Origin of the sequence: Halogeometricum limi (assembly GCF_900115785.1) — an archaeon.
GTDB classification, from domain to species: domain Archaea; phylum Halobacteriota; class Halobacteria; order Halobacteriales; family Haloferacaceae; genus Halogeometricum; species Halogeometricum limi.
On record NZ_FOYS01000001.1, the window covers coordinates 588535 to 644961 of the forward strand.

Here is a 56427-nt window from a genome sequence, read left to right on the forward strand (position 1 = left end):
ATCCGCGGCAACGAGATCGGACGGGTCATCACCTTCCACGACGTGAGTCGTCACCTCCGGCAACAGCAGCGACTGCAGGTGCTCAACCGCACCCTTCGGCACAACATCCGCACCGAGACGAACATCATCCACGGCTACGTCGACCGGTTCGCGTCCGACGAAGACGCCCAGATTGTCAAAAAACGGGCGCTCAGAATCGAAGAACTCGGCCGGAAGGGGCGGAAGGCCATCGAACTGTTCGAGAACGGACGCGCCGGAGCGAACCCCCGACCGCTCGACGCCCTCGTCGCGCAGTGCGTCCGCGACGTCCGAGAGCGCTACCCCCGAGCGACGTTTTCGTACGACTCGTCGGCGGACGACGCCGCGGTCGCCCACTTTCTCGCCCCGGTCTTCTCGAATCTGTTAGAGAACGCCGCCGAACACGCTTCGGACGACCCCAACGTCGACGTCACCGCGCGCGTCGAGGACGAGACTGCGGTCGTCGTCGTCGCGGACGACGGCCCCGGAATCGGCGAGTACGAACTCCAAGTCCTCGACGCCGGCAGCGAGAACGCCCTCCAACACGGAAGCGGACTCGGTCTCTGGATCGCGAAGTGGGGGACCGAAATCGCCGGCGGCGAGATTCACTTCACGGAGAACGAACCGTCGGGGTCTGTCGTCACGGTTCGGGTCCCGTGTCTCGCGGAACCCGCCGACGAAGACGGCGAGTAGGGCCCGCTTCCGCGGGTGCTCCGCCACGGGACGCGCGCGACGCCGTGCGCCTACGCCGACGCCGCCGTCGGTTCGGTGTACCACCACGCCCACGCGACGAGGAGCGCCTGCAACGGAAGCCGTGCCCACAGCGCCGCGTCCGACGGGTCGCGCAACCGCTCGGGGACGCCTCGAAGCTCCAGGTCGTCGCTCGTCGCCATGTAGACGTTCGCGGGGAAGACGGCCACGAGGAGGGCGACGAGCCCCCACGCCGACGCTCGGCGCGTCCGCTCGAACAGGACACCGACTCCGAGGACGACTTCGGCGACTCCCGAGAGCAAGACGAGTGCGCGCGGCCGGGGGAACTGCGGCGGGACGACCTGTTCGTACACCGCCGGCGCGACGAAGTGGAGCACGCCGGCGACGACGTACGTGAGTCCCATCACGTATTTGAGCGGGCGCTTCAACCGCGAAACTGAGCTTTGGTTCACAGTTTACGCTCACGTCGGGACGACGAAAGCGTTGCTCTCGGCTCGGGTTCCGCGGCCGATTGGCCCCCGGCACGTCACCCTGCCGGCCCGTCACCCCGCTGACGTCACCCCGACCGGTGCCGTTCGTCCCTGCACCGCGTGTGGGCAGGCCTACGCTTCACTCGCACATTCGACGGACGCTCGGGGCATCAGTCGACGCGCCGAAGGCGTCGGCGCGGCAAATACGTTGATATGCCTGTGGCTTCTGCATTCGATGACTGAATGTCTCGTTCAGACTCTCCTCGGGCAGCGAGGGAAGCCGGAGAATCTCTCTACGAAGGAACGCTGGACGTCCTGATGCGGGGCGTCGGGATAATTATCCCGTTCATCGTCACGCTGTACATCCTCGACGTCGCACTCGAGTTCATAACGTCGGCGCTCGGACCGGTGATTCGACTGCTCCGCTGGCTGGGTGTCATCGAACTCGTCGAGAGCGTCGGGTTCGTCCGCGTCCTGATAGAACTCAACGTCTACTCGGTCGTTATCGACTTCTTCACCGAACTCGTCGCCGTCGCCGTCCTCCTTCTCGTCATCGTCGTCGTCGGCTCCGTCGGTCGGAACCGCCACGGCGAGCGTATCATCGACCTCGTGGACCTCGCTATCGCCTCCATCCCCGGCATCGGTACGGTGTACAAGAGCTTTCGCCGCATGGGCGACGTGATGCTCGACCAGGAGGCCGAGAACTTCCAGGAGATAAAACTCGTCCAGTTGCTCGGCGACGAGGTGTACGCCATCGGATTCGAGACGAGCAAGTCGCCCGAGACGGTGACGACGGCCACCGGACACGACGACATGGTGACGATGTTCATTCCGATGGCACCCAACCCGGTGACGGGTGGGTTTCTCACCTACGTCCCCGAGAGTCAGGTGTACGACATCGACATGACCATCGAAGAGGGCGTTCGAAGCATCCTGACCAGCGGCGTCGCGACCGGCGAGGGGGCCAATCAGACCACCGAAATCACCATGGGCGACCTGGACAAGATAACCGACATCGAACGGTTACAGGACGCCATCGCCCGCGACGAGAACGTGGACGACGACTCGAAGCGGCGGTAGGACCGTCGCGGCCGCAGACGCCCGACACGATTCGTCCCGCTCGCCGACCGGAGATCAGGAGGACGTCGCTTCCCGAGCGTGTGGGCGGTGCGTCCGTCAGTCGTCGCTCGAGAAACCGATTTCCGCGTGTGCTCCATCGCAGAACGGCTTGTTCTCGGAGCCACCGCACCGACACAACACCGCCTCGTCGTGGTTCGATATCCGGCCATCGCCGCGAGCGAGTTCGAACGGACCCTCGAGGTGGAACGGGCCGTTCGGCCGCGCGGTCACGGTCAGCGTCTCGGGGGTGGTGTCCGTGTCCTCGGCGCGCTCGGCAGGGACGTCCCACATCTCCTCGTTGCCACCGTCGGCATCGAACACTCGTTGGTGACTGTTGTCACAGAGTGGCTTGTTCATCGAGTGTCCACACCGGCAGAGGCCGACGCGGGTGTCTTCGAGAGTGGCTCCGTCGGGTACGGTGACGACGACGTTACCGCGGACGTACAGCGGGCCGTTCGGTGTCGCACGAACGGTGTTCTTAGCCGGGACCTGCTCCTCGGGGCTCCCGTCCGACCGCTCGTAGTGGAGTGCCCCCGTCGGGCACCGTTCGACGACTGCTGCCACCTCGTCGGCGTCGGCCGCGTCCGGGAGCACCCAGGGTCGGCGACTCACGTCGAACACGTCCGAGAGCCCCTCGACACACTCGCGAACGTGGATGCAGCGGTTAGAATCGTACACCACAGTGATATCTGTACCGCGATACTCGTGCCGGTCCTCTTCCATGGGTTCGTATCTACCGATACGAGAATAAAGGTGCGCTATGACTTGGCATGACACGAATGGGGTGGAGGGGGCGCGGAGACGTTCTCGTCGGAGAGGCCTACGCAAGCCTTTCGCACACGCGTCACCCGAGCGAAGACAACTGCACGCCGTCATCGACTCGCGAGTGGCTTCAATCGTGCTTCGATAGAGAGAACGAGCCCTTCGAATCGGACGGAGGATGTTCGTGTACATCCTGTCACGAGTATATTTACGTGACTCTTGTAGAATATCCTTCCAATTTTGAACGAATACACGGCCAGAGTGGAACTACCCACGACCCCTGATACGAAGATGATGGCGTCGGACGCAGCCCACTGACAGTTCTCACTCGCTCACTGTGTTCGCTCGCTGGTTCAGAGTCCGGTCGTGTCGCACCTACAGAACCCGCCACGCTCGCTTCGCTCGGTGGTCGGGTTCAGAGAAGTGCCGCCTCCCGGATTTGAACTCCCGAAAGACTCGCTGACGCTCGTCTTTCGACTTCCCGCTCGCTCCGCTCACGGGAACGGGGACGGCCCGATCTTCAGTCGAGTGCGACAGCTACTCGAATGGAAATCGTGTAGAAATCGGATGCCGCCTCCCGGATTTGAACCTCACTCGCTCACTGTGTTCGCTCGCTGGTTCAGAGTCCGGTCGTGTCGCACCTACAGAACCCGCCACGCTCGCTTCGCTCGGTGGTCGGGTTCAGAGAAGTGCCGCCTCCCGGATTTGAACCGGGGACAGCTCGATCTTCAGTCGAGTGCTCTCCCAGTCTGAGCTAAGGCGGCGCGTTTCGAGAGAGGCCGATGAATCAAAAAAGGGTTTCGATGTGAATCGCCGCGCCCTACATCACTTTTCGACGTTCGGAGAACGCCTCTTCGCCCGCGTCCCACGACACCGTCGTGTTCGCCGTCACGTAGCCGTCGTTCCGCATCACGGCGAGTGCGTCGAAGAACCCGACCTGCACGCGTTTCGTCACGGTCACCGACTCGTTCGCGTCGAGGCTGTCGACCGTCTCGGTGCCGTTCCAGACGACGGTGTCGCCGGCGAGTAGCCACGTCGCGACGGTGACGTTCGCCGCCGCCTCGTCGCCCGTGTTGACCGCCGTAACCGTCACGTCGCGACAGGTCAGTCCACAGTTCGTGACGTTGCCGACGCTGAAGTCGAACTGCCGTTCGTCGGTGGCGTTCTCGGACTGGTCGGTCGGGGCTGATGGCGTCTCGGTCGTCGTCTGCACCGTCGCGTCGGCGGCGACGACACCGAAACCGGAGCAGACGAGGAGGAGGGCGACGCACAGGGTGAGTATTCGGACCATCGCCTCCTATTGGTCGCCAGATGTCGTCTATCTGCTGTTTTCGGTACGGAAACCTGATTGTCTGCGTCGTATTCGGTGGCTCGGGGGAGTCGAACCGGAGCAAGACGTGCTCACTCGCTCCGCTCGCTGCGCGCGACTTGCAGGGTTCGACTCGCCCTCACAGATGTTTCTGGACTCACTTCGTTCGTCACAGAAACATGGGCTCGGGCGGAGTCGAACCACCGATCTCTTCCTTGTAAGGGAAGCGTCATAACCACTAGACCACGAGCCCGCACTCTCACCGAATCCACACACGCGGATAACCGTTTCCAATCTCTCCGAACGCCGGAATCGTTAGGGCACGGGCGGCCGTCTCTGTGATATGGTCGTCTCCCGGTCAACGCTCGGGTCTGCGCTCCTCGCTGTCTTCGTCATCACCTCCGTCAGCGCACTCTACGTCGCCCTCCACCCGACGGCGCTCCCCGGTGGCGACGAGTACGACCGCACCACGGTTTCGCTCGTCTCGGAGGGCGACGTCGTCGCCGAAGTCGACGTCCGCGTCTCGGACACCTACGAGAAACGCTACACCGGTCTCAGCAACACCGACTCGCTCGGCCCGAACGAGGGGATGCTGTTCGTCCACGACGCGCAGGGGCAGTACGCCTACGTCATGCGCGATATGGCGTTCCCCATCGATATCGTCTTCATCGACGCCAACGGCACCATCACGGCCGTCCACCACGCCGAACTGCCGCCCGAAGGAACCTCGAACGCCGAGTTGACGCGGTACCGCGGCACCGGAAAGTACGTTCTCGAACTCCCGTACGGCTACACGAACGAGACGGGCGTCGACGTCGGTGACACCGTCCGAATCGGCGACTACTGAAAGCGAAACACCGAGGGACGACGAGCCGAGACTGTTGGTATGACCGACGACGCGGACGCCGACGTCGACGCGGACGCCGACGCTCTTTCGTCTCCCGACGCGCATCCGGACGACGCGACGAGCGACGTCGCCGCACTCGCCGCCTTGGAGGGATGGCACGCCGCGGGGTTCGCCGCCCGCGTCCACTACCGCGGGGCCGGTGACCAGTACAGCATCGAGTACTACGAACCCTCCCAGTGCGTCCTCTACTGGAAGGTGAAAGGCGACGGTGAGACGGCCGTTCCCGTCGGCCGCGACACCGTCCCGGACCCCCTCCGCGCGCGCATCTGCGACGACCTGTCGCGAGCGGGTATCGACCCCGCCGTCGAGAGCCGTCACCTCTGACCGGAGGAGACAGCCGCCGAAGTGTTTCGATTCGTAACGAACGCTTTAGTGCGACGGTCCCTTCGAGAGTGAATAATGGTCACTCCCGCAGACGACGACGACCCGTTCGAGGCCCAACGGGAGAACGTCGACAACCCCATGCGACGGCTGTTCTCGGAGTACGGCCGCGACAACACGCTCGCGTTCGTGGTCGGACTCCTCTCCAGCATCGTCGCGCGCCTCCTCGATCTGATGCCGCCGGTGCTTTTGGCACTCGCCGTCGACTCCATCTTCTACGACGAGCGAGCGTTCAGCATCTGGTTGGTCCCCGACGCGTGGCTTCCGACGACGCGAACCGGACAACTGTACCTCTCGGCGGGCCTCATCTGCTTCGCGTTCTTCGGCGGCGCGGCCTTTCACTGGACGCGCAACTGGGGTTGGAACTCCTTCGCCCAACACATCCAGCACGCCGTCCGGACGGACACCTACGACAAGATGCAACGGCTGAACATGGACTTCTTCGCCGACAAACAGACCGGCGAGATGATGTCCATCCTCTCGAACGACGTCAACCGTCTAGAGCGGTTCCTCAACGACGGGATGAACTCGGCGTTCCGCCTCGGCGTGATGGTCGTCGGCATCGCCGCCATCCTGCTGTACTGGAACTGGCAACTCGCCGTCGTCACCCTGCTCGTCGTCCCCATCATCGGCTACTTCACCTACCGGTTCATCCAGACCATCCAGCCGAAGTACGCCGACGTGCGCTCCTCCGTCGGGCGGGTGAACTCCCGACTGGAGAACAACCTCGGCGGCATCCAGGTCATCAAGACGTCGAACACGGAAGGCTTCGAGTCCGAACGGGTCGGCGACGTGTCGCAGGACTACCTCGACGCGAACTGGGACGCCATCGGCACGCGCATCAAGTTCTTCCCGGCGCTCCGCGTGATGGCCGGCGTCGGGTTCGTCCTCACGTTCCTCGTCGGCGGCGTCTGGGTGCTCACGTACCAGGCGACTGGCTCTGCTCCGCTGTTCTTCACCGGCCGCCTCACGCCCGGCGAGTTCGTCGGCTTCATCCTCTTCACCCAGCGGTTCATCTGGCCGATGGCGCAGTTCGGGCAGATAATCAACATGTATCAGCGCGCCTACGCCTCCAGCGCGCGCATCTTCGGCCTCATGGACGAACCCTCCCGAATCGAGGAGGACCCGAACGCCGACGAACTCGTCGTCGGAAACGGCGACGTGGCGTACGACGACGTGACGTTCGGCTACGACGAGGAGACCATCATCGAAGACGTCTCCTTCGAAGTCGACGGCGGCGAGACGCTCGCACTCGTCGGGCCGACGGGTGCTGGCAAGTCGACGGTCCTCAAACTCCTCCTCCGAATGTACGACGTGGACGACGGTGCCATCGAGATAGACGGAACGGACATCCGCGACGTGACTATCCCGAGCCTCAGACAGGCCATCGGCTACGTGAGCCAAGACACGTTCATGTTCTACGGCACCGTCGCCGAGAACATCAAGTACGGGTCGTTCGACGCCAGCGACGAGGAAGTCGTGGAAGCCGCGAAGGCCGCCGAAGCGCACGGGTTCATCTCGAACCTCCCGGAGGGCTACGACACCGAAATCGGTGAGCGCGGCGTGAAGCTCTCCGGCGGCCAACGCCAGCGTCTCTCCATCGCCCGCGCCATCCTGAAAGACCCCGAGATTCTCGTCTTGGACGAGGCTACCTCCGACGTCGACACGGAGACGGAGATGCTCATCCAGCGCTCTTTGGACCGTCTCACCGAGAACCGGACGACGTTCAGTATCGCCCACCGCCTGTCGACCATCAAGGACGCCGACCTCATCTTGGTGCTCGAAGACGGCCGCGTCGTCGAACGCGGCGGACACGACGAACTGCTCGCAGAAGACGGTCTGTACGCACACCTCTGGGGCGTCCAAGCGGGGGAGATAGACGAACTCCCCGAGGAGTTCGTCGAACGCGCGAGTCGTCGCGCCTCGCGGACGACGGTCGAATCCGAGACGGACGACGACTGACGCGAGAGAAAGACGGTCGGTCCGGTTTCAGAACGACTCGGTCTCTTCGTCGGGGGCCGTCCCCGCCCCGCGGTCGCTGTGGCCTTCGTCGGTCGCCTCCTCTCCGACCATCATCATCACCGTCTCGTACACCTCTTCTGCGGACTGGAACTCGTCGACGCCGACGCCTTCGAGAACGTCACCGAGCGACTCCTCGCCGTCGTTGTACTCGACCGTTCGGTCGCCGAACTGCTCTCTCAGTTCCTCGGGCGTCGCCGGGTAGTCGTAGTTCTCGATTTCGTCCTCTACGTCGCCGAAGTCGACTCCTTGGCTTCGTTCGTCGCTCATGGACCTGAGGGTTCTCCCGCCCCGTTGAATGCTCTTTGGGCCACCGTCCGGTCACGAGGACACTCTGTCCGCGACCACCGACCGAACCGCGCGAGTTCAGCGGTCCGTGAGGCTCGTCGCCGCCGCGGTTCAGTCGTCGGCTTCGGCTTCGTCGGCGGCGTCGTCGGCCTCCGCGGCGTCGTCGGCGTCGGCTTCCTCCTCGTCCGCTTCGTCTGCGTCCGTCTCGTCGGCTTCGTCGGCGGCGTCGTCGGCCTCCGCGGCCGCTTCGGCCTCCTGCAACTGGCCGCGGAGTTGCGGCATCGTGCTCGTGAGTTCGCCGACGAGTTCGCTCGCCTCGCGGACGGTGTCGAGCAACTCGGCGACGGCTTCGATGTCCTCTTCTAAGTCGTCGGCGTCCTCGAACGCCTCGGCGCGTTGGCCGATGATGAACGTCTTCTTCGCCTGCCGGAGATGTTCGTCGGCGTCGCCGACGTCGAGCGACGAGCGCAGACCGTTCAGGACGCCGAGGACGTTGTCGGCTTCGGCGGCCCACACGTCGTCGGCGTCCGGGAGCGAACTCCGAGCGGCGTCTAAGTGTTCTTGCACGTCCGCGCGCATCTCTGCAGCAGCCTCTCCGAACAGGTCGTCATCAGCGAGTGTGCTCTGGCTACTCATACCCGTGCGTTCGGCGTGGATTGATTTAAATACACGCCCGAAAGTGAAAGTGAAATCGGCTACGAGGGGGCGTCTCCGGTGCGATTCACTCTCCTACGGAGACGAGTTTCATCAGCGGGTAGCCGTCCTCCATCTCCATCCGCGTCTGCACCCGCGTCCCCTCGTAGTCGACGTCCATCTCCACGACGAGAAACCGGCCGGTCAGTTCGGTGTAGTCCGCCGCGGAGTCGGCGAGTTCCGCCCGGAGAGCGTCCTCGTCGACGTCGACGCGCACGTCCTCGCAGTGCGGTTGGTTCTCGATGGCCTCTTCCATCGCACGAGCGAGGCTGTCCGCGCTCTCGGGGCTGACGGGCGTCCCGGCGAACTGGTGGTACAGCGACCCGAACTTGATTCCCGCCTCGAAGCAGGCGGTTTCGGCGTCCGAAGGCATACGTGACGCTTCGATGCGACGAGGATAGGCGTGTCGTCTCGTAGCGCACGGCGACGCGAATCGGACGTTTCTTAGCCGCCCTTCGCACAGTATCGACCGAATGGACGACCCGGTTCTCTTGACAGGGGCGGGCGGACGTGTCGGCCAGGCCATCCTCCGACACAGCGGCGACCGGTTCGAGTGGCGACTCCTCGACCGCGAACCGCTGAGTTCCGAGAAACTCCCGGCCGGCGTGAGCAAAGACGACGTGTACGCCGTCGACGTCACCGACGAGGCGGCCGTCGAAGAGGCGATGGAGGGCGTCTACGCCGTCATCCACCTCGCGGGCGACCCGCGCCCGGAAGCGCCGTGGGACAGCGTTCTCCGGAACAACATCGACGGCACGCACACCGTCCTCCAGGCGGCGGTGGACGCGGGCGTCGAGAAGTTCGCGTTCGCCTCGTCGAACCACGCCGTCGGGGCGTACGAGACGGACGAGCGGACGCCCGAGATGTACCGACCGGACGACGACTTCAAACTCGACGGGGAGGAACTCCCCCGTCCGAGCAACCTCTACGGCGTGAGCAAAGCCTCGGGCGAAGTGCTCGGCCGGTACTACCACGACCACGCCGGTATCTCCGTCGTCAACGTCCGAATCGGGAACCTCACCGAGGGACACCCGCCCATCGACTACGAACGCGGACAGGCGATGTGGCTCTCGTACCGCGACTGCGCGCACCTCTTCGAACGCTGTGTACTCGCCGACTACGACTACGAAATCGTGTACGGAATCAGCGACAACGACCGCAAGTACTACTCTATCGACCGCGCGAGGGACGTGCTCGGCTACGAACCGACGGACAACTCCGCCGAGTTCGAGGGCTGAACCCTCTCGTCAGTCGAACAGTCCCTCGACGTCCGCTTCTCGCCCCCGTCGGCGTTCGACGTGTTCTCGTAACCGCTGGTAGACGAGTCCTCGCCGTCTGCGGTCGCCGACGAACTCGAACACCAACGCGACGAACCGCGTCGTCGACGTCCCCGACTCGACTTCCTCGCGGGCGTACGTCACCGCGTCGGCGACCACGTCGCCGTCGTACGCGTCCCCGTCGGCGGCGACGACGGCCGCCGCGTCGGCGATTTCCTCGAACGACAGGTCCTCGGCGTGAACGACGTCGCCGTCGACGCGAAGCGGAACCGGCGCGGCGCGTTCGGCGAACGCCGGGTCCGCGGCCAGACGCCCGAGGTACGACCGGACGGCCCCCACGTTCACCGCGCGGTAGTCGGTTGGGAGTTCGCCGAGGTACGCTTCGGCGCTGGTCGCGAGTCCCCGCGCACCGCTCCAGTTCCGGTTCCCCGCGTGGTAGACGGCCGCGGTGTACTGAATCAGTCCGTGAAGCAGTCGCTCGTCGGGCGTGCCGTCGTCGAGCGTCAGCCACTCGTCCTCCCACGCGTCGTGTGCGGCGTGGTGGTCGCCCGCGTTGAACACCGCCGCACCGACGCGGAGCGTTCGTCTCATGTCTCGACGACGCGCTTCAGCGGGTAAATAGCTCACGCGTCGTGGTCGCCATCGCGCATTCCTACTGACATACTTATCTTCTCGCATGACGTATGCTAACTGGTACCAGATGAAAGCCCTCCAGAACACCTCCACGCTCCGCCGGGTGGTCGGATGAAGCGGATACCGCCCCTGCTCTGTGTCGACTGCGGAGAACCGTACTCGTTCACCAATACGTACAAGGGGAACTACTGCGGTGACTGCCACTCGGACTGGGCGGCCCGTCCGTCGCGGGCGCGCTCGCGTCCGCGACTCCGCTTCCGTTCGCCACCGGCCCCCGCCCCGCGTCCGCTCCGGTCTCAGACGACGCCGTCCGTTCGGCGTCTCGAAGACGAGGACGCCGGGTCGGTGCGATACAGAGACGAGTAGTCGATTTTTCGGACCTGCATACGTCGCCGAGCGAACGCGTCACCGACGCTTCGCTCGTCGTATAGTTCCTCGCAGAAACGTCCTGACGGAGTCTCACACGAACGGAGTGAGTGTGAGGCACGTCGGACGTGTCCGACGGGAGATTTGAACTCGCTGAGACTCGCTCCGCTCGTCTCGTCTGCTCAAATCTCCGTGGCGTCCGTTTCGCGAGGAACAGACTTCTCGCTTCGCTCGTCGTGTAGTTCCTCGTAGAAACGTCCTGACGGAGATTTGAACTCCGGTCCCTGGCTCCGCAAGCCAAGAGGATAGTCCACTACCCTACCAGGACTCATCTATCGATACTGCACATCGACTTAAGACGGTTACGATGTAGTCGCCGAGCGAACGCGTCACCGACGCTTCGCTCGTCGTATAGTTCCTCGCAGAAACGTCCTGACGGAGTCTCACACGAACGGAGTGGGTGTGAGGCACGTCAGGTCGCGAACGAAAGTGAGCGTCCTGACGGAGATTTGAACTCGCTGAGACTCGCTCCGCTCGTCTCGTCTGCTCAAATCTCCGTGGCGTCCGTTTCGCGAGGAACAGACTTCTCGCTTCGCTCGTCGTGTAGTTCCTCGTAGAAACGTCCTGACGGAGATTTGAACTCCGGTCCCTGGCTCCGCAAGCCAAGAGGATAGTCCACTACCCTACCAGGACTCATCTACCGATACTGCCCTCCCCTTGAAAGCGGTTGCGATACGCCCGACGTTCGCGGTGTGACACCCCGTCACGCAGAACACGATAAGAACTCTTTGTGCCTACGACACGGTTTTTGGCCCCCTCGCCCTCCGCTGTGGTATGATGCGCCGAACGGTACTCGCAAGCGCTCTCACACTCGCCCTTCCACTGTCGGGTTGTCTCGGCGGCACCGGTCCGGGGGACGACCCCGAGACGGAGACGACGACGGAGACGCGGACGGACGGCGGTCAGACGCTCTCGGTCGAATCGACGTCGCTCTCGTCGCTCGACGACTGCCCCGAGGTGAGCATAGCCAGCGAGGGCGACTCCAGCGTCGTCTGTCGCGGGTGCGTCCGCGGGAAGAACGGCTGTACCGTCGCCAAACTCGGCGACGTGAGCTACGACGCCGACACGGACGAACTCCGCGTTCTCGTCGTCACCGAGGAGGAACGCGGCGAGGACCAGATGTGCACGCAGGCGCTCGTCGACCTCGGGTACGAAGTCCGGGTCGAACTCGACGGCGGCCTCCCGACGACGGTTGCGCTTCGACACGACGACGTCGACGGCGAACAGGACGTCGCCACCCAGTCGCTCTGACCGCCCGCACGAACCCTTTTATTCGAGGAGGCGGCCAGCCTCGCTGTGCCACGCCCAGACGCCGAAATCAGGAGACAGCGGCCGAGTACTCCCGACAAGACAACGCTTAAGCGCGGGCCTACCATGGACCAAACTAGGATTATGGTCGCTTCGCTCCGAACCCCCGGTTTCTCTCTCCGGACAGCAGGGTGCCGCCGAATCGTCTCCGGAGGTGCCGCGTAGATGGGTGCCATCGAAGACGTGTACGACGACCTCGACACCGACGTCTCGTTCGAGAAGTTCGAGGCCGCGGTGAAGGACAAAGTCGAGCAGATGGGCGGACTCGCCGACGAGGAGACGGCGGCGATGCTCATCGCGCACGAACTTCGCGACGAGGAGGTCGAGGGCGTCGCCGACATCGAACCCGGTATGGACGACGTGAAGTTCCTCGCGAAGGTGATGAGCATCGGTGAACTCCGAACCTTCGAACGCGACGGCGAGGACGAGGACGGCCGCGTCGTCAACGTCGAAGTCGCCGACGAGACGGGCCGCGTCCGTATCTCGATGTGGGACGGGATGGCCGAAGAGGCCCTGGAGAACCTCGAAATCGGGCAGGTGCTTCGAATCGCCGGTCGACCGAAAGACGGTTACAACGGCGTCGAGGTCAGCGTCGACAAAGTCGAACCCGACTCCGAGGCCGAGATAGACGTGCAGACGCAGGACAGCTATCGCGTCGAAGACCTCTCGCTCGGTCTGTCGGACGTGAACCTCAAAGGTCGCGTCCTCAGCACCGACAGCGTCCGGACGTTCTCGCGCGACGACGGCTCCGAGGGCCGCGTCGCCAACGTCACGCTCGGTGACCCGACGGGTCGCATCCGCGTCACCCTCTGGGACGACAAAGCCGACTTGGCCGACGAGTTCGACGTCGGCGTCACCGTCGAAGTCGTCGACGGCTACGTCCGCGAACGCGACGGGAGCCTCGAACTCCACGTCGGCAACCGCGGGACGGTCGAAGAACTCGACGAAGACGTCGAGTACGTCCCCGAGACGGCCGACATCGCCTCGCTGGAACTCGGCGCGACCGTCGACATCGCGGGCGGCATCATCGAGACGGACCCCAAGCGGACGTTCGACCGCGACGACGGGTCGGAAGGACAGGTGCGGAACGTCCGCGTGAAGGACGACACCGGCGACATCCGGGTCGCGCTCTGGGGCGACAAAGCCGACGCCGACATCGACCTCGCGGACTACGTCGTCTTCACCGACGTCGAGATACAGGACGGCTGGCAGGACGACCTCGAAGCGTCCGCCGGGTGGCGGTCGACCGTCTCCGTGATGGACGACGCGCCCGACGGGGCCGCGACCGGCGGCAGTGACGCCGACGGCGGCCAGTCGCAGGGTCTCGGCGCGTTCGAGGACGGGTCCTCGCCGGCGTCGGACTCCGAGTCGGCCGACGCCGACCCGTCTGCGTCCGGTTCGGCGGGAGACGGCGGACCCGCCGACGGCGACGTCGAGGAGTTCACTGGAACCGTCGTGCAGGCGGGCAGTCCGGTCGTCTTGGACGACGGGACGGAGACGCGGAGCGTCGAGACGTCGGAGAGTCTCCAACTCGGCGCGGAGGTGACCGTCCGCGGACCGGTCCGCGACGGCCGCATCCAGGCGACCGAGATACAGTCGGTCACTCGGTAGCGGCGGACGGACGCCGCTTCCCTCGGACCGCCGAGCGACGGCGACGTCTCGGACGCGGAGAGACGCCGAGAGCCGTTACGGAAAGGATTATACGCCGCACGCCCGGCATATGTGCGTATGAGTGTCGAGCTACCGTTCGCCCCGGTCGACACGATCATCCGCCGCAACTCCGGTGACCTCCGGGTCAGCGCAGACGCGGCGGAGGAACTCGCCCGCCGCATCCAAGGACGCGGCTCGGAACTCGCCATCGACGCGGCCGAACACGCCCGCGAAGACGGCCGCAAGACGTTGATGGCGTCCGACTTCGGCGTCGAACAGGTGGTCTCGCGGGACGACATCGAACTTCCCATCGCTCCCATCGACCGTATCGCCCGCCTCCGCATCGACGACCGGTACCGAGTCTCGATGGACGCCCGCATCGCACTCGCGGACATCCTCGAAGACTACGCCGACAACGTCGCCGGCGCGGCGGCGAAACTCGCTCGACACGCCGACAGACGCACCGTCCAGGCGGAAGACATCGAGACGTACTTCGCCCTCTTCGAGTAGATGCAGTTCGGCTACAGCGAGACCTGTCTCGCACACGACACCGGCAAGCGGCACCCCGAGACGGCGGACCGTCTCCGCGCCATCCGACGCGCCCTCGCGAAACGCCACGGCGTCGACTACGTGGACGCCGACCCGGCCGACGACGGCGACGTCGCTTCGGTCCACGACGACGGCTACGTCTCCGAGATTCGCTCGTTCTGCGAGGGCGGCGGCGGCAACTGGGACCCCGACACCGTCGCGTCCGAGGAGACGTGGGACGCCGCCCTCGCCTCCGCCGGCCTCTCGCAGTGGGCCGCACGCGAGGCCGTCGACGGCGCGAACGGCCGGGACACCCCGTTCGCCATCGGCCGCCCGCCGGGGCACCACGCCGTCGAAGACGACGCGATGGGCTTTTGCTTCGTCAACAACGCGGCCGTCGCCGCGCAGACGGTGTTAGACGAGACGGACGCCGAACGCGTCGCCATCTTCGACTGGGACGTTCACCACGGCAACGGCACGCAGGACATCTTTTACGACCGCGCGGACGTGTTCTACGCTTCAATCCACGAAGACGGCCTCTACCCGGGGACGGGAGCGGTCGAAGAAACCGGCTCGGGCGACGGCGAGGGGACGACGCTGAACGCCCCACTCGCCGCCGGTGCGGGCGACGCCGACTACGACCACGTCGTCGAGTCGGTTCTCCGGCCGGCGCTCGAACGGTTCGACCCCGACCTCTTCATCGTCAGCGCGGGGTTCGACGCGCACCGACACGACCCCATCTCGCGGATGCGCGTCTCCACCGAGGGCTACGCGCAGATGACCGACGCCGTCCGGGGCATCGCCGACGACGTCGACTCCGGCCTCGCGTTCGTCCTCGAAGGCGGCTACGGCCTCGACACGCTCTCTGAGGGCGTCGCTATCGTCCACGAGACGTTCGACGGCCGGTCGCCGATGGACGTCGAAGAGGACCCCGACGAGAAGACGAACTCGCTCGTCGAGGAACTCCGGTCGGTCCACGCGCTGGACGACTGACCGCCCCGAGCGTAGGTCGCACCCGGCGTTCGGTCCTCTCGACGTCCTCGTCTCCGTCGTTATTGTTGGTCTGCTTCGCTTTCGTCTCCGTCGCTCTCCGCCTCGTACGCGGACATCGTCCGAAGGTGGAGTCTGACGCCGAACGCCGCACCCGCCGTCGCGAGTCCCACCGCGCCCGCTACCACTCCCGTTCCCATCGGCGTCAGCGTGTCGACAGGTCCCTCACCGACGACCACGGCCCCGCGCATCCCACGGTCGCTGTACGTCGTACACTCGTACGTCGAGACGCCGTCACCGTCGAACGATAGCGCGAAGTCGTGGCCGGTTCCGTGGTGCCGTTCACTGGCGTACGACAGCGTCTCGTCGACGACGTCGTACGCGCCCGCCGTGCCGACCCACTCCCATCGAACGACGGTACCGGGGTCGACGTGAATCGCTGCCGGTTCGAAGGCGAACGCTCCGCCGTTCCCCATCGCTCCGACCTGTACGGTGACCTCGGACGCTCCCCTGTGGTCGACGACGCCGTCGTAGTTGTCGGTGTCGTCGAACCAGCCGTCGAAGGTCGGTGTCTTCTCGTTCTCTCCGTCGGCCGCCGTCGCTTCTCCGCCGCCGCCTCCACCGGGGAGCGTCACGGCGACGTCGCCGACGACCAGTGCGCCGCGCATCCCCATCGGACTGTGGGGCGTGCAGGCGTACGGGACGACGCTCGGCGAGGACGCCGTGTAGGCGAACGTGGCTCCCGCGTCGGTGTGGTACGGAGACTCGAACGCGCCGCCCTCGGCGACGACGTTGTGGCTTCCGCCAGCGCCGGTCCACTCCCAGGTCACTGTCGCTCCCGGGGAGACGCGGACGACGGGGGGCGAGAACGCGAAGTCACCGCCGTTACCCTCGGTGCCGACGCGAACGACGACGCTCGCCTGCCCGGTCGCGTCGGTGACGCCGTCCACGCTGTCCGTCTTCGCGAACCACTCCGTGAGGTCTACCGTCTCCGCTGCTCGGACCGGACGAGCGAGGAGCGCGGACCCGACCACTGCGCCGGTACCCACGAGCATCTCGCGACGTGTGCAGGTTGCCATGACTACGCCTCGTACCCCGCGTAGGCCATCACCTGCGCGAACAGGTCGGTGTCCATCGCCGGCGTGTAAACGACCGCCGAGAGCATGCCGCCCGGGTACGACGACCCGTTACGGACGTGGTCGACCTTGTGACAGTGCATGAGGTAGATACCCGGATCGGCGTCCGCCTCGAACTCAACGGTGTACCGTTCTGCGGGGGCGACGTTCACCACGTCTTGGAGCAGTTGCATCGCCTCGGGGATGGGCGACCCGTCTTTTTCGACTATCTTGAAGCGGTGGTTGTGCAGGTGCATCGGGTGCGAGTGGAACCCGGCGTTCACCCAGTGGATGCGAACGGTGTCTCCTGGGTCGACGATGACGGGCGACCCCGTCTCGGGGTGGAACGTCGCGGGTGCGGACTTCCCGTTGACGGTGAACGTGTCCATCTGCCTGGCGGTGATATCGTAGGCCACGTCTTCGCCGCCGTACTGCCGCGACAAGCGGGTGTCCCACTCTTTGACCGTCATGTAGTACTCCTTGTCGGCACGCTCGTACCCCTCCGGTTCGACCCGGAGGATTCCGTACATCCCCATGTCCATGTGGCGAGGGGTCTGGTAGTGACAGTGGTACAGATGTGTCCCGGCCACGTTCGCCGTGAACTCGTAGGTGTGCTTTTGGCCGGGTTCGACGGTGACGCCCGTCGTCGTCGGTACGCCGTCGTTCTCCCACGTCTTTCGAAGGCCGTGAACGTGGAGCGTGTGCGGCATGTCCATCGCGGAGTTGTCGAGGGTGACGGTGAACGTCTCTCCCTCGCGAACGCGGAGAATCGGTCCCGGGACGGACGGCGTCCCGTCGTCCGCCTGCCACGCCCACACGACTGGGAGCGTGATGGGACCGTTCATCGTCTCGCCCGGGTGGACGTGGTGAACCGCGTTCACCGCACGAAGCGTCACGTGGTTGTCTCGTTCACCCAACTCGACCACTTCCGGTCGACCGGTTGCCGGGAGGTCACTCGTGAGCGACCTGTTCCCGGTCGTCTCCACTCGCGTCACTGTGGGTGTCGAACTCGTCAGACAACCGGCCGTCCCGAGCACACCGGCGGTTCCGGTCGCTGCGAGGAACTCTCTTCGGGAAATTCCGTCTCCGGGGGCACCGACTTTAGTTGTCATCAATCTGTGGTTGTCGTGTGTCTCACATATCAGTGCGAGACGACTCTCACGAATCGAGAAATGGCCGACTGGAGGGGGCGTCTCCCTCTTCGACGCGAGAACGGCGTTCGACAGCGCTCGGTGCCGTCTCGCGCCGGAACTCTCCGCGGTGTCGCCCGCTACGGCCGCGGGTCGAAGTACCGCGCGAGTTCGACGCCGAACTCGTCGGCCAGTTCTGCGACGTCGTCGCCGACGAGAAGCGAGTAGTCTTCGCGGAGTTTCCGTTCGACGTTCGTCCCGAGTCCGACCTGAAACAGCGTCTCGCTCTCTAAGAGGGCGGCGGCGTCGGTGAACTCGCGTTCGCGTTCGACGGCGTACCGGCCGCCGTCGAGGAAGGGGCCGTAGTCGTCGCCCGCCGCGTAGGCGTCGTAGAACCCTTCGGCGTGCGGTCGGACGTGAACGGGCGGGCCGTCGTGGCGTTCGACGTTCGGGAGCGTTCGGTGAGACAGTTCGACGAGGAGGACTGCTCGGTCCGCGGCGAACGTGGCCGAACGAATCGGGGCGAACCCTCGTCGTGCCAGTTCCGACTCGACGCCCGCGATGGACTTGTACAGTTGGGGGTAGAGTTGGTCGTCGACGACGTCGGGCGTGTCGAAGACGACGGCGATGGGGTGCGTGCCGCGTCGGCGGACGTGCCCGCGAACGCCCTCTTCGGAGAGCGAGTCGGGGTCGCTCCCGAAGAACACCGCTTCGCGTGGGTCCGAGAGCAGTTCGCGGGCGTAGTGTTGGAGGCGGGCGACGTTCTCCGCCGAGCAGACGGCGGCGACGTTGCGCGTGGGGTCCGTCGGGTCGACGACGACCAGAGGGTCGTCGAACGACCGGGTGCCGTGGTCCTCTGGGTCGAGTTCGACCGGCGGGTGCCAGTCGGCGGCCGCCCGGAGCAGTTCCTCGAACCCGCCGTGTTCGAGGACGAGCAGTTCCGTGAGGTAGCCCGAGAACCCTCTCGTCCGGAGGTCGCTGCCGTACGCGCCGATACCTTTCAGAAAGCGCTTGAAGACGCGCACGTCGGCGGCGAACTCGTCGTCCAACCGCGCCCGCAGGTAGTCGTTGTGGTGGGGCGTTCGGTCCACCGCGGAGCGAAGCGAGGCGCCGTCTTCGACGTCGAAACAGGGGACGAGGTCGACGTCGAAGCCGTCGAATCGGCCGGTGACGTAGGGGTGTTCGGCGTACTCCTCGTGGCCGTCGGGGAGGACGGCGTTGCCGACGGCGAGGCCGTAGCGTTCCAAGGAGTCGCGGTCGACCGACTCCGGGAACCGGACGAACAGGTCGATGTCGCGGTCACCGGAGAGCCACGTTCCGCGGGCCGTCGACCCGACTTGGAGGACATCGGCCTCCAGCGAACGGTCCGCGAGTTCCGCCTCGACGCGGGCGGTGAGTTCGTCGACGGCGTCGCGCAGTGCGGCGCGTTCGGCGGCGTCCGGGTCGATTCGCTCGCGAACGGTGGCGACGACGCGAGAGAGGTCCCCTGAGTCCGACTCGGCCATTGTCGACCCGAGGTTGTCTGCGACGCGGCGAAAGCGTGTCGATGCGGACGGCACCGGTTCCACGCTGACACCCCGCATCCGTCGGGTGAAAACGAAAGCCCTATCAAAGTTCCTCGGTGTACGATAGAGTGCAGACGCACGCCCCGAGCCGTCGTAGCTCAGTTGGTAGAGCACCTCGCTGTTAACGAGGTGGTCCCAGGTTCGAGTCCTGGCGACGGCGTCACTTCTCTCACAGACCGCGCCTCCAGTCGTGGCTCTGTCTGCCGGTTCCGTCGTCGACAACGGTAACGCTAAAGAGGTGGCCCCGGAAACTGGTGAACGACTGAGGGCCCTTAGCTCAGTCTGGTTAGAGCGCTCGGCTCATAACCGAGTGGTCGATGGTTCGAATCCGTCAGGGCCCATAAAGAAACCCGCGAGCGACAGCGAGCGGTGTTTCGCGTCCGCGCTGGCGGTTCGAACCGGGGAGCGAAGTGAGCCGAGCGAACGGAGTGACCGGGGTTCGAATCCGTCAGGGCCCATAGATTTCCTGCCAACGTCAGTGAGCAGTGAAATCGCTCTCGACCTGACGGGAGAATCGTACCAGACGCGCACAGCGAAGCGAGCACGTCTGGTAGTGGTTCGAATCCGTCAGGGTCCATGAAGAAACCCGCGAGCGACAGCGAGCGGTGTTTCGCGTCTGTGCTGGCGGGTCGAACCGGGGAGCGAAGTGAGCCGAGCGAACGGAGTGACCGGGGTTCGAATCCGTCAGGGTCCATGGATTTCCTGTGAACGTCAGTGAACAGTGAAACCGCTCTCGACCGACGAGCGGTCCGACAACTGCCATCGAGCGACGCGAGATACGAGAGTCGACGGCGTCGCCCGATGACGGACCGGTCTCGGTATTACTAATCCGAATCCCAGTTTAGCAAAATCTATTAACTTAGGGTAAATAGATAATAACACATGGGACAGACGCGACGCGACGTGCTCTTCGGTACCGCGGCGGCCGTAGCGGGTTCGGTCGCCGGGTGTCTCGGAACGCCGACTGGCTCCACCGCCTCGGGGAACGACGACGGGGCCGTACAGGCATCGTTCTTCGTGATGTACGACTTCGCCAGTCACGTTGCACCGGACACGGACGTTCAGAGCCTCGTGCCCTTCGGACAGCACGGACACGGGTGGGAACCCGGCCCGGACGTTCAACGGGACGTGTTCGACTCGGAGGCCTTCGTCTACGTCGGCGACGGGTTCCAGCCGTGGGCCGACAAAATCGTCCAGAACGTTCGGGCAGACGGCGCCGACGTGACCGTGGTCGAAGCGTGGCACGACATCGACTTACTGAGCGCCACCGAGAGTCACGAGAACGACCACGGTGGGGACGACGATGACGACCATGCTACCGAAGACAGTCACGAGCAGACGGCGGACGACGACCACGAGGAGTCCCACGGACACGAGTCGAAGGACCCGCATTTCTGGCTGGACCTGTCCCGAGCGAAACAATCGGTCGAGACCATCGCCTCCGGTCTCGCGGAGGCCGACCCCGAGAACGAACGGGCGTACGCGGAGAACGCGTCGGCCTTCGCCGAACGACTCACTTCGCTCGACGACACGTACGCGGAACGCCTTTCGGGACGGACGAGAGACACGGTTCTCGTCGCGGGGCACAATTCGTTCAGATATCTCGGCCGTCGCTACGACTTCGACATCGAGGCGTTGACCGGCCTCGCACCCGACGCCGAACCGACGCCGAAAGACATCGAGCGCGCGCAGTCGGTCGTCGACGAACACGACATCGAGTACATCCTCGCGCCGGTGTTCGAGTCGAACCGCGCCGCAGAGCAACTCGTCCGAGAGACCGACGCGACGGAGGCGCTTCCGCTGACACCGGTTCCGAGCCTCACCGACGAGTGGAGCGAGGAGGATTGGGGGTTCGTAGACGTGATGGAGAACGTGAACTTAGCGTCGTTGGCGACGGCGCTCGGAGCAGAATGAGCGTCCTCGAACTCGCCGACGTCACGTACTCCTACGGCGACCGACCGGCGGTGGAGAACGTCTCCATGACGGTCGAACCGGGGGATTTCTTGGGTCTCGTCGGCCCGAACGGTTCCGGGAAGACGACGTTGTTGAAACTCATGTTGGGTCTGTTGCGTCCGGACAGCGGTTCGGTCACCCTCTTCGGTCGCCCGGCGCACGAGTTCGCCGACGGCACGCGCGTCGGCTACGTCTCGCAGGCGGCGACGAGGAAGGCGGGCGGGATGCCGGTCACCGTCCGCGAAGTCGTCACGATGGGGCGCTACCCGCACGTCGGACTGCGGCGGTTCAGAGAGCGCGACACCGAGCGTATCACCGAGGCGCTGGACATCGTCGGCGTCGCGGACCTCGCCGACCGGCGTTTCTCGACGCTCTCCGGCGGGCAGAAACAGCGGGTCGTCATCGCACGAGCGCTCGCGGCGGACGCAGAGCTACTCGCGCTGGACGAACCCACCGTCGGCGTCGACGCCGAATCGCGGGAAGCGTTCTACGACCTGCTCCGGAGACTGAACCGGGAGGGGCTGACGGTCCTGCTCGTCGAACACGACATCGGCGTCGTGACCGCGTTCGCCACTCGCGTGGCCTGTATCAACCGGCGTCTGTTCTTCCACGGGGACTCTATCGACTTCTCCGAGAGCGACGCGCTTCGGGAGGCGTACGGCGCGAATCAGCAACTCCTCGACCATCACCACCACTGACCGTGCTTCCGCTCACTCAACTCGGCGGGTTCCTGGTCGAAATGCTCGGCTATCCGTTCATGCAGCGGGCGCTCGTCGCGGGCGTGTGCATCGGCATCGTCGCCCCGCTCGTGGGGTCGTTTCTCGTACACCGCCAACTCGCGATGATCGGAGACACGCTCGCGCACACCGCCTTCGCGGGCGTCGCCGTCGGTATCTTCCTGAGTAACCTCTTCGAGACGAACGTCTCGCCGTACCTCACCGCGCTCGTCGTCGCGGTGCTGTCGGCGCTTCTCATCCAGGTGTTGTCCGAGTACACCGACGTCTACAACGACGTCTCGATGGCCGTCGTCCTCGCCGGCGGATTTGCGGTCGGCACCGTCCTGATAAGCCTCACGAGCGGCGGCATCGCCGTCAGTATCAACCAGTACCTCTTCGGGAGCCTCTCTACGCTGACGCGAGGTGAGGTGGAGATTCTCGTCGGACTCAGCGTGCTCGTCGTCGCCGCGATAGCCGTGAGCTACCGGCAGTTGGTGTACGTGACGTTCGACGAGTCGGCCGCGCGAATCGCCGGTATAGACGTTCGCCTCCTGAACCGCCTGCTCGTCGTGCTGACCGCGATGGTCGTCGTCGGCGCGATGCAGATGATGGGCGTCATCCTCGTCGCGGCGATGCTCGTCGTCCCCGTCGCGGCGGCGACCCAGTTCGCGCGCAGCTTCAAACGGTCGATCGTACTCGCTATCGTCGCCGGACAGGTCGCCGTTCTCACCGGGACCACGCTCTCTTACGCCTACGGCATCGCCGCCGGCGGCACGATAGTCCTCGTCGCGATAGGGGTGTATCTCGGCGCGGCGGCCGTGACTCGACTCGGCCCGGTCCGGATGCGGTAGCCGACGCTCGCCGACTCTGTCGCCGGCGTCCTTCAGTCGCTCTCGACGCCCGTAATCTCGAAGCGCGCGCCGCCCGACTCGCTCTCGGAGACGGCTATCTCCCAGCCGTGCGCGTCGACGATGCGGCTGACGATGGCGAGACCGAACCCCGTGCCACTGGTGTCCGTCGAGTATCCGGGGTCGAACACTCGGTCGCGGTCTGTCGGCGGAATCCCCGGTCCGTCGTCGGCGACGTAGAACCCGCCCGGCAGGTCACCGACGGTCACGGTCGACCCGCCGTGGTCGACGGCGTTTTTGAGGAGATTCTCCAAGAGCTGTCGGAGCCGGCTCCGGTCTGCACGCACCGACCGCGTCGCTTCGACGACGAGCGCCGTCTCGCCCATGGCGACGGACTGCTGGCAGTCGCCGACCGCCGCCGCGAGGTCGACGGCTTCCGAGTCGCGGACCTGTTCGCCGTCGCGCGCGAGCGTCAACAGGTCGTCTATCAGCGCCTGGCACCGTTCGAGCGCGCCCGTCGCGGCGACGAGGTGGTCGCTGTCGCACTCGTCCATCGCGAGGTGGAGTCGCCCTTCGACGACGTTCAGCGGGTTTCTGAGGTCGTGGCTGACGACGCTCGCGAACTCGTCTAACTGCTTGTTCTTCTGTTCGAGTTCCCGTTCGTACCGTTCGCGTTCGGTGATGTCGACGGCGACGCCGAAGATGGCGACCGGTTCGTCCGGGTCGGCGCGCTCTCCCGTGTCGTAGATGGGGACTTTCGTCGAGAGGAACGTCCGCTGTTCCCCGCCGACGTCGATGGACTCCTCTATCTCGATGGGTCGCTTCTCTTCGAGGACGATGCGGTCGTTCTCGGTCACTTCGTCGGCCATCGCTCGGGGAAACAGTTCGTGGTCGGTTCGGCCCACGACGTCGTCGTCGTCGTGGCCGAACAGTTCGCGGTGGCCCTGATTGACGAAGACGTACCGTCCGTCGGCGTCCTTCATGAACATCGGCGTCGTCGTGTTCTCGAGGATGGCTTCGAGTCGCCGCCGCGTCGCTTCTAACTCTCGCTCGCGCCGCTTACGGTCGGTGATATCTTGAAACTGCGAGAAGATGGCGACGACGGCGCCCGTCTCGTCGGTCACGACGCGGTTGTGCCACTCGACGGTGATTATCGTCCCGTCTTTGCGCCGGTTCTCGTCGATGCTGTGGAACCCACCTCGGTCCTCCGACAGGGCGTCCGTCACCGAGTCGACGTTCTCGTAACTGTTCTCCGTCACGAGTCGCTCCCACGTCTCGCCCCGTAACTCGTCCTCGGTGTAACCGAGAATTTCTTCGCCTGCGGGATTCAGACGGACGATTACGAAGTCTTTGTCGTACTCGATGACGCCGAGCGGCGACTGTTCGATGAACAGCGAGAGCCGTTTTTGGCTCTCTACGAGCGCGGTTCGACTCCGGTGCTGTTCGACGGCGTTGACGACGCGGTTCGCGAGAAGCGTGTACTGACTCGTCCCGCGTTCCTTCTGCAGGTAGTCGGTGACTCCCGCCGAGATGGCGTCGCTCGCGACTTCCTCGGAGCCCTTGCCGGTGAACAGGACGAACGGGAGGTCCGGATAGTCCGCGCGGACGGCTTCGAGGAACTCGATTCCGTTCTGCCCGGGCATGTCGTAGTCGCAGACGATACAGTCGAACGCCTCGCTTCCGAGTCGCTTCTGGCCTTCGCTGGTGCTGACGGCCGTCTCGACTTCGAACCGGTCGTCCTCGCCTTCGAGGAAAGCCGCCGTCATCTCCGCGAAGTCGGGTTCGTCGTCCACGTGGAGCACCCGGATGATATCTCTCCCCGGATACATGTTTCTTATCTAAAGTGAATGCGTCCGCGCGAGATATAGCTACTCCCTCTTCGGAACTCCTCACACCGGTTGGTAGAGGGTCGACGGCGATTCGGCTACGTCGCCCGTCCGACGAACCCTGGACTCGGCATCGACGTGGACGAAGACTACGTCCGCGAACGGACGCAGGCGGACGTCAACTGGTACAGCCCCGTCTGGCACCACGAAGACGGCCGAATCGCGGAGTGGTGAGTTCCCGCCGGAGGCGACACCAGTTAGTACCCTCGGCCGAACGTCGAGACGTGACGAGACCGAACGACGCGGTGCTCTATCCGAACCGTGACTCGGCTGATTCGGCCGACTCGGACGACGACGGCGTCTCTCGCCGGCGGATGCTGGCCGGAAGCGCCACCGCCGGTGCCGTCGCGGCGGCCGGATGCGTCGGCGGCGGTGGGGACTCCGGCGGGTCCGAACCGACCGTCTTCGTGTTCAACACCGGCGACGGGACGGTCACCCTCGTCGACCCCGAGGCGGACGAGGTGGTCGAGACCAGAGCCGTCGGTCTCTCGTCGTCGTTCCCCTCGAACCAGTACACGCCGCGACTGACCGACAACGCCGACGACTCGCTGTGGCTCAACGTCGGCCGCGGAGTTCGCGGCCTCTCGGTGGGGTCGCTCTCGCGGACGGCGAACGTCGAGACGGGGTCGGGCGCGAACTGGCTCGAACAGACGCCCGACGGAGCGCACGTCGTCGTCAGCGCCCGCGAACCCGCGCACACGCAGTTCCGCATCGACGCCGACGCCGACTCGGAGACGTTCGGCGAGGTGACCGGCGAGTTGGACCGCAGTTCGGAGGGGTCGACGGGCGACCAGGCCGGTCCCGGCCCCTGCGACGTGACGATTCACCCCGACGGCGAGTACGCGTACGTCCCGGACCTCTTCGGCGACACGCTCACCGTCCTCGGAATCGACCCCTTCGAGATAGTCACGCAGGTCGACGTCGAACCCGTCGGCGACGGTCCGGCCCGGCCGTGGATGGGAACGGTTTCACCCGACGGCGAGACGCTCCTCGTCGAACACAACGAGGGCGAGACGGGAACCGAGAGTCTCTGGGACCTGAGCGACCCCGCGAATCCCAGCGAGCGAGTCCGACTGACCGCCGCCGACGGCCTCGGCGAGCGACCGCTGACAAGCGAAATCGGCCCCGACTCGGAGACGGGGTACGTCTTCACCCCCGGTTCGAACGACGTCACGGTGGTCGACCTGGCGGCCGGAGAGGTGTCGGGCCGACTGGACCTCGGCGGGTCGGCGTTCGTCGGAACGTGGAACCCCTCGCACACGAAACTCTACGTTCCCGTCCAGACGGCCGACGAAGTGGCCGTCGTCGACCACGGCCGAGGAGCGATAATCGAGCGACTCTCGGTCGGTGCGAACCCCTACGGCGCGACGGCGACGCAGGTGCGACCGAACCCGGACTCGACGGCGGGACTGCTGACCGCGATGGCGAGGCTCGGCCTCTCTGCGACGCCGACGGAGACGACGTACTGTATCGGGAACTGCGCCTGCGGCCACGAGTTGTGAACTACCCCACCCTACCGCTCGCTTGACGGCTCGCGCTTGAGGGTGGGGCTTCCTGTTTCAACGACGCGCTTTGCAGACACGGAGGTGTCCACAGGGAGCGCAGTCTCCACAGGCGTTGATTCGGAGCGTCCCGCTCCTAACCGCTTCCTGATACCGCGAGAAAGAATGTTCCACGCCGCGTTCGCGTCTCTATCCGCCTCGAACCCACACGCTGGACAGGAGTGCTCACGGACCCACAGCGGTTTGTCCGTCGAAACGCCGCACGACGCGCACTCTTTGGTCGTTCCACGCGGATTCACGGTGACGAAGTGCGTTCCTTCGCGTTTGCACTTGTATTCGAGCATCCGCAGGAACGTCCCCCACGCCGCGCCCGCCCGGTTCCGAGAGTTGCTCGGAAGTTCGACCAAGCCCTTCGAATCGAGGTCTTCGACCGCTACGAGGCCGTACTCCCGAGCGTAGTAGTTCGAGAGCTTGTGTAGGAAGTCTCGCCACTTGTTCTTCAACTCGGCGTGGCGCTCGGCCACGACGCGGCGCTGTTTCTCCCAATTCGCAGAGCCGTGTTGTTTCCGCGAGAGGTTGCGCTGTGCGCGTTCCAAGCGTTCGCGCTCGTCGGACAGGTCGGACGATTCGACGGCGGTGCCGTCGGTGTCGTGGGCGTACTTCAGGATACCTACGTCGATACCGACGCACTTCTCGGGATTCTCGGGTTTCTCCGGCGGGTCGTCCGGGGTTTCGACGCCGAGGATAGCGTACCACTTTCCGGTGGGTTCGCGTTTGACCGTGACGGTCTTGATTTCGGCGTCGTCGGGGAGGTCGCGGTGGAAGGTGATGGGTATTTCTCCGAGTTTCGAGAGCCACAGTCGGGTCCGACCGCTCGTGTTTTTGAGCTTGAAGCCGGATTGACTGTAGATGAAACTGCGGTACTCGCCCGGTGCTTTCCACTTGAGGGTGCCGACGCGGTAGCCGTTTTCTTTGCGACCGCGAAGCGTCGAGAGGTTGTCGTACAACCGCTGAACGACTTTCTGAAGAACCTTCGAGTGAACGTGTTTCAGGTCGTTCCACCACTTCTTGAGACTCGGCAGGCGTTTCTGCTCGCTGTATGCCGATGTGTCGTCGGCGCGGTTGAGTCGGTGGAGGAAGTGGTTGTAGACCTGTCTACAGGTATCGACAGTCCACGCTAACTGCTCTTCGAGAGCGTCGGACGGTCGAAGTCGATACCTGTAGTTGTAGTTCATCTACGAGCGTTCTTCGATGAGTTCGTCAAGTTTCTCTTGGACGAACGAGGACAGACTCAGGTGGTTTTCCTGAATCCACTCCTCTTGGTCGTCGCGGATAGAGATGTTCTTGCGCGTGGTCACGCCATAATATACACAAACTACACAAACATGGGTTGCGATTGCGTGGGCCTGTGGGCCGAGCGTCGGACGTGTTTGATACTCGTGCGGTACTATATCCCCTCCCTACTCGCTCCTTCGGTCGCTCGTTGAGGAAGGGGCCTTAGCGCCTCAATTCAGGTAAAACATCGCCGGGTCGGAGAAGTAGCGTCGACCGCTCGTTTAGTCGTCGTCGTTTTCGTCGTCTTCGTCTTCGGTCTCTTCGTTCTCGGTGTCCTCGGACTCCTCGTCGTCATCTTCGGACTCTTGTTCGTCGTCTTCGACCTCTTCGTCAGATTCGCCGCCCGCCTCCGCGCTCGCTGCATTCGCTTGCGACGACTGCTCGGTTTGGGTCGCAGTCGGCTCGTCGGTCTGGGTCGCGGTCGGTTCCTCAGTTTGGGTCGCGGTCGGTTCCTCAGTTTGAGTCGCGGTCGGTTCCTCGGTTTGCGTCGCGGTCGGTTCCTCAGTTTGAGTCGCAGTCGGTTCGTCGGTTCGAGTCGCGGTCGGTTCGTCGGTTCGAGTCGCAGTCGGTTCGTCGGTTCGAGTCGCAGTCGGTTCGTCGGTCTGGGTCGCGGTCGGTTCCTCAGTTTGCGTCGCGGTCGACTGTTCAGTCTGGGTCGCCGTCTGCTCTTCAGTCTGCGTCTCTCGCTGTGCTGAGGGCGTACTCGTCGCGGTCGACTGCTCGGTCCGGGTTGCAGTCGGATATTCCGTCTGAGTCGCCGTCTGTTCCTCGGTCTGAGTCGTGGTCGACCGTTCGGTCTGCGTCGGTTCCTCCGTCTCGGTGTCGCTTCCGAGTGGGTCCTCCCAGAAGAACTCCCAGAGTCCGGAGTAACCCTGGTACGCGTTCTTCTCGGCGTCTTTGTAGGCTTCTTTTGTAGAGAACGACCGGTCGGACACCTGCGCGTAGCCCTCCTGAATCAACCGTTCGTTCAGGGTGTCGGTTCCGGACTCGACGTAGACGAGGAGATTCCCTTCCGAGTCACGTCGGTCGGCTTTCGAGTCGACGCGGATGGTGACTTCCTCGCCACCGACCTGCCGTTCCGTGAACGACTGTGCCTTGTTCTCCCACTCGTTCAGCCAACTCTCGCCACCGTCTTCGGAGGCCATGCCGAGGAAGTCGCCACTGCTGTAGTCGCCGTCGGGCGTGTCCGCCCCGAGGACGTTGACGATTTCGGTGTGTCCGTCGGCGAACTCTACTTTCAGGGTGTCGCCGGCGACGACGTCTACGACTTCGACGGTCCACTCTTCGCGAGTCTCGGTGTCCGTCTCGGTGCTCGTCTCGGTGCTCGTCTCGGTGTCGTCACCGAGCGGGTTCGGTTCGTAGAACTGCCAAAGACCGGTGTACCCCTGCTGGGCGTTCTTCTCGGCCCGTTCGTAGCTCGACCGCTTCGCGAACGAGTCGTCCGAGATCTGCGCGTGTCCCTGCTGGACCAGTTGGGCGTTCAGCGTGTCGTCACCGGACTCCGCATACACGAGGAGTCGGCCCTGCGAGTCGCGGCGGTCGGCCTCGGAGTCGACGCGAATCGTGATTTCGTCGCCACCGACGTTCTGGCGGGTGAACTCCGTCGCGTTGCTCACCCACTCGTCCAACCAGGCTTCGCCGCCGTCTTCGGTCGGCATCCCCTCGAAGTCACCGTCGTCGTAGGTTCCGTCGGGGGCGTCGACGCCGACGAGACTGACCGTCTCGATACTCCCGTCGGAGAACTCGACTCTGAGCAGGTCCGCTTCGACGACTTCGACGACGTCGACGGTCCACTCGGACTGGTCCGCGCTCGGCCCGGACACGGACGCCGTCGGGGTGGTGTCCGTCGCCGTCTCTTCGTCGTTCGTACTGCTGCCCGCCTCGTTCTGAGCCGCACCGTTCGTCTCGTCAGTCGTAGTGGTGTCGGTGGTGGTCGTATCGGTCGTAGTGGTGTCGGTGGTGGTCGTGTCGGTCGTAGTGGTGTCGGTCGTAGTGGTGTCGGTCGTAGTGGTGTCGGTGGTGGTCGTATCGGTCGTAGTGGCGTCGGTGGTGGTCGTGTCGGTCGTAGTGGTGTCGGTCGTAGTGGCGTCAGTCGTCTCGTCCGTGGAATCGTCCGACGTCGTGTCCGCGGCCGACTCGGTGTCCGTCGACGAGTCGCCGTCGGTCGCTGCCGCGTCGGCGTCCGATTCGGAGTCGGACGCGTCTGCGCCGCCGCCACCGTTCGACGAAGACGAGGACGAAGCAGAGGACGACTGACTGGACTGCGAACTCGACTTCGAGTTCGACGCCGCGTCCGCGCCATCGCTCGTGGCCGCGTCCGCGGGTTCGCTGTCCGCAGTCGCGGTCGAACTCTCGCCGTCGGTCTGCGACGGGGCCGTCTCGACGTCCTCGTCGCCCGCGACGGTCGACTGCTCCGCCGTCGCCGCACCGGACTCGTTCTGCGCCTGTTCGGTCACCGTCACGCCCATCGATTCTGCTGTCGTTACGTCACTGCTGTTGGAGGATTGTGGACCCGCAGACGTACACCCCGCCGTGACGAGGAGGAGTGCGACCACGAGTGTTGCCAGCCGGGACATTCTGTATGCTGTGGACTCCCTCCGCAGACATATATTTCAGCATAATCTCGGCTGATATAATGTTGGATAATTCTGACAGTCAGAATTTACAGAATGAATTATTCTCTAGGGTGGAGTCTAATGCACCGGAAAAACAAATTAACGGACCATTTCGAGAGAGTATCTCACGACCGCTTCGCCGCCTCTCGTATTACGCCAGTTCCACCGGCGGCATCTCGAGAAACGCCGTCTCGTACCCTTCGTGGCGGGCGACTTGGGGCGGCGTCTCGACGCGCACTTCGACGGACGACTCGGCCGAGAGGTCACCCACCGGCGCGCCGTAGTGGAATCCGAGTTCCGAATCTAACCCCGCCGCCAGCGGTGTCGCCGAGCGGTCGTCGACGGCCGCCGTGAGCGACATCCCGGGGACGACGAAACGGTTGTACGGCGTTCGCGGCGAGACGACGAGATAGGGGTCCGACCCGAACCGTTCGTCGTCGACGACGCTCCCGAGGAACACGGCGTCGCCGCTGGTTCCGCGTCCGAGCGGTGTTCCCGGGAGAGTCTCGGGTGCGCGTCCGACCGGCACCGACCCCATCTCCATCTGCATCTCCATCGGCCGCACCGCGGCGCGTTCGCCCTGTCGCTCTTCGAGGAGTCGGTACCCAACGTCACCCAGCGCCCGTTCGGAAAACTCGAAGGCGACCGTCCCGGACGCCGCCGAAGTGAACCGCCCCTCGAACGACCCGAACCGGTTCGCCTGGACGCCGCCGACGCTGACGGTCACGTCGTACGTCCCGTCACCCGAGAGCGGAAAGTTCGCGCCGTAGTGAAACCCCATTCGCTGTGAGAGCATGGGGTAGACGACTTCTTGGCTCACGAGTTCGCCGTCGCGCGCGATTTCGACCGACAGCCCGGTGTTCGGGACGACGTGTCCCGTCTCGGGGTCCCACACCGTCGTCATGAGGTGGACGCCGTCGTCTCCGGTCGGACTGACTCGCTTCGTCACGAACTCCCCGCCGTCCTTCTCGACGACCCAGAATCGGTGCGGGTACGAGTACGTCACCGCCGCCTTCAGCCCCCCGACGTCGGCCGTCCCGGCCATCTCCATCCCCTCGACGTGCGTCGGGACGTAGACGGCGTCCGGTCGGTCGGCGACCAACGGCGGTTCCCGCCCCGTCGTCGTCTCCGTCTCGAACAGTCCCGCGTCGCCGAGACAGCCAGCGAGTCCCCCGACACCGACTGCCCCCGCGGCGGCGAGAAATCGTCGTCGCTCCATGGTCACGGGAGGTGTTCGGCCCGAATACGCGTTCTGGTGTGCGTCGCGAACGCCCTCGCTCGCGGAGAAACGTTCTTGCGTGCGACCCGCGGACGAACCGCATGGACCGACCGATTCGGTCGTCGCTCGACTGGGCAGTCGCGGCGACGGGTTTCATCACGTTAGTCGTCGGCGTCGGCGTCCTGACCGAGAGCCCTCTCTCGGCGCTCGGAACCGCGTTCTTCCTCGCCGTGACGCTCGCTCTCGTCTATCCGTTCGCCCGATTCGCCGGCGCGAACGAGTGACGGTCGATGGCGGTTCCGCTCGATAGGGTCACTCTCGGTAGTCGAGTCTGACGACGTAGCCGTCGCCGTAGACGACGTACGCCTCGTCCCGGCCGTCGCCGTCGGTGTCGCCCAGCGTCGCGTGGGTGAATATCGGCGCGTCGCGCGCGTACGTGTCGATTACGCCGCCGTCCGCCGCGTCCACCAGCGTCACGCTCCCGTCGTTTCCGGGGACGACGAGTTCGCGTCCGTCGTCGCCGTCCATCTCGCCGAGACTCGGCGGCGGCATCATCTGCACCCTGTCGGTGACGACTTCCGTCGACCACTCCTCGCTCCCAGTCGCCGCGTCGAGGGCGCGGAGCGTTCCGTCGCGCGTCGTGACGTACACCTCCGCGTCGCCGTCGGCGTCGCCGTCACCCATCGCGTGGACGGCGGCGTACTCGTCGTACCTCTCGCGCCACTCCACCTCGCCGGACGCGCCGTCGACGGCGACGACGACGCCGTCCACCGTGCTGAACACGGCTTCGAGGGCGTCGTCGTCGTCGGCCTGTCCGGTCGTCCCCCACGTGATGGCGTCGTCGCCGACGACGTCCGTCTGCCACTCCACCCCGCCGTCGCCGGCGAATAGCACCGCGCTTCCGCTCCGCCCCGCGACGAGGAGTTCCGCCTCGCCGTCGGCGTCGACGTCTGCCACCGTCGGTTGCGCCCACACCTGTTCTTCGAACGCGTACGTCCACCGCGTCTCGCCGTCCGGGCCGAAGACGAACGTCGTCCCTCTCACGTCCACGACGACGAGTTCGTTCTCCGGGCCGCCCGTGAGGTTCGCGACGACGGGTTTCGTGTAGCCGTAGTCGGTGAGTTCGTAGCGGAACTCCTCGGTCCCCGACGTCGCGTCGAATCCGAGGACGACACTCTCCGTCGAGGTGGCGACGACTTCCGTCGTCCCGTCGCCGTCCACGTCCGCAACCGTCGGGTCGGCGACGGAGTGGAGCGTGCAGTTCGCGGCGGGGACGCCTTGCGTCCACGTCGTCGACCCGTTCGCGGCGTCGAGAGCCACCAGCGCGCAGTTCTCACTCCGGTCCGCGCCGCTGATGGGCGCGTAGACGGTTCCGTCGCCGACGGCGACGGCGTGGTGGTTCGCGGCGATGTCTCTGCCCGTCTCGCTCGTCCACGTCGCCGTCATCGACCCGTCGTCGCCGGCGAGGCCGTACCCGACGACGCCGAGGAGGCCCGCGACAGCGAGGAGTACCACGAGGAGCGTCGCGGTTCGCATCGTTCGTGCTTACCTCTCGGGCGAGATAAGCCACCGGTTCTCGGCCGCCGTTCGAGGCTCACTCGGCCGACTCAGTTCGCGACGGGGAGCGACACGACCCACAGCGAGAGCACGGTGTAGCCGACCATGAGACCCACCAACGGCGCGTGCGAGCGAAGCGCCCACCGGCGCGTCGGCGTTCGCCGTCGCGTCACCGCTTCGGCGGCGACGACGGCGACGACGTGGCCGAGGAGGACGAGAGCGACTTGGAGCGACCAGAACGCGGGGACCGAGAGCCAAAAGAGCAGGTCGACGCTCTCCCCACCGAGGAACCGCGGCAGTCGACCGAGCGTCGTCACGACGTACGTGAGGTTGTGGGCGACTTCGTAGCCCGCGGCGATGGGGAGGAGCGTCGCCGCGAACGCCAGCGTCGCCGTCTCCTCGCCGGGCGACGTTCCGCCGCCGTCGGCGTTCGGTTCACCCCCGACTCGCTCTCGCCCCCGACTCGCCACCCGTTCGACGAGAGCGACGACGCCGAGATACGCCAACAGGAAGCCGACGAGGCCGACTTCGTAGAGGACGACGCTCACCGACGCGCCGACGCCGAGCGACTCTCTGACGCCGAAGAAGAGGCTTCGGTAGAGCGGCGACTCCACGAACCCGTCGAACGTCACCGTGTACACCATCGCGACGACGAACGGCGCGGTGGTTCGGGTGGGGACGGGCGTCGCGCACGCCCGCCACGGCGCGCGAGCGGAGACGACCCACCGACCGCCGCCGGTCTCGGTGCCTCGTCCGTCTCCGTCTCGCGCCACGCGCACCGGCGCCACCCGGCCCAGCAGGTCGTAGAGGACGGCGAGGGCGTCGCCGCGTTCGAACCACTCGCGACCGAAGAGGAGGCCCCCGGCGAGCATCGACAGCGCGTATCCGGCGACGACGACGGCCGTGGCCCGCGGAAGCGCGGGCACCCGAGTCAGATTCTCGACGACGCCGACGAGGAGGACGAACCCGACGAGGGCGGGCCAGTGGCCCAGGACGCTCGGATACGGTCGGAGCCGAACCTCCTCGCCCTCGAGTCGACAGAGCCCCTCGTACAGCGTTCGCCACGGCGAGAGCACCCGCCAGGGACTCCCGACGAGGAGACTGAGGAGTGCGACGCCTTTCAGCCAGAGCGCCCACGTGAACTGCGTCGCGAAGTTCGCGGCGGCCGCGCGCGGGCCGGTCAGTCCGTCGACGAGGACGAGGAGGAACAGGACGAAGAACCCGGCGCGAGCGACGGCGGCGACGGCGTCACCCGTCGAGGAGGCGACGGTGAACAGACGACGTTCGGGAGCCGGTATCTCGCCGACCCTCGCGAGCAGGAGCGCCGTACAGGCGACTGTCGCGCCCGCGCCGACGAGGAGCGCCGTGACCGGAATCGGCGAGTCGAACCGCGAGGAGAACTGGTGGGCCGCCACCGGTCGCGCCACGAGGCAGAAAGCGAGCACGGTAAAGAGCGCTCGGCGGAGAGCCGACGCGAAGACGTGCCGTCTGACGCGCATGACCCACGTTGACCGTCCCGACTCAAAACGCAGTCGGAAGCGTCGTCGCGTTCGAATCTCAGCCGAGTAACACGTCGAGAGAGAGCATCACAACGGTGCCCGCCATCATGCCGAGCGTGGCGATTCGCTCGTAGCCGTGTGCGTGCGTCTCCGGGATTATCTCGTGGCCGATGACGTACAGCATCCCGCCCGCGGCGAACCCCATCGCGTACGGGAGGACGGGCGCGGCGACGACGACGGCCCACGCGCCGAAGAGTGCGAGCGGAATCTCGACGGCACCCGCACGGATGCCCGCGACGGCGGCGTAGTACGTCCGCCCCAGTCCGGCGTTGAGGGCGGCGACGGAGACGGCCAACCCCTCCGGGATGTTCTGGATACCGATGGCGAGCATGAGGCCGATGGCGTTGGCCACGTCTCCGGACCCGAAGCCGACGCCGACGGCCAACCCCTCGGGCATGTTGTGGAGCGTGATGGCGACGGTGAACAGGAGGACGCCGACGACTCGGGAGTCCGCCGTCTGCGCCATCTCCTCTGCACGCTTGATTCCGCCGTCCGTCTCGGCGCGTTCGGTCAACCGACTGCTGACGAGTGGCCCGACGTAGCGAACCCACTTCTCGCTCTGGTCGAGGAGGACGACGCCGAGGACGAACCCGACGAGGACGGGGACGATACCGACGAGTTCGACACCGAACGCCGAGAGCGGTCGGTACGACGGGTCCGACGCGAAATCGATACCGGGGAGCAGGAGACTCGTGAAACTCGCGGACAGCATCACCCCCGCGGCGAACCCGAGTGCGCCGTCCAGTGCGCGCTCCGTCGGGTCGCGCCAGACGAGGACGAGCATCGCGCCGGCGAGATTCATCGACGCGATGACGACGCCGCCGACGAGTCCCTGAAGCACGGGGTTCGTTCCGACGACCCGGACGAACAGTTCTTCGACGGACGTCACGACCTCCACCCCCTCGCGACGGACTCGCTCGGCATACCCGATACACACTCGCTACCGAGGTAAAAACCACACCCGTCGGCTCGGTCGGCGTCCGGCGTCCGGTGACCGAACGACCCGCCCGACGCTCGGCGGACCGTTCGCACGGAACGACACGGCGCGTCACGGATTCTCTCGTCGTCGAAAACAACCCAAGAGTTATCCTGACCGAACGTTCAGTCCGAACATGGAGCGGAATTCGCGGAAACGGCCCTGGCTCGCCGCCGTTCTCGCCACGCTGGCGACGGGCGCAGGCCACGTCTACCTCCGCCGGTGGAAGCGAGCGTTCGGGTGGCTTCTCGCCTCGTTCGCGACTGCCCTGGTGCTCGTCTCCCCGGCGGAGGCGCAGGCGTTCATCGACGGCGCGGGCTCGCTCGAACCGATGTACCCCGTGCTCGTCGTCGTCCTGGCGAGCGCCGTCGACGCCTACCTCGTCGCTCGCGCGCACAACGCGGCGGCGCGCCGGTCGGTCGGTTCTGACGGGAGTATCACCCACTGCCCGTACTGCGGGAACGAACTCGACGGCGACATCGACTTCTGCCCGTGGTGTACGAACGAACTCGACGGGTTCGACGTCACCTCGGCCGACCGTTTCGACACGGGCGACGAAGAGACAGAGCGGTAGCGTCCGCTCCCGTTCTCCTCTCCCAAACCGCTCTCACTCGCCGACCGTCAGTCCCGCTTCGGCGGCGAGGGCATCGGCGTCCGGGAGTTCGTCGGCCAACGCCGCTCGCTGTTCTTCTAACGACCGGTAGGCGTCGCCGCCGGTGTCGCCGCGGAACGCCGCTAGTTTCGCGAGCGTCGATAGATACCGTCTGGCCGCGTCCGTCCGCGGCGTCGACAGACTCGCGACCGTCTCCGCGAGGTCCGTGGCCGTCACGGGCTTTCTGAGGTAGCGGTCGAACGGAACCGAGAGCACCGTCTCGTCCAACCGCGCGGACGAGAGGAGGGCGACGCGAACGTCCCGGTACTCGGCGGCGACGTGCCGCGCGACGTGTTCGCCGTCCACGTCCGGCATCTTTCGGTCGAGGAGGAGGACGTCGACGGCGTCGTCGACGGCGGCCAGTCCGCTCCGTCCGTCGTTCGCCACGCGAACGTCGCACTCACTCAGCATCGACGCGTACAGTTCCGTCAGTCGCGGGTCGTCGTCGACGACGACGACGACGGGCGCGTCGTCTCCTCGGCGTCGTTCGCTCCACCGACCGAGGTCACGGAGGACGTTCGCGAGTTCCCGGCCCGACGCGGTCGGCGTGTACTCCACTCGGAGCGGACGCTTCTGTATCTCGTGGCGGCGGACGATACCCTCGTCGGTGAGGTCCGAGAGCGTCTCCGTGAGCACTTTCGCGGAGACGTCGAGTCGGCGTTCCAGTTCGGAGAACCCCGCCGGCCCGTCGACGACGAGCGAATAGACGACCGCCGGGTGCCACTTCTTTCCCACGAGGGTCGCCCCGTCGCGAACCGCTCGGAGCGACGTATCTCGGTGGCTCATCGTCTCTCTGTCTCCGTCCGCGAGGGATAATCGTTTCTCTCGACCCGCACGCAACGCTCGAAGGAGCGTGGAACGCGGCGGAACGAGACGAGGGGGATGGATGGGACGTCTCGGTGAGGTCGTGTTCCGCCGCACCGTCTCCGGGGTGCCAGGTGACGCGGTGACGCTTCGCCTGTGGGCCCGTGCCACGGACCGACGCCGACCCGACAGTTCCTACTACTGTCGAACTGCAAAAAAACTCTTAGCTAACCTCCGCGTGTGCGAGCACTTACCTCGACGTTAGTCTACTCGTCGGAGTTCGACCACGAACGTCGCTCCGTCCGCCGCGTCTTCGACGCGTACGTGTCCGCCGTAGGCGTCCACGAGCGTTCCCACGAGGTAGAGGCCGATACCGGTGCCGTGGCTGTTCAACCCCTTCTCGCCCTTCCCGAAGATGGTCTCACGCTGTGTCTCGGGGATTCCGGGTCCGTCGTCGGCGACGCGAACCGAGACGGTCTCGGCGTCGTGTTCGACGGAGACCCTGACGGTCGGACTGTCGCCGTCGTGGTGCGAGACGGCGTTGTTCAGCAGGTTTCGGAACACCGACCCGAGGAGCGGGTTCGCGGCGACGCGCACCGACGGTACCGGTCCGAGTTCGATGGTGGCGTTCGGGAACGTCTCGCGTCGGGTCGTCACCTCACGTCGGAGGACGGCCTCCAGCGCGGTCGGTTCGACGTCCGCCGTGCCGTCGCCGGCGATGGTTTCGACGGCGTCGCGGGCCACGTCGGTCAGTTCGAGCGTGTCCCGTCCGTTCGTGAGGATGCGGTCGAGAATCTCCTCGCCCTCCTCGTCGACGTGGTCTCTCAGGATGTCCGCCCATCCGACGATGACCGACATGTCGTTCCGGATGTCGTGTCTGAGGATGCGGTTGAGCGTCTCCAACTGCGTCGTCGTCGTCTCTAACTGCTGTTCGCGTGCGACCTGTTCGGTGATGTCTTGGAACGTCCCCCGAAGCGCGACGACCGACCCCGACTCTCGTATCGCTTCGCCCTGCGCACGGACCCACTGCTGGTTTCCGTTGACCGTCTCGATTCGGAAGCGCTCCTGAAAACCCTCGCCGGTCTCCAGACAGCGTTCGACCCGTTCGCGAATCCGCTCTCTGTCCGATTCGACGTAGAACCCGAGTGCCTCCTCGACGGTCGGTTCGTACGATTCGGGCACGCCGTGGAGGCGTTTCGTCTCCTCGGTCCACCGGAGTTCGTTCGTCGTCGCGTCGAGTTCCCACCCGCCGATGGACGCGATTCGCTGGACGCGCCGGAGGGCGTCGCGGCCCCGTTCGAGTTCCGCCTCGCGTCGCCGGTGTCCCGTGTCGTCGTGATACACCCACAGACTCCCTCGCCCCTCCGGAAGCGATAGGGGGGTGTGACTCCGGACCAGCGTCTCGTTGCACACCGTCGTCACCGTCGTTCCCTCGTGGAGTCCGCCGTCGGCGACGATTCGTTCGGTCTCTTCGGCGAACGCCGTCGCGTCCGACACTCGTTCGTGCAGTCGCTCCGCCACCTGGTCGTACGGTCGGCCGTGGAGTTCGTCGCCGCTCGAATCGAGCCCGAACAGGTCGCAGAGACGGTCGTTCGCGGCCAGAACGGTCCGCGACTCGTCCTCCACGAGGACGCCGACGGGGAGCGAGCCCAACAGTCGTTCGAGGAGTTCGTTGGTCCGCCGCAGTTCGCGCTCTCGCCGTCGCCGTTCGGTGACGTCCTGAAAGATGGAGATGGTTCGCGACGCGTCGAGACGCGTCACGGTCAGGTGGACCGGTCGACCTTCCAGCGTCGAGTGAGTCAGTTCCACCTCGTCGGTCCAGCGACCCGCCCGTTCGAGTGCTTCGGCGCTCTCGGATTCGATTCGGGCCGCTTCCTCGGGCGCGTGAAGGTCCGTCCACGGCCGTCCGACGAGTTCGTCGACGCCGTCGAAACCGGTGATGGCCGCCGCGGAGTCGTTCGCGTAGACGTGGACGCCGTCCTCGCTGATGACGACTCCGGCGTCGACGGCGTCTACCGCCCGTTTGAACGCGACCAACTCCCCGTCGTCCCCGCCCGTGGCGTCGTCCGCGCCGTCGCTCTCGCCGACGGCCGCGTCTGCCGCACCGGTGACCACCGCGTCGAGGCGGCGTTCGAGTCTCGCCGCCTCGGTTTCGACCGTGGCCGTCGTGTCCGCGTCGACGTAGTCCGCCGCACCGGCGCGAAGCGCGTCGCGCGCCGTCGTCTCGTCGCCGACGGCCGTGTAGAGGACGACGGGAAGCGTCGGCGACGACGCTCGCACCGCCGCGACGAGTTCGACGCCGTCACCCTCGCTCAGCGCGTAGTTACTGACGACGCAGTCGTACTCGTCGTACCGTTCGTCGGCGGACCACGACGCCGTCTCCGTCACGTCGAACCCGTCGGTGAAAGCCGTAAACGAGTCCGAGGAGACGGCCGTCGGGTCGTCGCCCTCGACGAACAACACTCGCGCGGCTGTATCCATACGTTCCAGAAGACGATACACTACAAAAATCCTCACACCGACTCCGGTGGGAAAAATATCTGCGAGCCGAACGTACGGTCTCGAACCGCGGCGAAACTCTTAGCTGTCTGTTGTGAACGCGGTGAAGTCGTCGACGGGCATGACGGAGTAATCCACGCTGAGGGTGTCTTTCGTCGCGCGAATCTTCCCGACGAACGTCGAGATGTCTTCTAGCTCGCCTTCGAGGACGAACAGTTCCATGCAGTAGTGTTCGCCGACGTGACTGTGGAAGTTCGAGGCGACGAACCCCTCGTACTCGTGCCGGAGTTTCATCATCCGCTCTTCGACGCTCGTCGTCTCGTAGTCGAAGATGACGGTGACGACGGCCATCAGTTTCCGCTCTTCGAGACGTTTGTCCTCGAACTCTCCGAGGAGGTTTCGCGCCGCCTCGCGGACGACTTCGCTCCGACCGGTGTAGCCGTGTTCGCTGGCGAACTTGTCGATACGCGCCAACAGTTCTTCGGGCATAGAGACGCTGACGACGGTCATGTATTAACTGAGCACCGACGATATAATAAATACTGTTATCAGAGCCCGCTCGGGGGCTGCATCGGACACGCGGTGTCCTCGGTGTCAGTCTCGAACGTACGTCTCACGGACGGTGTTCGCCAGCATCCCGTCGCGGTCGAAGACGATGTAGACGACGAGAAACGGTTCGTCGAGCGGACGCATCACGAACACGGCCCGCGGTTGCTCCGTCTCCGGCGGCACGTCGATTCGGTCGCTCTCGCCCACGTCGACTCGGCGAACGAGGGGTTCTAACGGCGTCACGCCGTCGCGGAACTCCTCGAACAGGTCGCGCGCTCCCGACTGCTTCGCGAAGACGTACAGCGCGCCGTTCGGGTCGCCGTCGGTGCCGCGGGTGACGCGGGCGTTCATCCCCTCGTTCTCCGCCTCGGCGACCATCCACGCGTTCTTGGTCGCCTCGAAGACGCCCGTCACGCCGTCGGCGAAGGTGAACGTCGTCCCGGCGACGACGTCGACGCGGGTGAACCGCGGGTCACCGTCGTGCCACGTCAGGTCCGCGTCGACGACGTTGCCCGGTTCGAGGGCGTCGATGGTCGCCGCGAGGTCCCCGTCGTAGCCGGTCGAATCGACGTAGGTGGGTGCGAACGCCTCGTCCGCGTCGGCGTCAGTGTCGGCATCGGCGGTGGCGCCCGCCGCCGTCTCGTCCGTCTCGTCGAGTTCGACCAACAGGAGTTCGTCGGGGTCGCGCGGTCGCCCGAGCACGCGATACCGACCGTCCGTGGTCAGATTCATACGCTCCGTTTCGCGCGAGCGGAAAAAAGCCGGGCGGTTCGTCCGTCGTCAGTCGTCGGCGAGCGACTTCACCGCGTCCTTGACGCCCGCCGTCGTCTCTTCGGACTGTTTCGTGATTCGCCACCCGGTGAAGCCCATGAGGAGGAGGATTGCGGGCGAGACGAAGCCGAAGAAGTAGTACGGCGCGTACTCCAGCGTCGGGACGCCCAGCACCGTCGCCATGTAGACGCCGCCGGCGTTCCACGGGACGAGTGCGCTCGTCGTCGTCCCGGCGGCTTCGACCGCTCTGGAGAGGTTCCTGCTGTCGAGTTCGAAGTCGTCGTAGAGGCCGCGAAGGCTCATCCCGGGGACGACGATACTCATGTACTGTTCGGCCGCGAGAACGTTCATCCCGAACGCCGACACGGCCGTCCCGGCGGTGAGACTCCCGACGCTGTCGAGCGACTGGCCGATGCGGTGGGCGACGACCGCCAGCACCCCGGTCCGTTCGAGGATGCCCCCGAGTGCGAGGGCGGCGACGACGACGGTGATGGTCCACGCCGACCCCACGAGGCCGCCCGAACTGAGCAGGCCGTTCACGAGTTCGACGCCCGTCTCGGCCGTCGTCCCCGACTGGGCCACCTCCAGCGCGGCGACGACGCCCTCCACCGAGAGCGGACCCTGCACGAGAATCTGCGTCGCCACGCCCGCGAACACGCCCGAGGTGATGGCGGGCAGTGCGGGGTAGCCGCGGAGCGCGAGCGCGAACGTCAACGCGAGGGGGGCGAACGTCAGCGGCGAGACGGTGTACGCGCCCGAGATGGCCGACTGAATCTCGGCGACGCGACCCGGCGGAATCGACCCGGTCGCGGTGAGGCCGAGGTAGGTGTACAGTCCGAGCGAGAGCACCATCGCCAGCGTCGTCCCGACGCGCATCGTCCGGACGTGGGTCATCAGGTCGGTGTTCGTCACCGCCGCCGCGAGGTTCGTCGTGTCCGAGAGCGGCGATATCTTGTCGCCGGCGTACGACCCCGTCAGAACCGCACCGGCGGTCATCGGTTCGGGGATACCCAACCCCGCGCCGATGCCGATGAAGGCGACGCCGAGCGTTCCGGCCGTCGTCCACGACGACCCGATGGCGAACGCGACGAGAAGGGCGAGAACCACCGCGACGGGGAGGAAGATGGTCGGCGAGAGCAGTTCGAGGCCGTAGTAGATGAGCGAGGGGATGGTCCCGGCACCCGTCCACGTCGAGATGAGCATGTAGATGACGAAGATGATGAGTATCGCCTGCATACCCATCCGCAACCCGTCCACGATTCCCTCGTACATCCGCTCCCACGAGACGCCGTACCAGTAGCGCCCAACGAGTCCGGTGAACGCGATACCGAACAACAGGGGTATCTGCGGGTCGAGGCCCAACGCGATGGCCCCGACGCTGAGGAAGACGAGCATCCCGACGACGGGCACGAGCGCCTGCAGGAGCGACGGACGCTCCGCCTCGGGGATGTCGTCGTACGCGAGCGGTTCGAACGATAGTGTCGCCATTGCGGCGACACGTATGCAACTGCCTCATTTGAATCCGTTGTCCTCGACCACCTTAGACACCGATTCTCGTGGGAATCGGTCACAAATTATCTCCGAGAGAGGTGTCCGAGACGACCGGCTCAGAGTTTCTCGGCCGCCGACCGCAATAGGCCGTCCAGAATCTCCGGCGTCGTCGGGTGATACGCCCTGTCGGGGACGTCTCGCACGTCCATCTCGCGTTCGACGACCACCTGCATCGTCTTCGCCATCACGTCGGCGTGGTAGTGGAGTCCCTGATAGCCCAACACCGTCCCGTCGGTGCCGACGACGAGCGACGCCCGACCTCTCGGCGTCAGTTTCGTCTTGAACACGCCGTCGCTGGACGCCTCCCGTTCGACGGCGACGTGGTCGATTCCGGCCGCCTCGGCGGACGCCTTCGAGTGGCCGACGCGGGCGTACGGGTAGACGGCCGCGCCCGAGAAGACGACGTGGTGGTGGACGTTCTCGTACTCCGTGAGCGAGTCGCCGCGGAGGTCCGCGAGGATGTTGTCGGCGGCGACGTAGCCCTGTTCTTTGGCGACGTGCAGGATGGGTTCTTTCCCGTTCACGTCGCCGACGACGTACACCCTCTCGTCGTCGCGCGCCTGCATGGTGTCGCGCACCCACTCGTCGCCGTCCCGCGTCTGCGGGTCGATAGCCGTCTCCGCCAGTCCGAGGCCGTCCAGCGTCGGACGCCGACCCGTGAACAGGAACAGCGACTCCGCCTCGATGGCGTGCTCGCCGTCCGGCCCGTCGACGTGCAGTCGAACGCCGTCGTCCGTCTTCTCGACGCGCTCCTCGTACGTCTCGGTGACGACGTCGACGTCGAACTCCTCGCGGTACAGCGAGAGCAGGTCGTCGCCGAACGCCGGGTCCGCCTCGTCCAGCGGTCGTTCGTCGTGTTCGATTACGGTGAGGTCGACGCCCGCCTCGGCGAGGTAGGGGACGAGTTCCAGCCCGACGTAGCCGAACCCCATCACGACGCCCGAATCCGGCAGTTCGGTCGCGTCCAACACGTCCGCGCTGGTGTCGTAGTCGACGTCGTCGATACCGTCCACGTCGGGGACGTTCGGCGACGACCCGGTGGCGACAACGACGTAGTCGGCGTCTATCTCTCGTCCGTCGACGACGAGTCGCCGGTCGTCGACGAACCGCGCGCGTTCGTGGAGGAACGTCACGCCGTCGCGTTCGGCCATGCCGTGCACCGCCGCCCGCCGGTGTGACGCGAAGTTCGAGATGTGCTCGTCCTTCGTCGCGACGACCTGTTCGAGGTCTATCTCCGGCGGGTCACCGACGAGGCGGTGGTCGTGGCGCATCTGGTATCGGTGCCCGGCGGCCGACAGCACCTCTTTCGAGGGCATACAGCCGCGGAGGATACAGAGGCCGCCGCCCGGTTCGCCGTCGTCTATCAGCGTGAGGCGAGTTATCTCTGACCCGACGGCGTCGGCGAGTCCTTCGGCGACGGCGACGCCGGCGCTTCCGTACGCGCCGACGATAGCGACGTGAGTCATACCGAAACGGGGGTGCGGGAGAAAATAGTCGTTCGGGTGACTGTGCGCGAGCGACGACCAGCCGTGGGCGTCGCGGGAGCCTGTGGTCAGATGCGGTGACTACCGGCGGCGCACGGCGACGAGTGCCGCCCCGGCGAGTGCGGCGAGGGCGGCCGTCACGCCGAATCCGGGTGCCGACGTACTCGTCTGCGTTCCGGACGTCTCGGACGACGCGTCGGTCTCAGTATCTGTCTCTTCGTCCGTCGCGCTCTCGGCCGTCTCGGCGGAGTCGTCTCCGTCCGCCGTTTCGGTCGTACCGGTGGTCTCCGCGGACCCGTCCGACTCGGAGGTCATCGTCACGGTCCGCTCGGAGAAGTGGTTGAGGGCGACGTAGACGTCCGTCGCGGCGTCGGCCTCAGCACTGCTCTCCGTGACCATGTAGGCGGACTGCTCGCCGCCGTTCGCGGCGGTCCGCAGTTCGCTCGCGGACTCGACGTGGGCGGCCGCCTCGCCGTCGACGCTGACCGCGAGCGAGTCGCCCGCGGCGACGGCCTCGTCGGAGACGCTCGTGAGGACGACGGCACCCTCGCTGACCGAGCGTTCGACGGTCACCGTGACCGTCTCGTTCGTCCGTTCGGCCACCTCGACGGTTGTGTTTCCGCCGTACTGAACGATTTCGGTCGTCGCATTCGCGCCGCCCATCACGTACAGTTCGGCCGTCGCGGTTCCGTCGGCGATCAGCTGTTCGGCCTGCTCGTCGCTCTCGGTCCGTTCGTCGCTCTCGCCGTAGGTTCGGAGGACGAGGCGGCCGTCGTCGCCGACGTGCGCGGACACGTCGCCGTCGTCGTTCCGCGCGACGGAGGCGTTGCCGACGGCGACGAACACGCTCGTCGTGTCGCCGTTCTCGACGACGACGCGGGCCTCGCCGTCTTCGGAGACGCTCGCGCCGTCGCTGACGTTCGCGCGGAGAGCCTGCGCGCCGTCGTCGCTCGCGAGCACGAGGTTGCCGTTCGGCGTGTCGTGCACGCGCATCTCGGCGCCGCTCTCGGTGGTGACCGTCGCACGCGTCTCCGCCGTCGCGGAGACGGAGACGGCGGACCCGGCGACGTCCGTCACGGCGGACGCGTCGGCGTCGAGGTCGGCGTCCGCACCGGCGCTCGCTTCGCTCTGGGCCGACCCGGCCGACTCGACGCGGAGCGAGTCGAACACCGTCGCGCCGCCGACGGTGTAGTTCGTCACGGCGTTCGTCTCGGCGTCGAACGTGACGTGCGTTCCGGCGTACGCGGAGGACTGTGCTGTCGCGGCCGCGGCGGCACCCGACGCGGGGACTGCCGCGAGCGTGACGAGTATCGCTGCGAACACTGCGGCTGTGCGTTCCATCGCGTTCTGTCTCTGAAGACAGTCCGGGTAGTGTATCTTTTGGCCGAACGGTACGTTCACTGACGGATATCTATCAAAACGTGACCGTCCCGTCAGCCCACCCGTCTACCGCGATATACCGCCGGCGTCGTCGCCGACGACGGACGCGACTTCCTCGGGCGTGACGACGGCCAAGTCGCCGTCGATGGTCCGCTTGAGCGACGCCGTCGCGGCACCGTACGCCAGCGACTCCGGGACGTTCCCGCCGTCGACTCGCTTCGCGAGGAACCCGCCGACGAACGCGTCGCCCGTGCCGATGGCGTCGTAGGTGTCGGCCGCGTAGACGCCCTGTTCGTACACCTGCCCGTCCGAGACGGCGAGCGACCCCCTCTCGCTTCGGGTGACGACAACCGTCTCGAAGTCGAAGTCGTCGGCGAGTCCGCGCGCCACCGTCTCGGGGTCGCCGGTCCGCCCCAGACACGTCGCCGCGTCGCGTTCGGCGGCGACGAGGACGTCGATGTGGGGGAACAGCGCTTCGTACCCCGCCTTCGCCTCCTCGGGCGTCCACAGTTTCGAGCGGTAGTTCAGGTCGAACGCCGTCGTCGTGCCGTTCTCTCGTGCGGTCTGCAACAGCGTCGCCGTCGTCTCCGCCAGCGTCTCCGAGAGCGCGGGGGTGATTCCGCTGGTGTAGAACACCTCGGCGTCGCGGACGGCCGCCTTCGGGAGTTCCTCGGGCGTCGCCGTCGTAATCGCGGCGTCCGCGCGGTCGTAGATGACGTTGGTCCCGCGCGGGCGGCCGCCGTGTTCGAGGTAGTACGTCCCCAGTCGCGTCTCGTCGGCGTCGTCCCACGCGATTCCCGTCCGCACCCCGTGGCTCCGGAGTTCGGAGACGAGACGGCGACCCAGCGGCGACTCGGGGAGTTTCGAGAGCCACACCGAGTTCGCGCCCAGTCGCGCCGCGGCGACGGCGACGTTGCTCTCGGCCCCGCCGGCCTGCACGTCGAGTTCGCGCGTTCGTTCCAGTCGCTCCCCGCGCGGCGGCGAGAGGCGTAGCATCGTCTCTCCGAAACTCACGATGTCCGTCATAATCTCCCGTTCAGCGACGCGGTACATAAGTCCGTCCGGTCCGGTAGTACTGGCCTCTCCGCCGACGCGCGGCCGACGGGACGAACCGAGTGCCCACCGACCGACTCCGCGTGCCGTCCGCCGACTTACTCCGCGCGTAGTCTGCCGACTTACTCCACGCGTCGCCCGCCGTGGCCGGGGTAGTCGCGTTCGAACCGGTCCGCTATCTCGTCGCGACCGAGTTCGATGACGACCGGACGGCCGTGCGGGCAGGCGTAGGGGTTCTCGCAGTCGTCCAGCGCCGACAGGAGGTCGACGACGGACCCCTCCGTCAGTGACGTGTTGCCCGTCACCGAGGGGTAGCACGCCAGGTCCGCGAGGAGTTCGTCGGCGACGGCGTCGACCGTCTCGCGGCCGCCCGTCTCGCCCTCGCCGACGAACGCGGTCAGCACGTCGCGGAGGAGTTCCGGACGAAGCGCCTCGGCGAAGACGGCCGGAACGCTCCGCACCTCGACGGTTCGCTCGCCGGTCCGTCCGGCGTGAAAGCCCGTCTGCGCGAGGGCGTCGCGGTACTCCTCGAACAGGGCCGCTTCGCGCGCCGTGAGTTCGAGTTCGACGGCGTCGGCGAGTGCCTGCGTGGTCACGTCGCCCGCGAGTTCTCGCTGGAGGCGTTCGTAGTTCACCCGTTCGTCCGCGGCGTGTTGGTCGACGAGGACCAACCCCGCGTCCGTCTCGGCGACGATGTACGTGTCGTGCAGTTGCCCGAGGACGCGCATCGACGGGAGGGTGTCGAGCGACGGTTCGAGCGTCGCGTCGTCGCCCGCGAGGTCACGCTGGACCGTCGGCGACCCGAGTCGGTTCGGCGTCGACCGCTCCCGGGAGGCGGGTTCGGGCGTCGCTCTCGTCTCGGCTGTCCCCGTCGTTCCGTCCGCCGGTTCGGTCGCTCCCGCCGTCTCTGCCGCCCTCTCAGCCGTCTCGGCTGTCTCGTCCAACGACGCCTGCACCTCCGTCGCGTCCGACCGCGCCTCCGTCGACGCCGGTTCGGTCGCCGTCGCTCTCGACTCCGTTACCGATGCCGAGACGTCGTCCGAGGGGACGGCGCTGTCGTTGCTGTCGTCGCCGCGTGTACCGCCACCGGTGTCGTCTTCGCCGTCGTCGGTGCCGACGCTCGCACTCGGTGTCCGCTCTGACCGTTCGGGACGCGAACGGGTCCGCCCCGCGGAGACGGCCCACGACTCGTCGCTCGTCGCGGTGGTCCCTCCTTCGGCCGTCTCGCCGGTCGTCGTGTCGGTCTCTCTCGTCGTGTCCGCGGTCGGCGGTTGCGGACTGTGTCCCTTCCCGCCGCGGGCCTCGGTCGTCGGCGACTCGGGGGCGACGTTCGCTTCGTCGGGCGCGGACCGACCCCGCGGGGCCGAGGAGCGAATCAGTCCCTCCTCCAAGAGCGCCGACTCGACGGCGGACTGGACGGCGGTTTTCACGCCCGACTCGTCGTCGAACCGCACCTCCATCTTCCGCGGGTGGACGTTCACGTCCACCGTCTCCGGGGGGACGTCGACGAACAGGACGGCGAACGGGTAGCGGTCGGTGGCGAGTTGCCCGCCGTAGGCGTCCAAGACGGCCTCCCGGAGAACGCGAGCGGTCACGTACCGGTCGTTGACGAACGTCGAGAGGTAGTCGCGACCGCTCCGCGTCGTCTCCGGGTGACTCGCGAGTCCGGTGACGGCGGCGACCGGTTCCGAGTCGGGTTCGTGGTCGACGCGAATCATCGACTCTGCGACCTCTCTGCCGTAGACGGAGAGAACGGTCGATTCGAGACTGCCGCGGCCCTCGGTGGCGAACACCTCTCTGTCGTCGTGTTCCAAGGAGATGGCCACGTCCGGGTTCGCGAGCGCGTACTGCGTGACGACGGTGTTCACGTGGTCGAACTCCGTCGCCGTCGTCTTCAGGAACTTCCGGCGGGCGGGCGTGTTGAAGAACAGGTCGTCGACTTCGACGACGGTCCCCTCGGGACAGCCCGCGGGACTCACGCCCGTCACCTCGCCGCCTTCGACGCGCAACTCGGTTCCCGCGTCGCCGCCGCGGGGTTTCGACCGAACGGTGAGACGCGAGACGGCCCCGATGGTGTGGAGTGCCTCGCCGCGGAAGCCGAGGGTTCCGACGCCCGCCTCCAGGTCCTCGATGTCGGCTATCTTGCTCGTCGTGTGCTCTTCGACGGCGACCTGGACGTCGTCGCGGTCCATCCCCACGCCGTCGTCGCGGACGCGGACGCCCTCGGTACCGCCGGACTCGACGGCGACGGAGATGCGGTTCGCGTCGGCGTCGAGGCTGTTCTCGACGAGTTCCTTGACGACCGATGCGGGTCGTTCGACGACCTCACCGGCGGCTATCTGGTGGACTGTCCGGTCGTCGAGCGCGCGGATGGTCGGTCGGTCGTCGTCGGTCACTCCTCGCGCACCTCGGTGGCGTTGCTCACCGCCTCGCCCTGCGGGCCGCTGAGACGCGTCTCGGCCGTCGACGGTGCGAGCCACTCGTACTCGATGTGCTCGTCGCTCAACGAGACCGCTCGCTCGGTCACCGTACAGTAGTAGTAGACGCCGAACCGGCCGTTGTCGTCGTCGTTCCGCCACGCGACGGCGTGGACCGGTTGGCCGAGTTCGACGTCCAGACCGGTCTCTTCGGCTATCTCCCGCGCGACTCCTTCGTCGGCGTCCTCCTCGGCCCCTAGTCGTCCGCCGGGCAGTTCCCAGCCTTCGTCCGTGGTTCGGCGGACGACGAGTACCTCGCCGCCGGGACCGAACAGCACTCCTCGAAGACTCACCGTCGCCCGGAGTGGTCTCTCAGTCATCGTCTGACAGTGGGCGTTCGCTCCCTTGTACTTTCGCCATACTGTCGGGTCGTGAAGACGAGTTCGCGCCCGTGTCGGCCGATGCAAACGCTATGTTCTGACCCCGGCGAGACGACCTATATAGCGACTCGGTAGCAAATATATACTCTAGCCCGAATGTTTATATCCTACACGGCTGCTAGACTATCCATCGATGGGAGTCGAAGAGTTCGCCGACCGACCGCTCTACACCGGAGACGACTCCGCTTCCGAAACGACCTACCGAACACTCACCGCCGGAGACGCGCCGTTCGCGCGGTTCGAGCGTCCGCGGGCCGCCTCGCCGACGACGGTGGCCGTCGTCTCCGACCCGCACGTCTCGGTGGACGAACGCGGGTCGTGGAAGCTGTACCACCGGACCCAACGACGACTCCGGGAGGCCGTCTCGGACGTTGAGGCGCAGGGTGCCGACGCTCTCGTCGTCGCGGGTGACCTCTCGAAAGACGGCGAGCGACGGAACCTCCGGTGGGTGCAGTCCGTCCTCGACTCCGCCGGCGTCCCCGTCCTCTGTATCCCCGGTAACCACGACGTGAAGGAGCGTAGCGTCGCCCACTTCGAACGCCGCTTCACCGACGACGGATTCCCGGTTCACCTCTCGCTGGACGGCCCCGACGTCGTCGGTCTGAACAGTGCGATGGCGCTCGACGCCGACGGGGAACGGGAGGCCGTCGTCTCCGCGGACCAACTCGCGTGGTTAGAGGAGACGCTCCCGGAGACGACGGACCCCATCGTCGTCTCCCATCACAACCTCCCGGGCCTCGCCGACCACATCGGCGGCGACGGCTGGGCACCGCACCCGCCACTCGCGAACGCCGACGAACTCACCGACGTGCTCTCGCGACACGACGTGCCGCTTCACCTCTCGGGGCACGTCCACCTCGCCGCTCTCGTCCGCTACCGCGGGGTCCGCGGCCTCGTCGCTCCGGCGCTCTCGTCGTTCCCGCAGTCGTACCTCCTCCTCGAGATAGACGAGATGGGCACGACGGTCCACTGCCGGACCACCGCCACCGAGTCGGGTCTCGAAGAGGCGTACGACCACTCGCTGTCACACTCCGCCCGCAGCGAGACCATCGCCGGACTCACGGCAGAACAACTCACTCGGCTCCCCCTCGTGGACGAACGGACGGACGAGACGGGAGAGATTCCCCCGATTCACCGTCCGTAGCGCCGGTTACGGTCCGTAACGTCGGTTACCGCCCGTAGCGGTGGCGACGGCGCGCGTCCTCGCAGGCCCGCCGGAGGACCGTCTCGTACACCTCGACGGCGTCTTCGACGCCGTCCAGACTCACGACCGGATTCACGTCGATGACGTAGTACGACTTGTGAACCACGACGTCGAGTTCGAAGACGGAGAGGTCGAACAGCGTCGACACCTCCGCGGCTAACTCGACGAAGCGCCCGGGGACGCGGACTTCCTCCCACGCGTCGGTCCGCGAGTGGCGTTCGCTCGCTCGAATCTCGCTACCGACGCCGAACACCTTGAAACTCCGCGCGGGGACGACGTACCGTTCGACCAACCGCTCTCCCTCGAACCGCAACGCCCCCGAGAACACGACGTCGAGACGGTGCCCGCCGGGTTCGAGTTCGTGCCGCGGCTTGACCACCACGGGCGGTTTCAGCGTAATCTCGTCGGCCCGCCCGTACTCGAACGGGACGAACGGGAGTCCGGCGTCGACGCACGCGCGGGCCGCGAGGAGTCTGTCTTCGGTCTGCACCGCGCCGGCGTAGGAGTTCACCGTCGGGATGCCCGCCTCGCGGGCGACTTCGAAGTCCGCGAACGCCGCCGGCGACCACCCGGCCATGTGGTAGAGGTCGAGTTCCATCTCGGGGAGGTCCGGGTGTCGCCGCCGGTGGTCCAAGACGACGACGTCGGCCCACGAGCGGAGTCGCTCGAAGAGGCGGTATTTCACCGGGTTGCCGTGACGCTTCTTGTAGGTGATTCCGATTCGCGGGCGGGGTGCGGTGCTCATCGTCGGGACGTTCGAGTGGCGTCGCGCGGCCGTCGACGACGCTCCTCGTACCGCCTACGACTTCGCCGCTGAGGCCCGTAATCGTTTGCTACCGTCGCCGACACGCACTGTCAGCCCCGGCGACTGGTGTCTCGGTCACCGTTCCGTTTCTTCGCCTGCGGTCCCCGTCCCGTTGGTCAACGTCTCTGTGTCACCGTCGAGTCCGCTGACGTGGACGCCCGACCGTTCCCACCGCGGCTCGTGGTTCGTCTCCGCGAGCGCCCGTCGGAGGCTCCGGTACTCGTCGACCTGTTTGAGGTTCGTCTCGGCTATCGCCTGCGCCCCCCGCCACGCGAACCCGACGTGTTCGTCACTGAGTTCGACGGCGTCCCCCTCGAAGGCGCACCGGTAGACGACGGCGAACTTGCCGCGCTTCTTGTTCTTCTTCAGTTTGCGCACCGTCGTCTCGACGGGTTCGGCCGCGGTGACGGCGAGTCCGGTCTCCTCGCGTATCTCGCGGTCGAGACTCTCCCGGGCCGTCTCGCCGTACTCTATCTTTCCGCCGGGGAGTTCCCACGTCCCGTCGGGATTTTTGAGGACGAGCGCTTCCGTCTGCTCGTCGCCGTCTCGAAGGAGGATGCCGCGCTGGACCACCTTCGCCCACACGTTCTTACCCATCCTGTGCCTCCGTCTCGCGCCGTGCGGCGGGCGGTACCGCCGAGAGGGACGCGCTTCGCACGACGGCGTTCAGCACCGAACGGTAGCGGGCGGACACGGCCGACGCGGAGCGCCGACGAACAGCGTTCATTGGTCACTCGAAGCGAGTGCGGCGTATCAATCCCGTGTTTGTTCGACGAGACGTTCGACGTCGGCGATTTCTCGACGTTCGGGACGACGAGCGACCGGAACGACCCGTCTTCGTCGGCGTTCTGGCGCTACTCCTCTCGCTCCAGTCGTCGCTGCCACTCTTGGACTTTCGACAGCAACTCCACGGGCGACGTCTGGTTCACGTCGGTCCCGACCAACTCGTCGACGACCGACTGCATTTCGGGGTCGACCGCTCCACCGCTCTCGTCCCCCTCGCTCTGTCCGTTCTCGGACGCGGTGTCGTAGCCGCCGCTCTGCAGGTCGAACACGACCTGTTTCGTCCCACCGCTTCCCGACGCCGACCCGCCGCGCACGTCCACCGCGCGGTCCGCGCGGAGTTTCGCCAGCACGTCCCGCGCTCTGTCGGTGACGGGGTCGGGAACGCCCGCCAACTCGGCGACGTAGACGCCGTAGGACCGGTCGGCCGGTCCCTCCTCGACGTTTCTGAGGAACGTCACGTCGCCGTCGTGTTCGTCGGCCGCGACGTGGACGTTCGCCGCCCGCGGCAACTGCGCTGCCAACTCGGTCAGTTCGTGGTAGTGCGTCGCAAAGAGCGTTTTCGGACCGCCCGTCCCCGCCGAGTCGATGCCGTCGGCGTGGTGGAGATACTCCGTCGCCGCCCACGCGATGGAGATGCCGTCATACGTCGCCGTCCCGCGACCGACTTCGTCCAGGATGACGAGCGAGTCTTCCGTCGCGGAGTGGAGGATGTTCGACAACTCCTGCATCTCGACCATGAACGTCGAGCGACCCTGCGCGAGTTCGTCGAGTGCGCCGACGCGGGTGTAGATGCCGTCGACGACGCCGATTTCGGCCGAGCGCGCGGGGACGAAGCTCCCGACTTGCGCGAGGAGGACGATGAGCGCCGCCTGTCGCATGTAGGTGGACTTCCCGCTCATGTTCGGCCCGGTGACGACGAGGAAGCGCCGGTCGTCGTCCATGTACAGGTCGTTCGGGACGAACTCCGTCGTCGACTCCACGACGGGGTGTCGCCCCGCCTCGATGCGGAGCGGACCGGGTTCGGTGAGCGTCGGGCGCGTCCAGTCGTTGCCGGCGGCGTGCGTGGCCAAGGAGACGAGGACGTCCACCTCGGCGAGGGCGCGCCCGACGTCCTGCAGGAGTTCTGCGTGGTCGGCCACGCGTTCGCGCAGTTCGCAGAACAGGTCGTACTCCAACTCGCCGCGGGACTCTTCGAGGCGGAGGATGTCGCGCTCTCGTTCCTCCAGTTCGTCGGTGACGAACCGTTTTGAGTTCTTCAGCGTCTTTATCTCGCGGTAGTGTTCCGGCACCTGGTCGGCGACGGACTTGCCCACTTGGATGTAGTAGCCGTCGGTCTTGTTCCGGTCGACGGTGACGTGCGAGAGGCCGTACTGCCGTTTCTCCCGGTCCGCGAGCGTCTCTATCCAGCGTGCGGCCTCCTCGTGGCTCTCGATGAGTCCGTCGAGTTCGTCGTCGTACCCCGTCCGGAACAGTCCGCCCTGCCGAACCGTCTTCGGCGGGTCGTCGGCGAGTGCGTCCGCCAGTTCGTCGTGGAGGGCGGCCGCCGCGTCTCTGTCGGGCCGCCGAACGACGTCCGCGAGCGGCGAGTCCGCGAGCGGTCCGTCCTCTATCGCGTCGGCGACGGCCGGCAGGACGGCGAGCGTGTCGCGAACCGAGAGAAGCGCGTTCGCGTCCGCGCTCCCCGATGCGGTGCGCGCCGCGAGGCGTTCGAGGTCGTACACGCCGTCCAGCGTGTCGCGGACGCGTTCGCGGGCGAGCGCCTCCGTCGCCAACGCGGAGACGGCGTCGAGGCGGCGTTCGAGTTCCGCGGTGTCGCGACGGGGTCGGATGACCCACTCGCGGAGGAGTCGCCCGCCCGGACTCGTCACCGTGTGGTCGATGGCGTCGACGAGCGACCCGCTTCGGTCGCCGTGCATCGTCTCGGTCAGTTCGAGGTTTCGCTGCGTCGTCGCGTCGAGTTCGAGGTGGTCGCGCGTCTCGTACGTCTGCAGGCGCGTCATCGACTGCCGGACGCCCGTTCCCGTCTCCTCGACGTACCGCAGGAGACCACCGGCCGCGCGGACGGCGAGCGTCGAGTCGAGTCCGACGCTCTCCAGCGTCTCTCGGCCGAACTGTTTGCCGACGACGTGTTTGGCCCGCCCGGGAGCGAAGGCGTCCACCTCGAACAGCGACAGCGAGGCGTCCGTCTCCTCGCGGAGGCGACGCAGAAAGTCGTCGTCGCCCCGGACGGTCGGTCCGGGAAGCACCTCGACGGGGGCGAAGCGATACAGTTCGGCGTACGCGGCGTCGGCGTCGGCCGCCTCGGTGACGAAGAACTGCCCGGTGGTCACGTCCGCGAACGCCAGTCCGACGCGTTCTCCCCCCTCGTCGGCGACGACGGCGGCGATGTACCGCGCGTCGGCGTCCGACGTCTCCAGCAGAGTTCCGGGCGTCACGACGCGCGTAATCTCGCGGTAGTGGCCGTCGTCGTCTTCGAACTGGTCGGCGACGGCGACGCGGTAGCCGCGTTCGACGAGCACTTTCAGATACGGCGTGAGGTCGGCTATCGGCACGCCGGCCATCGGGTACGACGACCCGTGCGAGGACTTCTGCGACACTTTCAGGTCCAACTCCTCGGCGACGAACTCCGCGTCGTCGCCGAAGAACTCGTAGAAATCACCGCACTGCATCGTCAGCACGTCCGCGTCCGTCTCGGCCTTCAAAGAGAGAAACTGGTCGACGATTCCCTGCGAGGTCATGTCTCAACGGTCGCCGTCTGGCCGATAAAACACTGCGGTCTGCGGGGCGGCGCATTCGAGACGTCACGACCGTGCGAGCGTTTAAGCGCGAACACGAGGCCAGGCCCGCCGTGACCTGAGTTCGGCCACGGGCGGTTACGCGGAGTACGGCACGCCCGCCCGTGGAGACGTCCGTGCTGTCAGTTCGCTATCCGGTGTCGCGCTCGCCCCGTACGAGGCGGTCGTACGCCCGGTGTTCGTCCGACTGTCGAGAGAACCTTCGAGGCGACGTGACTCATCGGTCCACCTCGCCCATGATGGTGTCCAGACTGCCGAGCGTCGCTATCAGGTCGGGGACGTACTCCCCCTCGGACATCTCCGGGAGGGCTTGGAGATTCGAGAACGACGGCCCACGAATCTTGAAGCGACCGGGCTTGTCGGTGCCGTCCGCGCGGATGTAGATGCCGAGTTCACCCTTGGCGGCCTCGACGGCGCGGTACACCTCGCTGTCGTCTTCGGGACGGAGCGTCCGCGGCACGTTCGACTGGACGGTCCGGTCGTCTTCGGGCCAGTCTTCGAGGACGTCGGCGCACTGTTCGACGATGCGCGCCGACTCCTCTATCTCCCGCAGACGGACGAGTAGACGGCTGAAGTTGTCGCCGTCGTCCTCCGTGACGACCGACCAGTCGAGTTCGTCGTAGTAGCCGTACGGGTCGTCGCGGCGCAGGTCGTAGTCGATGCCCGACCCGCGCGCGACGGGGCCGGTACAGCCGTACGACTTCGCGACGTCGGCGGGGAGGACGCCCGTATCGACGGTTCGGAGCTGAATTATCTCGTTCGAGGTCAGCATATCGTGATACTCCGCCAACTTCTGCGGGAGGCCGTCGACGAAGTCGTACACCTTCTCGAAAAACTCGTCGCGTGGTTCCGGGAGGTCCCAGACGACGCCGCCGAGACGGAAGTAGTTGAACATCAGGCGCTGTCCGGTCACGTCCTCTAAGAGGTTCTGTATCGCCTCTCTGTCGCGCGTCGCGTACATGAACGTCGCCGTGAAGTCGCCGCACACGTCGAGTGCGTACGCGCCCACGGCGAGAAAGTGCGAGAGCATCCGCGACAGTTCGGCCATCATCGTTCGCACTACCTGCGCGTACTCCGGCACGTCGACGTCCGCCAGCGTCTCGGCGGTTCGAGCGTACGCCCACTCGTTCAGCAACCCCGCACCGCCCCAGTCCCAGCGGTCCGGATAGGGCATGATCTGGTGGCGGTACGTCTTCGTCTGGCACATCTGCTCCTCGCAGCGGTGGATGTAGCCCAAGTCGGGGTCGACGTCGACGACCTGTTCGCCGTCCAACGTCACCCGCAGGTGGAGGACGCCGTGCGTCGCGGGGTGGTGCGGTCCGATGTTGAGAAACAGCGTGTCGCCGTCTCGGCTGTCCGTCTCGACGGGATTCGCGTGCTCGCGGAGCGTGACGACCTGCGGGCGGTCCTGGTCGTAATCGCGCGAGAGCGGATGCCCTTGCCACGTCTCCGGGAGGAGGATGCGCCGCAAGTCCGGGTGGTCGTCGTACTCGATGCCGACGAGGTCGTACGCCTCGCGTTCGTGCCAGTCGGCCGTCCGAAAGACGGGGGCCGCGGACTCGCTCACCGGCGCGTTCGAGGGAACCGGAACGACGACGCTCACTTCCTCGGTCGGGTCGTCGTAGGACTTCAGGTGGTACACCGTCTCGTAGCGGTCTTCGTACTCCTGTGCGGTCACGCAGGAGAGGTGGTCGAAGCCCGCTTCGTCGCGGAGGCGACGGAGCGTCTCCTGAACGGCGTCCGCCCTGACGACGTAGCCCGGCGCGTGGCGG

The 56427-nt window shown here is 66.2% G+C and carries 50 protein-coding genes, 6 tRNA genes and 1 pseudogene (2 of these 57 cut by a window edge); 21 read left to right on the plus strand and 36 right to left on the minus strand.

What is annotated here, in order from left to right; translation table 11 throughout:
- On the plus strand, window positions 1-711 hold the 3' portion of the coding sequence (locus BM282_RS03130) for a sensor histidine kinase (RefSeq protein WP_245758278.1). Its footprint begins 969 nt before the window's first position; the window shows 711 of its 1680 coding nt (coding positions 970-1680); the start codon falls outside the window, past its left edge; it ends in the stop codon at window positions 709-711.
- A 50-nt stretch (window positions 712-761) separates the two neighbouring features.
- Here the strand turns inward: BM282_RS03130 and BM282_RS03135 are convergent, their stop codons facing one another.
- Window positions 762-1133 (minus strand): DoxX family protein, encoded by a 372-nt coding sequence (locus BM282_RS03135; RefSeq protein ID WP_089876672.1) that lies wholly within the window; start codon window positions 1131-1133, stop codon window positions 762-764.
- Between the two features lie 309 nt (window positions 1134-1442).
- Between BM282_RS03135 and BM282_RS03140 the strand changes: the two genes are divergently transcribed.
- Window positions 1443-2279 (plus strand): DUF502 domain-containing protein, encoded by an 837-nt coding sequence (locus BM282_RS03140; RefSeq protein WP_245758279.1) that lies wholly within the window; start codon window positions 1443-1445, stop codon window positions 2277-2279.
- A 96-nt stretch (window positions 2280-2375) separates the two neighbouring features.
- Here the strand turns inward: BM282_RS03140 and BM282_RS03145 are convergent, their stop codons facing one another.
- From BM282_RS03145 to BM282_RS03160, 4 genes are all read right to left on the minus strand, one after another.
- Window positions 2376-3041, minus strand: coding sequence for a CDGSH iron-sulfur domain-containing protein (locus BM282_RS03145; RefSeq protein ID WP_089876675.1), 666 nt, complete (start codon window positions 3039-3041; stop codon window positions 2376-2378).
- Between the two features lie 729 nt (window positions 3042-3770).
- Window positions 3771-3844, minus strand: a tRNA-Phe gene (locus tag BM282_RS03150).
- 56 nt (window positions 3845-3900) lie between these two features.
- On the minus strand, window positions 3901-4371 hold the full coding sequence (locus BM282_RS03155) for a hypothetical protein (RefSeq protein ID WP_089876677.1): 471 nt from the start codon (window positions 4369-4371) through the stop codon (window positions 3901-3903).
- A gap of 198 nt (window positions 4372-4569) precedes the next feature.
- Window positions 4570-4642: transfer RNA gene (locus tag BM282_RS03160), tRNA-Val, on the minus strand.
- A 90-nt stretch (window positions 4643-4732) separates the two neighbouring features.
- Here BM282_RS03160 and BM282_RS03165 point away from each other — a divergent pair.
- The 3 genes and pseudogenes from BM282_RS03165 to BM282_RS03175 all read left to right on the plus strand — a co-directional run bounded on the left by BM282_RS03165 (window position 4733) and on the right by BM282_RS03175 (window position 7639).
- Window positions 4733-5236 carry a DUF192 domain-containing protein gene (locus BM282_RS03165; protein WP_089876679.1) on the plus strand — a complete coding sequence of 168 codons (504 nt, stop codon included), beginning with the start codon at window positions 4733-4735 and terminating at the stop codon, window positions 5234-5236.
- 117 nt (window positions 5237-5353) lie between these two features.
- Window positions 5354-5620: pseudogene (locus BM282_RS03170) on the plus strand (DUF7538 family protein); the annotation flags it as partial.
- Between the two features lie 75 nt (window positions 5621-5695).
- Window positions 5696-7639 carry an ABC transporter ATP-binding protein gene (locus tag BM282_RS03175; RefSeq protein ID WP_089876681.1) on the plus strand — a complete coding sequence of 648 codons (1944 nt, stop codon included), beginning with the start codon at window positions 5696-5698 and terminating at the stop codon, window positions 7637-7639.
- A 27-nt stretch (window positions 7640-7666) separates the two neighbouring features.
- Here the strand turns inward: BM282_RS03175 and BM282_RS03180 are convergent, their stop codons facing one another.
- From BM282_RS03180 to BM282_RS03190, 3 genes are all read right to left on the minus strand, one after another.
- Entirely contained in the window at window positions 7667-7966 is a 300-nt protein-coding gene (locus tag BM282_RS03180; protein WP_089876682.1) for a DUF5789 family protein, read from the minus strand.
- A gap of 129 nt (window positions 7967-8095) precedes the next feature.
- Complete coding sequence (locus tag BM282_RS03185) at window positions 8096-8620, minus strand: DUF5790 family protein (protein WP_089876684.1); 525 nt, start codon at window positions 8618-8620, stop codon at window positions 8096-8098.
- A gap of 85 nt (window positions 8621-8705) precedes the next feature.
- On the minus strand, window positions 8706-9050 hold the full coding sequence (locus BM282_RS03190) for a dihydroneopterin aldolase family protein (protein WP_089876687.1): 345 nt from the start codon (window positions 9048-9050) through the stop codon (window positions 8706-8708).
- Window positions 9051-9150: 100 nt separating this feature from the next.
- Here BM282_RS03190 and azf point away from each other — a divergent pair, with 100 nt between their 5' ends.
- Window positions 9151-9915 (plus strand): NAD-dependent glucose-6-phosphate dehydrogenase, encoded by a 765-nt coding sequence (gene azf / locus BM282_RS03195; protein ID WP_089876689.1) that lies wholly within the window; start codon window positions 9151-9153, stop codon window positions 9913-9915.
- Window positions 9916-9924: 9 nt separating this feature from the next.
- On the opposite strand, the gene BM282_RS03200 is transcribed toward azf, so the two are convergent.
- Complete coding sequence (locus BM282_RS03200; protein WP_089876691.1) at window positions 9925-10545, minus strand: DUF309 domain-containing protein; 621 nt, start codon at window positions 10543-10545, stop codon at window positions 9925-9927.
- A gap of 153 nt (window positions 10546-10698) precedes the next feature.
- Here BM282_RS03200 and BM282_RS19060 point away from each other — a divergent pair, with 153 nt between their 5' ends.
- Window positions 10699-10953: a DUF7564 family protein gene (locus BM282_RS19060; protein WP_089876694.1), complete on the plus strand. Its 255-nt coding sequence runs from the start codon at window positions 10699-10701 to the stop codon at window positions 10951-10953.
- 255 nt (window positions 10954-11208) lie between these two features.
- On the opposite strand, the gene BM282_RS03210 is transcribed toward BM282_RS19060, so the two are convergent.
- Together BM282_RS03210 and BM282_RS03215 are read right to left on the minus strand one after the other, a co-directional pair.
- Window positions 11209-11281, minus strand: a tRNA-Arg gene (locus tag BM282_RS03210).
- A 292-nt stretch (window positions 11282-11573) separates the two neighbouring features.
- A tRNA-Arg gene (locus BM282_RS03215) sits at window positions 11574-11646 on the minus strand.
- A gap of 141 nt (window positions 11647-11787) precedes the next feature.
- Here BM282_RS03215 and BM282_RS03220 point away from each other — a divergent pair.
- From BM282_RS03220 to BM282_RS03235, 4 genes are all read left to right on the plus strand, one after another.
- Window positions 11788-12264 (plus strand): hypothetical protein, encoded by a 477-nt coding sequence (locus BM282_RS03220; protein WP_089876696.1) that lies wholly within the window; start codon window positions 11788-11790, stop codon window positions 12262-12264.
- A gap of 222 nt (window positions 12265-12486) precedes the next feature.
- Complete coding sequence (locus tag BM282_RS03225; RefSeq protein WP_089876698.1) at window positions 12487-13932, plus strand: single-stranded DNA binding protein; 1446 nt, start codon at window positions 12487-12489, stop codon at window positions 13930-13932.
- A 117-nt stretch (window positions 13933-14049) separates the two neighbouring features.
- Window positions 14050-14481: a histone family protein gene (locus BM282_RS03230; RefSeq protein WP_089876700.1), complete on the plus strand. Its 432-nt coding sequence runs from the start codon at window positions 14050-14052 to the stop codon at window positions 14479-14481.
- Window positions 14482-15492, plus strand: a complete 1011-nt coding sequence (locus BM282_RS03235; RefSeq protein ID WP_089876702.1) for a histone deacetylase family protein — start codon at window positions 14482-14484, stop codon at window positions 15490-15492.
- Window positions 15493-15551: 59 nt separating this feature from the next.
- On the opposite strand, the gene BM282_RS03240 is transcribed toward BM282_RS03235, so the two are convergent.
- From BM282_RS03240 to cca, 3 genes are all read right to left on the minus strand, one after another.
- Window positions 15552-16568 (minus strand): halocyanin domain-containing protein, encoded by a 1017-nt coding sequence (locus tag BM282_RS03240; protein WP_089876703.1) that lies wholly within the window; start codon window positions 16566-16568, stop codon window positions 15552-15554.
- 2 nt (window positions 16569-16570) lie between these two features.
- The gene (locus BM282_RS03245; protein WP_089876705.1) at window positions 16571-17716 is read right to left on the minus strand and encodes a multicopper oxidase domain-containing protein; all 1146 of its coding nucleotides are present in this window, start codon (window positions 17714-17716) and stop codon (window positions 16571-16573) included.
- Window positions 17717-17874: 158 nt separating this feature from the next.
- A complete protein-coding gene (gene cca / locus BM282_RS03250; RefSeq protein WP_175501344.1) occupies window positions 17875-19239 on the minus strand; it encodes a CCA tRNA nucleotidyltransferase in 1365 nt (454 codons plus the stop codon).
- A gap of 147 nt (window positions 19240-19386) precedes the next feature.
- Between cca and BM282_RS03255 the strand changes: the two genes are divergently transcribed.
- The 5 genes from BM282_RS03255 to BM282_RS03275 all read left to right on the plus strand — a co-directional run bounded on the left by BM282_RS03255 (window position 19387) and on the right by BM282_RS03275 (window position 22819).
- Window positions 19387-19459: transfer RNA gene (locus BM282_RS03255), tRNA-Asn, on the plus strand.
- A 106-nt stretch (window positions 19460-19565) separates the two neighbouring features.
- Window positions 19566-19640: transfer RNA gene (locus BM282_RS03260), tRNA-Ile, on the plus strand.
- Window positions 19641-20181: 541 nt separating this feature from the next.
- Entirely contained in the window at window positions 20182-21213 is a 1032-nt protein-coding gene (locus BM282_RS03265; protein WP_089876709.1) for a metal ABC transporter solute-binding protein, Zn/Mn family, read from the plus strand.
- Entirely contained in the window at window positions 21210-21950 is a 741-nt protein-coding gene (locus BM282_RS03270; RefSeq protein ID WP_089876711.1) for a metal ABC transporter ATP-binding protein, read from the plus strand. The genes BM282_RS03265 and BM282_RS03270 overlap by 4 nt, the downstream gene beginning before the upstream one ends.
- Before the next feature lie 41 nt (window positions 21951-21991).
- The gene (locus BM282_RS03275) at window positions 21992-22819 is read left to right on the plus strand and encodes a metal ABC transporter permease (protein WP_089877350.1); all 828 of its coding nucleotides are present in this window, start codon (window positions 21992-21994) and stop codon (window positions 22817-22819) included.
- 32 nt (window positions 22820-22851) lie between these two features.
- Here BM282_RS03275 and BM282_RS03280 read toward each other — a convergent pair whose 3' ends face one another.
- Window positions 22852-24645, minus strand: coding sequence for a PAS domain S-box protein (locus BM282_RS03280; protein ID WP_089876713.1), 1794 nt, complete (start codon window positions 24643-24645; stop codon window positions 22852-22854).
- A 69-nt stretch (window positions 24646-24714) separates the two neighbouring features.
- Between BM282_RS03280 and BM282_RS03285 the strand changes: the two genes are divergently transcribed.
- The gene (locus tag BM282_RS03285) at window positions 24715-24876 is read left to right on the plus strand and encodes a galactonate dehydratase (protein WP_089876715.1); all 162 of its coding nucleotides are present in this window, start codon (window positions 24715-24717) and stop codon (window positions 24874-24876) included.
- A 50-nt stretch (window positions 24877-24926) separates the two neighbouring features.
- The gene (locus BM282_RS03290; protein ID WP_089876717.1) at window positions 24927-26204 is read left to right on the plus strand and encodes a hypothetical protein; all 1278 of its coding nucleotides are present in this window, start codon (window positions 24927-24929) and stop codon (window positions 26202-26204) included.
- 11 nt (window positions 26205-26215) lie between these two features.
- On the opposite strand, the gene BM282_RS03295 is transcribed toward BM282_RS03290, so the two are convergent.
- The 4 genes from BM282_RS03295 to BM282_RS03305 all read right to left on the minus strand — a co-directional run bounded on the left by BM282_RS03295 (window position 26216) and on the right by BM282_RS03305 (window position 31373).
- A complete protein-coding gene (locus tag BM282_RS03295; protein WP_089876719.1) occupies window positions 26216-27439 on the minus strand; it encodes an RNA-guided endonuclease InsQ/TnpB family protein in 1224 nt (407 codons plus the stop codon).
- On the minus strand, window positions 27440-27562 hold the full coding sequence (locus tag BM282_RS18920; RefSeq protein ID WP_281244787.1) for a hypothetical protein: 123 nt from the start codon (window positions 27560-27562) through the stop codon (window positions 27440-27442).
- A 198-nt stretch (window positions 27563-27760) separates the two neighbouring features.
- Window positions 27761-30115 (minus strand): thermonuclease family protein, encoded by a 2355-nt coding sequence (locus tag BM282_RS03300; protein ID WP_245758282.1) that lies wholly within the window; start codon window positions 30113-30115, stop codon window positions 27761-27763.
- Between the two features lie 190 nt (window positions 30116-30305).
- Window positions 30306-31373 carry an iron transporter gene (locus tag BM282_RS03305; protein ID WP_089876723.1) on the minus strand — a complete coding sequence of 356 codons (1068 nt, stop codon included), beginning with the start codon at window positions 31371-31373 and terminating at the stop codon, window positions 30306-30308.
- A 101-nt stretch (window positions 31374-31474) separates the two neighbouring features.
- Between BM282_RS03305 and BM282_RS03310 the strand changes: the two genes are divergently transcribed.
- Window positions 31475-31657: a hypothetical protein gene (locus BM282_RS03310; protein WP_089876725.1), complete on the plus strand. Its 183-nt coding sequence runs from the start codon at window positions 31475-31477 to the stop codon at window positions 31655-31657.
- A gap of 28 nt (window positions 31658-31685) precedes the next feature.
- Here BM282_RS03310 and BM282_RS03315 read toward each other — a convergent pair whose 3' ends face one another.
- The 3 genes from BM282_RS03315 to BM282_RS03325 form a co-directional block, all read right to left on the minus strand.
- Window positions 31686-32909, minus strand: coding sequence for an outer membrane protein assembly factor BamB family protein (locus BM282_RS03315; RefSeq protein ID WP_089876727.1), 1224 nt, complete (start codon window positions 32907-32909; stop codon window positions 31686-31688).
- Window positions 32910-32980: 71 nt separating this feature from the next.
- The gene (locus tag BM282_RS03320) at window positions 32981-34429 is read right to left on the minus strand and encodes a hypothetical protein (protein WP_089876729.1); all 1449 of its coding nucleotides are present in this window, start codon (window positions 34427-34429) and stop codon (window positions 32981-32983) included.
- Between the two features lie 58 nt (window positions 34430-34487).
- Entirely contained in the window at window positions 34488-35378 is an 891-nt protein-coding gene (locus tag BM282_RS03325; protein ID WP_089877352.1) for a ZIP family metal transporter, read from the minus strand.
- Window positions 35379-35601: 223 nt separating this feature from the next.
- On the opposite strand from BM282_RS03325, the gene BM282_RS03330 reads away from it, so the two are divergent.
- On the plus strand, window positions 35602-36039 hold the full coding sequence (locus BM282_RS03330) for a DUF7575 domain-containing protein (protein WP_089876731.1): 438 nt from the start codon (window positions 35602-35604) through the stop codon (window positions 36037-36039).
- A gap of 33 nt (window positions 36040-36072) precedes the next feature.
- On the opposite strand, the gene BM282_RS03335 is transcribed toward BM282_RS03330, so the two are convergent.
- The 10 genes from BM282_RS03335 to BM282_RS03380 form a co-directional block, all read right to left on the minus strand.
- Complete coding sequence (locus tag BM282_RS03335) at window positions 36073-36903, minus strand: winged helix-turn-helix transcriptional regulator (RefSeq protein ID WP_089876734.1); 831 nt, start codon at window positions 36901-36903, stop codon at window positions 36073-36075.
- Window positions 36904-37182: 279 nt separating this feature from the next.
- Window positions 37183-39402: a PAS domain S-box protein gene (locus tag BM282_RS03340; RefSeq protein ID WP_089876736.1), complete on the minus strand. Its 2220-nt coding sequence runs from the start codon at window positions 39400-39402 to the stop codon at window positions 37183-37185.
- Window positions 39403-39501: 99 nt separating this feature from the next.
- Window positions 39502-39930 (minus strand): CopG family ribbon-helix-helix protein, encoded by a 429-nt coding sequence (locus BM282_RS03345; RefSeq protein WP_089876738.1) that lies wholly within the window; start codon window positions 39928-39930, stop codon window positions 39502-39504.
- Between the two features lie 84 nt (window positions 39931-40014).
- Window positions 40015-40701: a DUF6663 family protein gene (locus BM282_RS03350; RefSeq protein ID WP_089876739.1), complete on the minus strand. Its 687-nt coding sequence runs from the start codon at window positions 40699-40701 to the stop codon at window positions 40015-40017.
- Between the two features lie 48 nt (window positions 40702-40749).
- The gene (gene arcD, locus BM282_RS03355) at window positions 40750-42228 is read right to left on the minus strand and encodes an arginine/ornithine antiporter ArcD (RefSeq protein WP_089876741.1); all 1479 of its coding nucleotides are present in this window, start codon (window positions 42226-42228) and stop codon (window positions 40750-40752) included.
- Between the two features lie 119 nt (window positions 42229-42347).
- Window positions 42348-43757, minus strand: a complete 1410-nt coding sequence (locus tag BM282_RS03360) for a dihydrolipoyl dehydrogenase family protein (RefSeq protein ID WP_089876743.1) — start codon at window positions 43755-43757, stop codon at window positions 42348-42350.
- Window positions 43758-43856: 99 nt separating this feature from the next.
- Complete coding sequence (locus BM282_RS03365) at window positions 43857-45116, minus strand: PGF-CTERM sorting domain-containing protein (RefSeq protein ID WP_089876745.1); 1260 nt, start codon at window positions 45114-45116, stop codon at window positions 43857-43859.
- A gap of 105 nt (window positions 45117-45221) precedes the next feature.
- Window positions 45222-46181: a bifunctional 2-dehydro-3-deoxygluconokinase/2-dehydro-3-deoxygalactonokinase gene (gene kdgK1, locus BM282_RS03370; RefSeq protein ID WP_089877355.1), complete on the minus strand. Its 960-nt coding sequence runs from the start codon at window positions 46179-46181 to the stop codon at window positions 45222-45224.
- Window positions 46182-46330: 149 nt separating this feature from the next.
- Entirely contained in the window at window positions 46331-48604 is a 2274-nt protein-coding gene (gene mutL / locus BM282_RS03375) for a DNA mismatch repair endonuclease MutL (protein ID WP_089876747.1), read from the minus strand.
- Complete coding sequence (locus tag BM282_RS03380; RefSeq protein ID WP_089876749.1) at window positions 48601-49005, minus strand: NUDIX hydrolase; 405 nt, start codon at window positions 49003-49005, stop codon at window positions 48601-48603. The genes mutL and BM282_RS03380 overlap by 4 nt, the downstream gene beginning before the upstream one ends.
- Window positions 49006-49198: 193 nt before the next feature.
- Between BM282_RS03380 and BM282_RS03385 the strand changes: the two genes are divergently transcribed.
- Window positions 49199-50209, plus strand: a complete 1011-nt coding sequence (locus tag BM282_RS03385; RefSeq protein ID WP_089876751.1) for a metallophosphoesterase family protein — start codon at window positions 49199-49201, stop codon at window positions 50207-50209.
- A gap of 25 nt (window positions 50210-50234) precedes the next feature.
- Here BM282_RS03385 and BM282_RS03390 read toward each other — a convergent pair whose 3' ends face one another.
- The 4 genes from BM282_RS03390 to BM282_RS03405 form a co-directional block, all read right to left on the minus strand.
- Window positions 50235-51014, minus strand: a complete 780-nt coding sequence (locus tag BM282_RS03390) for a hypothetical protein (protein WP_089876753.1) — start codon at window positions 51012-51014, stop codon at window positions 50235-50237.
- Between the two features lie 135 nt (window positions 51015-51149).
- Complete coding sequence (locus BM282_RS03395) at window positions 51150-51671, minus strand: NUDIX domain-containing protein (RefSeq protein WP_089876755.1); 522 nt, start codon at window positions 51669-51671, stop codon at window positions 51150-51152.
- 257 nt (window positions 51672-51928) lie between these two features.
- Window positions 51929-54598: a DNA mismatch repair protein MutS gene (gene mutS, locus BM282_RS03400; RefSeq protein WP_089876757.1), complete on the minus strand. Its 2670-nt coding sequence runs from the start codon at window positions 54596-54598 to the stop codon at window positions 51929-51931.
- A gap of 274 nt (window positions 54599-54872) precedes the next feature.
- Window positions 54873-56427, minus strand: the 3' portion of a protein-coding gene (locus tag BM282_RS03405) for an NADH-quinone oxidoreductase subunit D (protein ID WP_089876759.1). Its footprint extends 104 nt past the window's final position; 1555 of the gene's 1659 nt are visible here — the last part of the coding sequence; the start codon falls outside the window, past its right edge — the gene reads right to left on this strand; the stop codon is at window positions 54873-54875.

Excerpts from the sequence above, each read along its gene's own strand:
- BM282_RS03135 (WP_089876672.1), bottom strand. The coding sequence starts at position 1,133 with ATGGGACTCACGTACGTCGTCGCCGGCGTGCTCCACTTCGTCGCGCCG.
- BM282_RS03140 (WP_245758279.1), top strand. The coding sequence starts at position 1,443 with ATGTCTCGTTCAGACTCTCCTCGGGCAGCGAGGGAAGCCGGAGAATCT.
- BM282_RS03145 (WP_089876675.1), bottom strand. The coding sequence starts at position 3,041 with ATGGAAGAGGACCGGCACGAGTATCGCGGTACAGATATCACTGTGGTG.
- BM282_RS03155 (WP_089876677.1), bottom strand. The coding sequence starts at position 4,371 with ATGGTCCGAATACTCACCCTGTGCGTCGCCCTCCTCCTCGTCTGCTCC.
- BM282_RS03165 (WP_089876679.1), top strand. The coding sequence starts at position 4,733 with ATGGTCGTCTCCCGGTCAACGCTCGGGTCTGCGCTCCTCGCTGTCTTC.
- BM282_RS03175 (WP_089876681.1), top strand. The coding sequence starts at position 5,696 with ATGGTCACTCCCGCAGACGACGACGACCCGTTCGAGGCCCAACGGGAG.
- BM282_RS03180 (WP_089876682.1), bottom strand. The coding sequence starts at position 7,966 with ATGAGCGACGAACGAAGCCAAGGAGTCGACTTCGGCGACGTAGAGGAC.
- BM282_RS03185 (WP_089876684.1), bottom strand. The coding sequence starts at position 8,620 with ATGAGTAGCCAGAGCACACTCGCTGATGACGACCTGTTCGGAGAGGCT.
- BM282_RS03190 (WP_089876687.1), bottom strand. The coding sequence starts at position 9,050 with ATGCCTTCGGACGCCGAAACCGCCTGCTTCGAGGCGGGAATCAAGTTC.
- azf (WP_089876689.1), top strand. The coding sequence starts at position 9,151 with ATGGACGACCCGGTTCTCTTGACAGGGGCGGGCGGACGTGTCGGCCAG.
- BM282_RS03200 (WP_089876691.1), bottom strand. The coding sequence starts at position 10,545 with ATGAGACGAACGCTCCGCGTCGGTGCGGCGGTGTTCAACGCGGGCGAC.
- BM282_RS19060 (WP_089876694.1), top strand. The coding sequence starts at position 10,699 with ATGAAGCGGATACCGCCCCTGCTCTGTGTCGACTGCGGAGAACCGTAC.
- BM282_RS03220 (WP_089876696.1), top strand. The coding sequence starts at position 11,788 with ATGATGCGCCGAACGGTACTCGCAAGCGCTCTCACACTCGCCCTTCCA.
- BM282_RS03225 (WP_089876698.1), top strand. The coding sequence starts at position 12,487 with ATGGGTGCCATCGAAGACGTGTACGACGACCTCGACACCGACGTCTCG.
- BM282_RS03230 (WP_089876700.1), top strand. The coding sequence starts at position 14,050 with ATGAGTGTCGAGCTACCGTTCGCCCCGGTCGACACGATCATCCGCCGC.
- BM282_RS03235 (WP_089876702.1), top strand. The coding sequence starts at position 14,482 with ATGCAGTTCGGCTACAGCGAGACCTGTCTCGCACACGACACCGGCAAG.
- BM282_RS03240 (WP_089876703.1), bottom strand. The coding sequence starts at position 16,568 with ATGGCAACCTGCACACGTCGCGAGATGCTCGTGGGTACCGGCGCAGTG.
- BM282_RS03245 (WP_089876705.1), bottom strand. The coding sequence starts at position 17,716 with ATGACAACTAAAGTCGGTGCCCCCGGAGACGGAATTTCCCGAAGAGAG.
- cca (WP_175501344.1), bottom strand. The coding sequence starts at position 19,239 with ATGGCCGAGTCGGACTCAGGGGACCTCTCTCGCGTCGTCGCCACCGTT.
- BM282_RS03265 (WP_089876709.1), top strand. The coding sequence starts at position 20,182 with ATGGGACAGACGCGACGCGACGTGCTCTTCGGTACCGCGGCGGCCGTA.
- BM282_RS03270 (WP_089876711.1), top strand. The coding sequence starts at position 21,210 with ATGAGCGTCCTCGAACTCGCCGACGTCACGTACTCCTACGGCGACCGA.
- BM282_RS03275 (WP_089877350.1), top strand. The coding sequence starts at position 21,992 with ATGCTCGGCTATCCGTTCATGCAGCGGGCGCTCGTCGCGGGCGTGTGC.
- BM282_RS03280 (WP_089876713.1), bottom strand. The coding sequence starts at position 24,645 with ATGTATCCGGGGAGAGATATCATCCGGGTGCTCCACGTGGACGACGAA.
- BM282_RS03295 (WP_089876719.1), bottom strand. The coding sequence starts at position 27,439 with ATGAACTACAACTACAGGTATCGACTTCGACCGTCCGACGCTCTCGAA.
- BM282_RS03300 (WP_245758282.1), bottom strand. The coding sequence starts at position 30,115 with ATGTCCCGGCTGGCAACACTCGTGGTCGCACTCCTCCTCGTCACGGCG.
- BM282_RS03305 (WP_089876723.1), bottom strand. The coding sequence starts at position 31,373 with ATGGAGCGACGACGATTTCTCGCCGCCGCGGGGGCAGTCGGTGTCGGG.
- BM282_RS03310 (WP_089876725.1), top strand. The coding sequence starts at position 31,475 with ATGGACCGACCGATTCGGTCGTCGCTCGACTGGGCAGTCGCGGCGACG.
- BM282_RS03315 (WP_089876727.1), bottom strand. The coding sequence starts at position 32,909 with ATGCGAACCGCGACGCTCCTCGTGGTACTCCTCGCTGTCGCGGGCCTC.
- BM282_RS03320 (WP_089876729.1), bottom strand. The coding sequence starts at position 34,429 with ATGCGCGTCAGACGGCACGTCTTCGCGTCGGCTCTCCGCCGAGCGCTC.
- BM282_RS03330 (WP_089876731.1), top strand. The coding sequence starts at position 35,602 with ATGGAGCGGAATTCGCGGAAACGGCCCTGGCTCGCCGCCGTTCTCGCC.
- BM282_RS03335 (WP_089876734.1), bottom strand. The coding sequence starts at position 36,903 with ATGAGCCACCGAGATACGTCGCTCCGAGCGGTTCGCGACGGGGCGACC.
- BM282_RS03340 (WP_089876736.1), bottom strand. The coding sequence starts at position 39,402 with ATGGATACAGCCGCGCGAGTGTTGTTCGTCGAGGGCGACGACCCGACG.
- BM282_RS03345 (WP_089876738.1), bottom strand. The coding sequence starts at position 39,930 with ATGACCGTCGTCAGCGTCTCTATGCCCGAAGAACTGTTGGCGCGTATC.
- BM282_RS03350 (WP_089876739.1), bottom strand. The coding sequence starts at position 40,701 with ATGAATCTGACCACGGACGGTCGGTATCGCGTGCTCGGGCGACCGCGC.
- arcD (WP_089876741.1), bottom strand. The coding sequence starts at position 42,228 with ATGGCGACACTATCGTTCGAACCGCTCGCGTACGACGACATCCCCGAG.
- BM282_RS03360 (WP_089876743.1), bottom strand. The coding sequence starts at position 43,757 with ATGACTCACGTCGCTATCGTCGGCGCGTACGGAAGCGCCGGCGTCGCC.
- BM282_RS03365 (WP_089876745.1), bottom strand. The coding sequence starts at position 45,116 with ATGGAACGCACAGCCGCAGTGTTCGCAGCGATACTCGTCACGCTCGCG.
- kdgK1 (WP_089877355.1), bottom strand. The coding sequence starts at position 46,181 with ATGACGGACATCGTGAGTTTCGGAGAGACGATGCTACGCCTCTCGCCG.
- BM282_RS03380 (WP_089876749.1), bottom strand. The coding sequence starts at position 49,005 with ATGACTGAGAGACCACTCCGGGCGACGGTGAGTCTTCGAGGAGTGCTG.
- BM282_RS03385 (WP_089876751.1), top strand. The coding sequence starts at position 49,199 with ATGGGAGTCGAAGAGTTCGCCGACCGACCGCTCTACACCGGAGACGAC.
- BM282_RS03390 (WP_089876753.1), bottom strand. The coding sequence starts at position 51,014 with ATGAGCACCGCACCCCGCCCGCGAATCGGAATCACCTACAAGAAGCGT.
- BM282_RS03395 (WP_089876755.1), bottom strand. The coding sequence starts at position 51,671 with ATGGGTAAGAACGTGTGGGCGAAGGTGGTCCAGCGCGGCATCCTCCTT.
- mutS (WP_089876757.1), bottom strand. The coding sequence starts at position 54,598 with ATGACCTCGCAGGGAATCGTCGACCAGTTTCTCTCTTTGAAGGCCGAG.